The sequence below is a fragment of the Streptomyces sp. NPDC051243 genome (genome assembly GCF_044455405.1).
Taxonomy (GTDB): Bacteria; Actinomycetota; Actinomycetes; order Streptomycetales; family Streptomycetaceae; genus Streptomyces.
On sequence record NZ_JBITES010000002.1, the window covers coordinates 444058 to 499797 of the forward strand.

Annotated in this window: 53 protein-coding genes and 1 tRNA gene (2 of these 54 cut by a window edge); 21 read left to right on the forward strand and 33 right to left on the reverse strand. The window is 70.2% G+C overall.

The window, feature by feature from the left end; translation table 11 throughout:
* Positions 1-704 carry the 3' portion of a hypothetical protein gene (locus ACIBAG_RS05900; RefSeq protein WP_399101393.1) on the forward strand. 160 nt of this gene lie to the left of the window's left edge, so 704 of the gene's 864 nt are visible here — the last part of the coding sequence; its start codon lies beyond the left edge, outside the window; it ends in the stop codon at positions 702-704.
* Between the two features lie 134 nt (positions 705-838).
* Here the strand turns inward: ACIBAG_RS05900 and ACIBAG_RS05905 are convergent, their stop codons facing one another.
* The 3 genes from ACIBAG_RS05905 to ACIBAG_RS05915 form a co-directional block, all read right to left on the reverse strand.
* On the reverse strand, positions 839-1030 hold the full coding sequence (locus ACIBAG_RS05905) for a DUF397 domain-containing protein (RefSeq protein ID WP_031478698.1): 192 nt from the start codon (positions 1028-1030) through the stop codon (positions 839-841).
* 246 nt (positions 1031-1276) lie between these two features.
* The gene (locus ACIBAG_RS05910) at positions 1277-2134 is read right to left on the reverse strand and encodes a helix-turn-helix domain-containing protein (RefSeq protein ID WP_399101396.1); all 858 of its coding nucleotides are present in this window, start codon (positions 2132-2134) and stop codon (positions 1277-1279) included.
* Positions 2135-2490: 356 nt separating this feature from the next.
* A complete protein-coding gene (locus ACIBAG_RS05915) occupies positions 2491-3246 on the reverse strand; it encodes a GPP34 family phosphoprotein (protein WP_399101398.1) in 756 nt (251 codons plus the stop codon).
* Positions 3247-3483: 237 nt separating this feature from the next.
* Between ACIBAG_RS05915 and ACIBAG_RS05920 the strand changes: the two genes are divergently transcribed.
* Positions 3484-6129: a serine hydrolase gene (locus ACIBAG_RS05920; protein ID WP_399101400.1), complete on the forward strand. Its 2646-nt coding sequence runs from the start codon at positions 3484-3486 to the stop codon at positions 6127-6129.
* A gap of 198 nt (positions 6130-6327) precedes the next feature.
* Complete coding sequence (locus ACIBAG_RS05925) at positions 6328-8190, forward strand: MFS transporter (protein WP_399101402.1); 1863 nt, start codon at positions 6328-6330, stop codon at positions 8188-8190.
* A gap of 89 nt (positions 8191-8279) precedes the next feature.
* Here the strand turns inward: ACIBAG_RS05925 and ACIBAG_RS05930 are convergent, their stop codons facing one another.
* Genes ACIBAG_RS05930 through ACIBAG_RS05940 form a run of 3 tightly spaced genes read right to left on the reverse strand, consistent with a single transcriptional unit; the run spans position 8280 to position 10713 of the window.
* The gene (locus ACIBAG_RS05930) at positions 8280-9149 is read right to left on the reverse strand and encodes a MerR family transcriptional regulator (RefSeq protein ID WP_399101404.1); all 870 of its coding nucleotides are present in this window, start codon (positions 9147-9149) and stop codon (positions 8280-8282) included.
* Positions 9150-9204: 55 nt separating this feature from the next.
* Positions 9205-9711, reverse strand: a complete 507-nt coding sequence (locus ACIBAG_RS05935; protein WP_399101406.1) for a glutathione peroxidase — start codon at positions 9709-9711, stop codon at positions 9205-9207.
* 9 nt (positions 9712-9720) lie between these two features.
* Positions 9721-10713 carry an ArsR family transcriptional regulator gene (locus ACIBAG_RS05940; RefSeq protein WP_399101408.1) on the reverse strand — a complete coding sequence of 331 codons (993 nt, stop codon included), beginning with the start codon at positions 10711-10713 and terminating at the stop codon, positions 9721-9723.
* A gap of 74 nt (positions 10714-10787) precedes the next feature.
* Here ACIBAG_RS05940 and ACIBAG_RS05945 point away from each other — a divergent pair, with 74 nt between their 5' ends.
* Together ACIBAG_RS05945 and ACIBAG_RS05950 are read left to right on the forward strand one after the other, a co-directional pair.
* Positions 10788-12002 (forward strand): MFS transporter, encoded by a 1215-nt coding sequence (locus ACIBAG_RS05945; RefSeq protein ID WP_399101410.1) that lies wholly within the window; start codon positions 10788-10790, stop codon positions 12000-12002.
* A gap of 142 nt (positions 12003-12144) precedes the next feature.
* Positions 12145-12978 (forward strand): SAM-dependent methyltransferase, encoded by an 834-nt coding sequence (locus ACIBAG_RS05950; protein WP_399101412.1) that lies wholly within the window; start codon positions 12145-12147, stop codon positions 12976-12978.
* Between the two features lie 56 nt (positions 12979-13034).
* Here the strand turns inward: ACIBAG_RS05950 and ACIBAG_RS05955 are convergent, their stop codons facing one another.
* Both ACIBAG_RS05955 and ACIBAG_RS05960 read right to left on the reverse strand, forming a co-directional pair.
* Positions 13035-13466, reverse strand: a complete 432-nt coding sequence (locus ACIBAG_RS05955; RefSeq protein WP_399101414.1) for an SRPBCC family protein — start codon at positions 13464-13466, stop codon at positions 13035-13037.
* Between the two features lie 115 nt (positions 13467-13581).
* Complete coding sequence (locus tag ACIBAG_RS05960) at positions 13582-14001, reverse strand: hypothetical protein (protein ID WP_399101416.1); 420 nt, start codon at positions 13999-14001, stop codon at positions 13582-13584.
* Between the two features lie 111 nt (positions 14002-14112).
* Here ACIBAG_RS05960 and ACIBAG_RS05965 point away from each other — a divergent pair, with 111 nt between their 5' ends.
* Positions 14113-14514: a DUF6416 domain-containing protein gene (locus tag ACIBAG_RS05965; protein ID WP_399101418.1), complete on the forward strand. Its 402-nt coding sequence runs from the start codon at positions 14113-14115 to the stop codon at positions 14512-14514.
* Between the two features lie 14 nt (positions 14515-14528).
* Positions 14529-15194, forward strand: coding sequence for an SMI1/KNR4 family protein (locus ACIBAG_RS05970; RefSeq protein ID WP_399101421.1), 666 nt, complete (start codon positions 14529-14531; stop codon positions 15192-15194).
* Positions 15195-15416: 222 nt separating this feature from the next.
* Here ACIBAG_RS05970 and ACIBAG_RS05975 read toward each other — a convergent pair whose 3' ends face one another.
* Positions 15417-15800, reverse strand: coding sequence for a hypothetical protein (locus ACIBAG_RS05975; RefSeq protein WP_399101423.1), 384 nt, complete (start codon positions 15798-15800; stop codon positions 15417-15419).
* A 613-nt stretch (positions 15801-16413) separates the two neighbouring features.
* Entirely contained in the window at positions 16414-16923 is a 510-nt protein-coding gene (locus ACIBAG_RS05980; RefSeq protein WP_399101425.1) for a tetratricopeptide repeat protein, read from the reverse strand.
* Positions 16924-17729: 806 nt separating this feature from the next.
* Between ACIBAG_RS05980 and chvE the strand changes: the two genes are divergently transcribed.
* Complete coding sequence (gene chvE, locus ACIBAG_RS05985) at positions 17730-18815, forward strand: multiple monosaccharide ABC transporter substrate-binding protein (protein WP_399101427.1); 1086 nt, start codon at positions 17730-17732, stop codon at positions 18813-18815.
* Positions 18816-19084: 269 nt separating this feature from the next.
* On the opposite strand, the gene ACIBAG_RS05990 is transcribed toward chvE, so the two are convergent.
* The gene (locus ACIBAG_RS05990) at positions 19085-19753 is read right to left on the reverse strand and encodes a glycoside hydrolase family 11 protein (RefSeq protein ID WP_399101429.1); all 669 of its coding nucleotides are present in this window, start codon (positions 19751-19753) and stop codon (positions 19085-19087) included.
* Between the two features lie 529 nt (positions 19754-20282).
* Between ACIBAG_RS05990 and ACIBAG_RS05995 the strand changes: the two genes are divergently transcribed.
* A complete protein-coding gene (locus tag ACIBAG_RS05995; RefSeq protein WP_399101431.1) occupies positions 20283-20558 on the forward strand; it encodes a hypothetical protein in 276 nt (91 codons plus the stop codon).
* A gap of 210 nt (positions 20559-20768) precedes the next feature.
* Here the strand turns inward: ACIBAG_RS05995 and ACIBAG_RS06000 are convergent, their stop codons facing one another.
* From ACIBAG_RS06000 to ACIBAG_RS06030, 7 genes are all read right to left on the reverse strand, one after another.
* A complete protein-coding gene (locus tag ACIBAG_RS06000) occupies positions 20769-21149 on the reverse strand; it encodes a DUF6083 domain-containing protein (RefSeq protein WP_399101433.1) in 381 nt (126 codons plus the stop codon).
* A 276-nt stretch (positions 21150-21425) separates the two neighbouring features.
* Positions 21426-21587 carry a hypothetical protein gene (locus tag ACIBAG_RS06005; protein WP_399101435.1) on the reverse strand — a complete coding sequence of 54 codons (162 nt, stop codon included), beginning with the start codon at positions 21585-21587 and terminating at the stop codon, positions 21426-21428.
* A 278-nt stretch (positions 21588-21865) separates the two neighbouring features.
* Positions 21866-23026 (reverse strand): oxygenase MpaB family protein, encoded by a 1161-nt coding sequence (locus tag ACIBAG_RS06010; protein ID WP_399101953.1) that lies wholly within the window; start codon positions 23024-23026, stop codon positions 21866-21868.
* A gap of 34 nt (positions 23027-23060) precedes the next feature.
* On the reverse strand, positions 23061-24116 hold the full coding sequence (locus ACIBAG_RS06015) for a polyprenyl synthetase family protein (protein WP_399101437.1): 1056 nt from the start codon (positions 24114-24116) through the stop codon (positions 23061-23063).
* Positions 24106-24384 (reverse strand): polyprenyl synthetase, encoded by a 279-nt coding sequence (locus ACIBAG_RS06020; RefSeq protein WP_399101439.1) that lies wholly within the window; start codon positions 24382-24384, stop codon positions 24106-24108. Before ACIBAG_RS06020 ends, ACIBAG_RS06015 begins: the two co-directional genes overlap by 11 nt.
* A 415-nt stretch (positions 24385-24799) precedes the next feature.
* Positions 24800-24872 (reverse strand) — tRNA-Arg (locus tag ACIBAG_RS06025).
* A 783-nt stretch (positions 24873-25655) separates the two neighbouring features.
* Entirely contained in the window at positions 25656-26351 is a 696-nt protein-coding gene (locus ACIBAG_RS06030; RefSeq protein ID WP_399101441.1) for a type 1 glutamine amidotransferase domain-containing protein, read from the reverse strand.
* 275 nt (positions 26352-26626) lie between these two features.
* Here ACIBAG_RS06030 and ACIBAG_RS06035 point away from each other — a divergent pair, with 275 nt between their 5' ends.
* Entirely contained in the window at positions 26627-27544 is a 918-nt protein-coding gene (locus tag ACIBAG_RS06035; protein ID WP_399101443.1) for a LysR family transcriptional regulator, read from the forward strand.
* A 76-nt stretch (positions 27545-27620) separates the two neighbouring features.
* Here the strand turns inward: ACIBAG_RS06035 and ACIBAG_RS06040 are convergent, their stop codons facing one another.
* On the reverse strand, positions 27621-29309 hold the full coding sequence (locus tag ACIBAG_RS06040; protein WP_399101445.1) for an IclR family transcriptional regulator C-terminal domain-containing protein: 1689 nt from the start codon (positions 29307-29309) through the stop codon (positions 27621-27623).
* A gap of 264 nt (positions 29310-29573) precedes the next feature.
* Entirely contained in the window at positions 29574-30854 is a 1281-nt protein-coding gene (locus ACIBAG_RS06045) for a M6 family metalloprotease domain-containing protein (RefSeq protein WP_399101447.1), read from the reverse strand.
* 256 nt (positions 30855-31110) lie between these two features.
* Here ACIBAG_RS06045 and ACIBAG_RS06050 point away from each other — a divergent pair, with 256 nt between their 5' ends.
* Both ACIBAG_RS06050 and ACIBAG_RS06055 read left to right on the forward strand, forming a co-directional pair.
* Positions 31111-31755, forward strand: coding sequence for a TetR/AcrR family transcriptional regulator (locus tag ACIBAG_RS06050; RefSeq protein WP_399101449.1), 645 nt, complete (start codon positions 31111-31113; stop codon positions 31753-31755).
* A 174-nt stretch (positions 31756-31929) separates the two neighbouring features.
* Entirely contained in the window at positions 31930-33471 is a 1542-nt protein-coding gene (locus tag ACIBAG_RS06055) for an MFS transporter (protein ID WP_399101451.1), read from the forward strand.
* Between the two features lie 111 nt (positions 33472-33582).
* Here ACIBAG_RS06055 and ACIBAG_RS06060 read toward each other — a convergent pair whose 3' ends face one another.
* Positions 33583-34095: a MarR family winged helix-turn-helix transcriptional regulator gene (locus ACIBAG_RS06060; RefSeq protein ID WP_399101453.1), complete on the reverse strand. Its 513-nt coding sequence runs from the start codon at positions 34093-34095 to the stop codon at positions 33583-33585.
* Positions 34096-34214: 119 nt separating this feature from the next.
* Here ACIBAG_RS06060 and ACIBAG_RS06065 point away from each other — a divergent pair, with 119 nt between their 5' ends.
* Complete coding sequence (locus ACIBAG_RS06065) at positions 34215-35000, forward strand: dioxygenase (RefSeq protein WP_399101455.1); 786 nt, start codon at positions 34215-34217, stop codon at positions 34998-35000.
* A 23-nt stretch (positions 35001-35023) separates the two neighbouring features.
* On the opposite strand, the gene ACIBAG_RS06070 is transcribed toward ACIBAG_RS06065, so the two are convergent.
* On the reverse strand, positions 35024-35554 hold the full coding sequence (locus ACIBAG_RS06070; protein ID WP_399101457.1) for a GNAT family N-acetyltransferase: 531 nt from the start codon (positions 35552-35554) through the stop codon (positions 35024-35026).
* Positions 35555-35719: 165 nt separating this feature from the next.
* Here ACIBAG_RS06070 and ACIBAG_RS06075 point away from each other — a divergent pair, with 165 nt between their 5' ends.
* Positions 35720-36718: an RNA polymerase sigma factor RpoD/SigA gene (locus ACIBAG_RS06075; protein WP_399101459.1), complete on the forward strand. Its 999-nt coding sequence runs from the start codon at positions 35720-35722 to the stop codon at positions 36716-36718.
* Between the two features lie 488 nt (positions 36719-37206).
* Here the strand turns inward: ACIBAG_RS06075 and ACIBAG_RS06080 are convergent, their stop codons facing one another.
* Complete coding sequence (locus tag ACIBAG_RS06080; RefSeq protein WP_399101461.1) at positions 37207-38172, reverse strand: helix-turn-helix transcriptional regulator; 966 nt, start codon at positions 38170-38172, stop codon at positions 37207-37209.
* Positions 38173-38234: 62 nt separating this feature from the next.
* On the opposite strand from ACIBAG_RS06080, the gene ACIBAG_RS06085 reads away from it, so the two are divergent.
* The 5 genes from ACIBAG_RS06085 to ACIBAG_RS06105 all read left to right on the forward strand — a co-directional run bounded on the left by ACIBAG_RS06085 (position 38235) and on the right by ACIBAG_RS06105 (position 44664).
* Positions 38235-39824, forward strand: coding sequence for an MFS transporter (locus tag ACIBAG_RS06085; RefSeq protein ID WP_399101466.1), 1590 nt, complete (start codon positions 38235-38237; stop codon positions 39822-39824).
* Between the two features lie 376 nt (positions 39825-40200).
* A complete protein-coding gene (locus ACIBAG_RS06090; protein WP_399101468.1) occupies positions 40201-40962 on the forward strand; it encodes a DeoR/GlpR family DNA-binding transcription regulator in 762 nt (253 codons plus the stop codon).
* On the forward strand, positions 40959-41906 hold the full coding sequence (gene pfkB, locus ACIBAG_RS06095) for a 1-phosphofructokinase (protein ID WP_399101470.1): 948 nt from the start codon (positions 40959-40961) through the stop codon (positions 41904-41906). The genes ACIBAG_RS06090 and pfkB overlap by 4 nt, the downstream gene beginning before the upstream one ends.
* A 271-nt stretch (positions 41907-42177) precedes the next feature.
* A complete protein-coding gene (locus tag ACIBAG_RS06100) occupies positions 42178-44286 on the forward strand; it encodes a fructose-specific PTS transporter subunit EIIC (protein WP_399101472.1) in 2109 nt (702 codons plus the stop codon).
* Positions 44287-44406: 120 nt separating this feature from the next.
* Positions 44407-44664 (forward strand): hypothetical protein, encoded by a 258-nt coding sequence (locus tag ACIBAG_RS06105; protein ID WP_399101474.1) that lies wholly within the window; start codon positions 44407-44409, stop codon positions 44662-44664.
* A 152-nt stretch (positions 44665-44816) separates the two neighbouring features.
* Here the strand turns inward: ACIBAG_RS06105 and ACIBAG_RS06110 are convergent, their stop codons facing one another.
* The 5 genes from ACIBAG_RS06110 to ACIBAG_RS06130 all read right to left on the reverse strand — a co-directional run bounded on the left by ACIBAG_RS06110 (position 44817) and on the right by ACIBAG_RS06130 (position 50468).
* Positions 44817-45266: a hypothetical protein gene (locus tag ACIBAG_RS06110; RefSeq protein WP_399101476.1), complete on the reverse strand. Its 450-nt coding sequence runs from the start codon at positions 45264-45266 to the stop codon at positions 44817-44819.
* Between the two features lie 409 nt (positions 45267-45675).
* Entirely contained in the window at positions 45676-46422 is a 747-nt protein-coding gene (locus ACIBAG_RS06115) for a DUF6227 family protein (RefSeq protein WP_399101478.1), read from the reverse strand.
* Positions 46423-46600: 178 nt separating this feature from the next.
* Complete coding sequence (locus tag ACIBAG_RS06120; protein WP_399101957.1) at positions 46601-47818, reverse strand: Ig-like domain-containing protein; 1218 nt, start codon at positions 47816-47818, stop codon at positions 46601-46603.
* A 192-nt stretch (positions 47819-48010) separates the two neighbouring features.
* On the reverse strand, positions 48011-49039 hold the full coding sequence (locus ACIBAG_RS06125) for a P1 family peptidase (protein ID WP_399101480.1): 1029 nt from the start codon (positions 49037-49039) through the stop codon (positions 48011-48013).
* A 190-nt stretch (positions 49040-49229) separates the two neighbouring features.
* Complete coding sequence (locus ACIBAG_RS06130) at positions 49230-50468, reverse strand: low temperature requirement protein A (RefSeq protein WP_399101482.1); 1239 nt, start codon at positions 50466-50468, stop codon at positions 49230-49232.
* A 343-nt stretch (positions 50469-50811) separates the two neighbouring features.
* On the opposite strand from ACIBAG_RS06130, the gene ACIBAG_RS06135 reads away from it, so the two are divergent.
* Together ACIBAG_RS06135 and ACIBAG_RS06140 are read left to right on the forward strand one after the other, a co-directional pair.
* Entirely contained in the window at positions 50812-50994 is a 183-nt protein-coding gene (locus ACIBAG_RS06135) for a hypothetical protein (protein ID WP_399101484.1), read from the forward strand.
* Between the two features lie 93 nt (positions 50995-51087).
* Positions 51088-51591, forward strand: coding sequence for a hypothetical protein (locus ACIBAG_RS06140; RefSeq protein ID WP_399101487.1), 504 nt, complete (start codon positions 51088-51090; stop codon positions 51589-51591).
* On the opposite strand, the gene mscL is transcribed toward ACIBAG_RS06140, so the two are convergent.
* The 5 genes from mscL to ACIBAG_RS06165 all read right to left on the reverse strand — a co-directional run.
* Positions 51588-52046 carry a large conductance mechanosensitive channel protein MscL gene (mscL, locus tag ACIBAG_RS06145; protein ID WP_399101489.1) on the reverse strand — a complete coding sequence of 153 codons (459 nt, stop codon included), beginning with the start codon at positions 52044-52046 and terminating at the stop codon, positions 51588-51590. The genes ACIBAG_RS06140 and mscL overlap by 4 nt on opposite strands.
* Positions 52047-52247: 201 nt before the next feature.
* Entirely contained in the window at positions 52248-52712 is a 465-nt protein-coding gene (locus ACIBAG_RS06150; RefSeq protein WP_399101491.1) for a hypothetical protein, read from the reverse strand.
* 343 nt (positions 52713-53055) lie between these two features.
* Positions 53056-53898 (reverse strand): S-methyl-5'-thioadenosine phosphorylase, encoded by an 843-nt coding sequence (locus tag ACIBAG_RS06155; RefSeq protein ID WP_399101493.1) that lies wholly within the window; start codon positions 53896-53898, stop codon positions 53056-53058.
* A gap of 446 nt (positions 53899-54344) precedes the next feature.
* Positions 54345-54665 carry an FmdB family zinc ribbon protein gene (locus tag ACIBAG_RS06160; protein WP_399101495.1) on the reverse strand — a complete coding sequence of 107 codons (321 nt, stop codon included), beginning with the start codon at positions 54663-54665 and terminating at the stop codon, positions 54345-54347.
* A gap of 67 nt (positions 54666-54732) precedes the next feature.
* Positions 54733-55740 carry the 3' portion of an MFS transporter gene (locus ACIBAG_RS06165; RefSeq protein ID WP_399101497.1) on the reverse strand. The gene runs 285 nt beyond the window's last position, so only the last 1008 of its 1293 coding nucleotides appear in the window; its start codon lies beyond the right edge, outside the window; it ends in the stop codon at positions 54733-54735.

Sequence of the window (55740 nt, forward strand, 5' to 3'; positions counted from 1 at the left end):
CGATGGCCATGCCCTGGATGTACGCCGGCCGCCGCTGGGTGGCGACCAGGGACCTCCAACTGCTCCGCTACCCGGAGAAGTCGGCGATAGCCCAGCCGGTCACCGCCGGCTGCTACATCTCGACGTACTGGATCACCGCCGGCCGCTACGACGACCACATGCGCTGGACGGTCGCCATCAACAAGCGCCTCAACCGCGACGCCCGCGTCTACCAGGACCGCACCCATGTCTTCACGGCGTTCCAGGACCACGAGGCGACGGTGTACCGCGACGGCGCTGCGGGCCCCCGCGACTTCCACGCCCTGGACCATCCCTACGCGGGCCTGGTGGTCGAGGTCATCGACGCCGAGTCGCCGGAGCGGCGCGCCGAGCTGCTGGAGTGGCTGCGCACCCGTCACCTCCCGCGTCGACTGGCGGGCTCCCCGGCCGCGCTGGTGACGATCTTCCGGCCCACACCCCTCCCGCTCGACCGCATGTCGTACGTCAAGCAGGTCGAGGGCACGGACACGCGCCTGACGCTGCTGTGGTTCCTGGAGGCGGACCCGAGGGAGTGCTGGGAGGAGTACTTCGCCGATCTGGACACGGCGGTGGAGGCCGCATCCACGAGCGGCTCGGCCGCCGGTGGGCTGGGGCGGGTGGAGCTGGTGGCGCCGTTCGTCCCGACGGTGCCGGGAACGGACCGGTACGTGGCCGAGTTGCGCTGAGGGGGCCGGACGCGGGCACAGCCGAGCCCCCTCGGCAAGGACGGCGGGCTGGTCGAGAGGGCTCTATCTGTGGTGCTTGTGCAGTTGTTGATCGTGAGGTCGGTGTGCGGATGAGGACCGGACAGATCCGCCCCTTACGCTTTCACCGACGCCACGAACGTGTTCCACGCGTCAGCGGGGAACGCCAGGATCGGGCCCTCGGGAACCTTGGAGTCCCGCACCGCCATGGCCGCCGTGACCGGTGACTTGACCTCGACGCACGCGCCGTTTCCTGTGGAGTACGAGGACTTGGTCCACGTGTCCGTGGAACCCTGACGAATTGCCATGTTTGCTCCGAATTGCCAGATGTCGAGTTGCTGTCATCGCCCCGCGCCTCCGGACGACCGGACCGTGGGGCGATTCACGCCAACGTTGTTGCTGGGTGGCGTGATCGACGCTACTCGCCAACATCGGCTGACGAAGCGACTATTCACTCGGCTGGGTGCATATTCCAGTGGAGTCTTCCATCCCGGCCTGGGGAAGGTGTACCGTGCGGCGTTCTCCGGCCGGGACGGGCGCTCCGGGAGCGGAACTCAGCGCGCGTACTCCTTCGCGATGTCCGCGATGAACTGGCGTGACTGCTCCACGTTCAGGGCCTGCGCCCGCAGGTGCTCGTACATGACGCTGTACTTCTGGACGTCGTTCGCCTTCTCCAGGTACAGGTCGCTGGTGACGCCCTCGATGTAGACGACGCTGGAGTCGGCCGCGTCCGGGAACTCCAGGATCGCGTACTGCCCGTTGAGGCCCGGGTGCGCACCCATCTCGAAGGGGATCACCTGCACGGTGACATGGGGCAGCTGGGACTGCTCGACGAGCTGTTCCAACTGGTCGCGCATGAGGGACTTGTTGCCGACGACCCGGCGCAGGGCGGCCTCGTCCATGACGGTCCACAGCCGGAGCGGGTTCTCCTCGGTGGAGATTCGTTCCTGTCGGCGCATCCGCACCTGGACCCGTTTCTCGATCTCGGCGGACGCGGTCTCCGGCAACGCCCCGGCGATGAGTGCCTCCGCGTACTGCTTGGTCTGCAACAGGCCGGGGACGACCTGCGGGTCGTACACCCGCAGGCTCGCCGCGTCCGTCTCCAGCCCGATGTAGACGCTGTACGGGATGTCGCCGAACGAATGCCACCACCCCTGCTGCCGCGAGTCCTTGGCCATCTGCATCAGCGAGTCCACGATCCGGTGGTCCTCCACCTCGTAGACCCCGCACAGGTCGCGGACGTCGCGCTGGCTGATGCTGCGCCGTCCGTTCTCCAGCCGGCTGATCTTCGACTGCGACACCAGCAGCCGCTCGGCCACCTCTTCGGCCGTCATGCCCTTGAGCTCGCGGAGCCGGCGCAGCTCCTGGCCCAGCCGGCGTCGCCTGACGGTGGGATTGACATTGGACGCCACGGGACGTGCACCTCCGGCTGCCTGCCTGTGATTGCCACTTTGTGTATCTGCTGTTGAGCAGACTGCCACCAAGGTGCTTACTACCGCTGGGAAACGGTGGATATGCGCTGGATACACGCCAGTTCGGAAGACCCCCGGCACATGCGGCCGCGCGGGGCGGCGGGACCGGTGTCGTCGTCCGGACGACGGTCCCGCCGCCCCGCGCGGACCAGCGGCTCCCGTACCGGTCTCGGGGACTGCGGTGCGGCGCTGGGTGTGCGAGACGAGCTGGTGGTGCGTGGTGCGCGTGGTGCGTGGTGCTTGGTCGGGCAAACGGCGAACGGCCGTGGTGGTGCTGCGGGTCGTGGTACCGCGGCTCAGTGGGCCACGACGCGCGCCATGGATCCGCGGCGCGGCTGCACCGGAACGCCACGGGCGGGTTCCGCTGCCGCCCTGCCACCGGAGGCGGCCTGGCGGCCGGCCGGGGCCGGGCTGCGGCGCGGCTGGGCCGCGACGCCGTTCTGGACGTCCATCACGGCGTGCGCGACGAGACCGCCCATGGGGTCATGCCTGATCAGATCCCTGAGCCGGGACCGAGAGGACCGCCCCTCGTTCCCCGGATACAGGTGCTTGCCGAGGCCGACCGCGTGTGCCAGGGCGGCGAGCGCCGCGGTCCGCGGGTCCGGCGGTACGCCGGTGCGGATCGCGGAGTCCAGCCGGGCCCTGATCTCCCGGCTGATGGCGTTGTCCGTCGCCTGGTAACGAGTCGTCGGCAACACCCCGCACATCTGACCCGCCACGGCATGCACCATGCCGCACCGCTCCAGATGCGAGAGGTAGGTCTGGCGCAGCCCCAGCCGGGGCCCGCCGATCCAGTGGACGGCACGCACGGGAGCGCCACGCCTTCGCAGCAACTCCAACGCGCAGTCCAGTGTCGGATCTCCAGTCGGCCGTGGGGCTACCACGGCGATACGATCCCCGTCTGGGGCTATCCGTCCGGCCAGCGCCAGCTCCACTAGCTGTGCTCCGGCCAGACCGAGGTCGAGCGACTGCGGCTGTGCGGTGGTACCCGTGGCCGGGTCCAACGCCAGCAGCAGAAGCTCCTCCGGAAGTGTTCTGCGGCTCCTGCCCATCCATGCCTCCCCGCGTGGATGAAAGACAGGGTGACCCCTCTCACATTGGTCTGTCGAGGGTGCGTGACCGGTTCGTGAGGGAACCGGTAGGTATGTCGTTCTCGTCTACCGCACCAGCAGAGGGCCGCGCACAGGACACTGGTACACGGTTCGGACAGCGGCACGGGGGGTCGCACGGGCGCCGTGTCCGGGCGACGGCTCACGGTTCGGCAGCCGCACGCATGGCGTGCGTGGCACATGGAGGAGGCATCGGTGGCGGGCGAGTCCCCCGACAGGTCGAAGCAGCGCGAGTCGTCGGCAGTACCGACGTCGGGGAGCACGGGCCCGGTTCCCGAGTCCGCCCCCGAACCCCCCTCGACCCCCGACGCGCCGGAGCGGCGCGACCCCCGACTGGCGATGACCCGCGACAACCCGGCCCCGACGGCAACCACGTCGCGGGGCGGCGTGGACACGGCGACCAGGGTCCTGTCCCGCCACGAGCTGGCCGCCGTACGCGCGCGACTGGCCGAGGCCGAGAACGCCGGGGAAGAGGACCGGGCGACCGAGGACGCGGACGCGGGGCGCGGGTCGGCCGAGGACGCCGAAAGCGCCGACGCGTCGGCCGGGGATGCCGGGGATGCCGAGGACGCGGGTGCGGCGGCCGGGAACGGCGGCGACGCGAAGGCCGACGGCGCCGACGTGGTGGCCGGGGATGCCGAGGACGCGGGTGCGGCGGCCGGGAACGGCGGCGACGCGAAGGCCGACGGCGCCGACGCGGTTGAGAGTGAGAGCTCGCAGGGTGCCGAGAGCCGGGGTACCGAGGCTGCCGCTCCGGGCGACGATCGGCTGAGGGCCGCTGTGGCGGCATGGGTGGCCTCCGGGGACGCGGAGGGCGACAAGGAGGGCGACAAGGAGACGCCGGGCGCTGACGAGGGCGCCAAGCCCGCCGAGACGCGCGACGAGGCCGACGGTGCCGAGGCTGCCGCGGCGGAGGGCGCTGAGAAGACCGAGGACGCCGACTCCGGTACCGGGGAGGACGTGGACGGCAAGGCGCCCAGGACGGCGCCGAGGACCGACAGCTCGGCGGAGGCCGGAGCCGACGCGGCGGAAGACACCATCGCCGACGACACCCCTGCGTCCGTCACTGCCTCCGACGACGCAAGCGCCAACGAATCCCACGACGAACCCCAAGACGACCCCGACGACACACCCGCGGCCGCCGACGGCGAGGACGCCCCACAGGGGCCCCCCGCACCCGGCGACGAAAGCAGCACGGGTGGTGCCGGTGGGAACACATCGGACGAGGGCGAAGCCGAGGCCGCCGTCGATCAGCCGACCACCGTCTTCAAGGCCGTACGCCCCACCAAGCCCTCCGTCGACCACCCCACCACCATGCTGAAGTCCCCCAAGCCCAAAGCGGAAGCCAAGCCCGAAGCCAAGCCCGAATCCAAGCCCGAATCCGAATCCCCCTCCGAGCGCACCAGCAAGTTCGTCGCCCTCAAGCCCGACATCAGGCAGCACCCTCCCAAGACCCCGGCCACCCCCAACCCCCCCGCCGCACCGCCGGAGGCAACCGCCGCCATCCCTCAGGTCGGCCCCGAGCGCACCACCCAGCAGCCCCTGCCGCCCAAGCCCCCGCTCGACCTGCTCGCCGAGCTGACGAACACGCCCCCGCCCCCGGACACCCCCGTCCGCACGCTCGTCCGGCGGATCAAGATCTGGACCCCGCTGGTCCTGCTCCTCGCGATCCTCTTTGCGATCGCGCAGGCCGTCCGCCCCCTGCCCGCCCCCACCCTCGCCCTCACCGCCGAGGAGTCGTACACCTTCGACGGCGGCAAGGCCGCCCTCCCCTGGCCCGGCGAGGGCCAGGGCTGGATGGACGTCAACGGCATCGGCACGATGGGCGACTTCGGCGAGCAGACACCGGTCGCCATCGGCTCCGTCGCCAAGGCCATGACCGCGTACGTCGTCCTGAAGGACCATGCCCTGAAGCCGGGCGAGGACGGCGAGAAGATCAAGGTCGACGCCCTGGCGGAGAAGGAGGGCGGCTACGACCAGGACGGCGAGTCCACCCTCAACACCGTCAAGGAGGGCGAGACCATCACCCTGCGGGACGCGATCGCGGCGATCATGATCCCGTCCGCGAACAACATCGCCCGCCTGCTGGCCCGTTGGGACGCCGGTACCGAGAAGGCGTTCATCGAGAAGATGAACACCACCGCCAAGGAACTCGGCATGACCAACACGACGTACACCGACGCCTCGGGCCTGAAGGAGACCACCGTCTCGACCGCCGAGGACCAGGTGAAGCTGGGGCATGAGCTGGTCAGGATGCCGGAGCTGATGAAGATCACGTCCATGGGGCAGTGGTTCGACCCCTCCGGGAAGAAGCACTACAACTACAACTACCTGGTCCCGTACAACGGCGCCATCGGCATCAAGACGGGCACGACCTCCGCGGCCGGCGGCAACCTCCTCTTCGCGGCCCGCAAGGAGGTCGGCGGCGAGACCGTCACCCTCGTCGGCGCCATCCTCGGCCAGCACAAGTCGCCGATCATCCAGACCGTCAACGACGTCAGCAAGACCGCGATGCTGGCCGCCCAGGACGCCCTGACCTCGGCGAAGATCCTCAAGAAGGGCGACGTCGTCGGATACGTCGACGACGGCCTCGGCGGCCGCACCCCGGTCGTCCTCACCCAGGACGTCACCGCCGTCGGCTGGTCCGGCCTCAAGGTGAAGCTGTCCTTCGCCGCCGACGACGTCCCGCACACCGCGAAGGCCGGCACCAAGGTCGGCACGCTCACCGTCGGCGACGGCACGAGCGGCGCGGTCAGGGTTCCCGTGGCCCTCCAGACGGACCTCGCGGAACCGGGCTTCACGGACAAGCTGACCCGCGTCGGCTGACCCGCCGGCGGCCGAAGGGCATCCAGCACGCAGCCCGCCGACGAGCCCCGTCGGCGGGCTGCGTGCTAGCGTCACGAAACGGGCAGGTCGTCGCTCACGAGGCACGGCCGCGAAACCCTTGGAGACAGGGCCGACAACACGCGGGAAACGGGACGCGGCCAGAACAGAAGACGGGACAGCACGGGGAGTGCCTCACAAGTGGCCACTGCGGAGCCGACACGCGCCGACGACGCCGATCCGGAACGGGGAGCCGGTCCGCGAATACGCGTACCCGCACCGCGCCAGGGCGACCGTCCGAGCGGTCCTCAGAACAGACCGCCGTCGCGTCTGACCACCGCCGCCCTCACCCTGCGTGAGCGGCTGTCGCGGCATCCGGTGCTGTCGATCACCACCCTGGCCGGGCTCCTCCACGTCGTCTGGTTCTTCACGTTCGCAAGCAGCGGCGGCGATCTCGCCGCCCAGGACGCATGGGCCGAGTTCGTCGGCCGGCACCCGGACTCGGCGTACAACCTCGCCTGGTACGGCGGGATGCACCCGGTGTCGTACAGCGTCGTCTCGCCGTATCTGATGTCGGTCCTCGGCGTCCGTACGACGATGATGATCGCGGGAACGATCTCCGCGGCCCTGCTGACACTGGTGCTGCTGCGCAGCAGGTCGGTGCGCAATCCGCTGTGGTGCGCGCTCGCCGGTGTCTTCGGGCTGATCGCCAACGCGATCTCCGGTCGGGTGACCTTCGGCCTCGGCACGATGTTCGCGCTGGGCGCGGTCGCCGTCGTGTTCTGCTGGCCGTACCGCTGGCGCTACAAGCGGTGGGCGAAGGCGCTGTGCGCCGCCCCGCTGGCCGCGCTCGCCACCATGGCGTCGCCGGTGGCGGGGTTGTTCGTGGGCTTCGTGGCGGTAGCGCTGTTCCTGCAGAAGCGGCGGCCGGGCGCCTGGGCGCTGGGCCTGGCGCCGACCGCCGTCGTCGCCGTGTCCGCGTGGCTGTTCCCGTTCTCCGGAACCCAGCCGATGGTGATCGGCTCGGTGCTGCTTCCGCTGCTGCTCGCGGTCGTGACCTTCGTGATCGTCCCCGAGGAGTGGAAGACGGTCCGGCTGGTGTCGGTGGTCTACGGCCTCGCGGTCATCCTCGTCTGGGTGGTCAGCTCGCAGATCGGCTCGAACATCACCCGGCTCGCGATGCTGTTCGGCGGGGTGACGCTGGTGGCGGCGCTGCCGTTCACGGTGCCGCGGTCGCGCAAGTGGTACGCGGGCGTGCTGGCGCTGCTCACCTTCGCCGGGTGGATCGGGTACAAGACGGTCGACGACGTCATCCACGCCGCCCCGGAGGCCTCCTGGGCGCGTGAGCTGGCGCCGCTGGTCAACGAACTCCAGGAGGCCGGCGCCGACAAAGGCCGGGTGGAGGTCGTGCCCGCCCGCTCCCACCGTGAGGCCTCCGCGCTCGCGCCGTACTTCAATCTGGCCCGCGGCTGGAACCGCCAGGCCGACATGAAGCGCAACCCGCTTTTCTACGACGGCACGCTCAACTCCGCGAACTACCGCGAGTGGCTCCAGCGCTGGGCCGTGCACTTCGTGGTGCTGCCCAACGACGAACCGGACCCCTCGGCGGCGGAGCGGGAGCGCGAGCTGGTGCAGCGCGGCATGCCGTATCTGAAGCAGGTGTGGGGCGACGCCAACTGGCAGCTGTTCAAGGTGACCGCCCCGGCGCCGCTCGCCGAGCCGAACGCGGTCGTCGAGCGGGCCGAGCAGGGCGAGATGACGATGCGGGTGAGCAAGCCGGGCCGCGTCCTCATCCGCATCCCGTACTCGCCGTGGCTGAGCATCGTCGACGCCGAGGGCAAAAAGCTCGACCCGCCGCAGGAGACGAAGGAGTCCGAGGAGCGTCCCGACGACGAGCCGAAGTCGTACGACAACGTCAACGGCTGCCTGATGGAGACGGAGGAGGACGCCTTCGGCGACAGGTGGACGATGCTGGTGGCCCCCAAGGCCGGCACTTACCGCTTGGCGGCGCCGTACGACGTGCCGCGCGGGACGCCCTGCCCGGAGGAGCTGCACCAGGGGTGAACCCCGGCGCAGCCCGTCCTCGCCCGGGTACCGGTCACCGGACCGATCCTCGTCCCGTTCCCCGTTCCCCGTTCCCCGTTCCCGCCCGGTCACCGCACCGGGAACGCCACGTCGCACACCGGGTCGTCGGCTCCCGCCGCGTCCCAGTCCGCGAAGTAGATCTCCCGGCACGGTCCCGCCATCCACAGCCCCTGCCCCGGAATCCACTCCTCCACCGCCTCGAAGGCGGCCAGGATCTGCGGATGGGCCACCTGGGCCTTGGTGATCCGGGTGTAGGCCAGCCGCTGGGCCGGCTCCACCCGCACCTTCGTCGTATGGGTACGGCCCTGCTTCTCGACCCACGCCCGGGCCGCCGCCTCGTCCGCCACCGGCACGCACGACTCGGCGGGCCCGTCGCTCTCCATCGACACCTCGGAGTGGTACACGACGAACGGCGCCGCGGTGATGCCGCCGCAGTCCTTCGCGCCCTCCTCCAGCCGCCCCAGCGACGCGCCGATCCAGGCCGGCAGCTCGCCGGCCAGCACATGCCGGGTCTCGGTGATCAGCACCTGCTCGGGCACGTCCACCGTCTCGACCACGAACTTTCCGTACATCTCGGAGCTCCTCCCCGACAGTCGTCCACGGAGGTACTCGGCGAGCGTCCGCTGCCCCGCCACCCGCGCCTCGACGTCCGCCCAGTACACGGCGAGCCGGTCGGCGGCCGTGGCCCCGTCCGGGGCCTCGACGACCTCGGCGACCCGCGCGAGCGGCATGTCCAGCTGGCGCAGGAGAGCCACGAGGCGGGCGCGTTCGATCTGGTCGACGCGGTAGTAGCGGTAGCCGCTGAGCCCGTCGACGTGCGCGGGAGCCAGCAGCCCGAGGCGGTCGTACAGCCGCAGGGCCTTGGCCGAGAGCCTGGCCCGCGCGGCGAACGCGCCGATGGTGAGCAGTTCGTCGTCCACGGCCTCATCCTCCGTCACCGGGCGGCTCTTCCGCCCGGTGCGGAGAACGGTCGACCCTGCCCCTGGGGCAAGGTCAACCGGCCAGCTGACCCTCGATCGCGGCGACGACCTCCGCCGCCTCCGGCTCGGTCTGCGGCGAGAAGCGGGCGACGACCTCGCCGTCCCGGCCGATCAGGAACTTCTCGAAGTTCCAGCGGATGTCGCCGCTGTGCCCCTCGGCGTCGGCGAAGCCGACGAGCCGCTGGTACAGCGGGTGCCGGTCCTCGCCGTTCACCTCGACCTTCTCGGTCATCGGGAAGGTCACGCCGTACGTCGCCGAGCAGAACTCGGCGATCTCCTCGGCGCTGCCGGGCTCCTGCCCGAGGAACTGGTTGCAGGGCACGCCGAGCACGGTGAAGCCACGCTCCGCGTACTGCTCCTGGAGCTTCTCCAGGCCCGTGTACTGCGGGGTCAGGCCGCACTTGGAGGCCACGTTGACGACGAGTACGGCCTTGCCCGCGTACTGGGAGAGGTCCGCGGAGCCGCCCTGGAGGGCGCCGATCTCGACGTCGAGGGGGGATGCGTTGGTGTCAGCAGTCATAAGCGGATGCTAGCTCCGGTAGGTACCGGGCCCATGGCCCGGTCCCGCCGCCTTCACGAGCACCTCCCCGGCCGCCGTACGCGAATACAGCACCGATCGCCCCGCCCGCCGCCGCTCCACGAGCCCCGCGTCCAGCAGCACCCGCAGATGGCGGCCGACCGAGCCCAGCCCCTGCCCGGTCACGGCGACCAACTGGGTGGTGCTGAGCGGGGAGTCGAGGAGGACGAGCACCGCGGCACGCGCGGCCCCCAGCAGCGCGCCGAGGCTCGCCGGAACCGTCCGCCCGCCGGGGTCGGCGAGCGCTCCCGCGCACGGGTAGACGACGGCGTACCGGTCGGGCTCCTCCCAGGACACCCAGCCGCCCTTCGGTGTGACCGGCACGAAGACGAGTTCGGCGCCGGAGATCTCGCGGGGCGGGTTTTCGTGCAGGTTCACCTGGAGCCGGTTGTCGCCGAGCCAGCGCGTGCTTCCCGGGCGCAGGGAGTCCAGTACCGCCGCCCAGCCGCCCCGGCTCACCTGCGCGGTCCGCGCGACCACATCGGCCTCCAGGACACGTCGGCGCCGGTCCCAGTCCGGGCTCACGGCCTCCGTCCAGACGTAGGCGAGGAGCGCGGCGGCGCGTTCGGGCAGGTCGTCCCGGTCCAGTACGGCGGGCAGGGGCCCCGCGAGGGAGACGGCGAGGTGGGCGCGGGCCGCGCCGGGGTCGGCCGCGCGCACCCGTGCCACGCCGTCCGCGAAGGTCTCCCCCTCCCTCGGGGTCGGGGTGAGGAAGTCGGCGATCCAGTCCTTTCCGAGCCCGGCCCGCACCAGCCGCGCGGTGACCGGGTCGGCGGCCAGGCGGTCCCGGTAGCCGGGTAGATGGGCGTCCAGCCAGGCGCGTTCGCCGGGGTGGGCGGCGGCGGCCGAGTGCAGCAGCTTCAGCGCGGCGAAGGTCTCGGCGAGCGGGGAGAGCACGAACCGGCTTCCGGCGAGCGTGTCGGCGTTGACCTGCCACCAGCCCATGAGCCTCCCCCTGACCTTTCGCGCCGTGGCGAAACAATAACGGCCCGTTCGGCGGCCGCCCGAGACTCCGCCGTATGCGCAGTTACCGACAGCTGTTCCGCACCCCGGAGTTCACGCCCTTCTTCCTCTCCTACGCCGCCTTCAACGCGGCCCTGACGATCGGTGGACTGTCGCTCGCCACGCTGGTCTACCGTGCCACCGACTCGCCGCTGCTGGCGGCGCTGAGCATGTTCGGTCCGCAGCTGGCGCAGGTGCTGGGCGCGACCTTCCTGCTCTCCGGCGCCGACCGGCTGCCCCCACGGGCGACGCTGGCCGGGACCGGGATCGCCTTCGCGGCCCTCACGGCGGTGCTGGCCCTGCCCGGACTGCCGGTCTGGGCGGTCTTCGCCGTGGTACTCCTGCAGGGCCTGATCGCGTCGCTGGGCGGGGGAGTGGCCGGGGGACTGCTGAACGAGATCCTCCCCAAGGACGGCTTCGTACTGGGGCGTTCGGTGTTCAACATGGCCTCCGGGCTGATGCAGGTCCTCGGTTTCGCGACGGGCGGCGCGCTCCTGGCGCTGCTGTCCCCGCGCACCTGCCTGCTCCTCGCGGCGACGCTGTACGCCGTGGAGGCGCTGGGCCACCGGCTGGGCCTGTCCGCCCGCCCGCCCCGCGCCTCGGGCCGCCTCTCGGTCACGGCGACCTGGCGCAACAACGCCTTCCTGTGGTCCTCGCGGCCACGCCGCCTCACCTACCTGGGCCTGTGGATCCCCAACGGCCTGGTCGTCGGCTGCGATTCCCTCTACGTCTCCTACGCCCCGCACGCCGCCGGCGCGCTGTTCGCGTCCGGGGCACTGGGCATGTTCGTCGGTGACGTGGTCGTCGGCCGTTTCGTACCGCCCGCCCTGCGCCCCCGGCTGGCCACCCCGCTGCTCCTGCTGCTGGCGACGCCGTACCTGGTCTTCGCGTTACGGCCGGGCGTGGCGCTGGCGGCCCTGGCCGTGTGCCTCTCCAACGTCGGGTTCGCCGCGAGCCTGGTCCAGCTGGAACGTCTGATGTCCCTCACGCCCGACGACCTGGCGGGCCACGCCCTCGGACTGCGGTCCTCCGGGATGCTCACCATGCAGGGCGTGGCCGCGGCCCTCGCGGGAACGGTGGCCCAACTGACCTCGCCCGCCACGGGGATGACCGTCATGGCTGCCGCGTCGATCACGGTGACGCTGACGCTGGCGGGATTGCAGCGCCCGCCCCGATCGGCCGAGAGGGGAGTGGTTCCCACCGGCCTTTCGGCCCGGTCGTCACGGGAATGAGGGCGGGGTGGCCAAAACTTCACGGTGCGTGAGGCGCTTCTTCGGTAACTCCCGTATACACCACGGGAGTTCACTAGGTTGGTTGATGATTTGACCACGCCGGCGACCCGACCCGTCCCGTCCCATCCCCCGGAGGCCCCCCGTGCCCGACCCCGACCCCGCCGTCCCCACCAGCGCCGCCGAGCGGACGCGGGCCCGGATCGACACCTCCAAGCCGCACTCGGCCCGCTTCTGGAACTACTTCGTCGGCGGCAAGGACCACTACGAGGTCGACCGGCGGATCGGCGACGAGATCAAGGAGATCTTCCCCGGCCTGGTCGACGTGGCCGTGACCAGCCGCCACTTCCTGGGCCGCGCCGTACGCCACCTGGCCGGTGAGGCGGGCATACGGCAGTTCCTGGACATCGGCACCGGACTGCCGACCGCCGACAACACGCACCAGGTGGCCCAGCGCGTGGCGCCGGACGCGCGGATCGTGTACGTCGACAACGACCCCATCGTGCTGGCCCACGCGAGCGCCCTGCTCACCAGCACCCCCGAGGGCATGACGACGTACCTGGACGCCGACCTGTACGACCCCGAGGTGGTCCTGGAGGCCGCCGCGGGCACGCTCGACCTCTCCCGCCCGGTCGCCCTGATGATCCTCAACACGCTCGGCCATGTCGCCGACCACGACCAGGCCCTCGACCTGGTACGCCGCCTCCTGGCCGGCCTCCCCTCGGGCAGCCACCTGGTGATCAGCGACAGCACGGCCACGAGCGAGGGCATGATCGCCGCGTCGGAGGCCTACAACGCGAGCGGCGCCGTGCCGTACCACGTCCGCAGCATCGGCGAGATCGCCGCGTTCTTCGACGGCCTCGACCTGGTCGACCCCGGCATCGTCCAGGTACCCGAGTGGCGCCCCGACGCCTTCGGCCCGGCGGATCCGGCGACGGCCGCGGTCGACGCGTACTGCGGGGTGGGGCGCAAGCCCTGAGGGTGCGGGCGGGGCCGACGGGCTTGTGCAGCCCCGGCGGTCCCGTCCCTTCCCTCTCACCGCCCCTGCTCGACGTACTCCTTGAACTGCTCGAGGTCACCCCGGACCAGCCGCTCGATCGCGTTCGCCTGGGCGAACCCCTTGGGCCCGCCGAAGGCCTCCCGGACCGTGCCCGGGTCGTACTCGACCCGTGCCTGGACCCGGGTGTGGCCCTGGTCGATGGCCAGCAGCGAGAAGGAACCCGCCAGCCGGGGGTCGCCCGTGGTCCGCCACTCCAGCACGCGTTCCCCCGCCCGGTCCGACACCTCGGCCTCGAACTCCCGGGCCCGCCCCCCGGCCTCGACATCCAGCCGCGCCCGCCCGCCCGCCTCGGTACGGGCTCCGCGTACGCCCGCCAGGAAGCGGGGATAGTTCTCCACCGGGTGCAGGCCGTCCCAGGCCCGGTCGATCGGGACTCCGACATCCACGTGTTCTTCGAGGGTGCTCATGGCCCACCTCCACGTCCGGCTCACGAGGCATTCCCCTGTGTTTCCAGTGTGCGCCTGGTGGAGGGTGCCTCTCCTGCTCGCCACACAGGCAACCCCCACCACACCAGCCCCCGCCTCATCGCTCCCGAGCACCACGTCTCCGCGGCCGACCGCCAAGGGCGTCACCCTTCAGCCCGCCAACCCGCGCGAACACTGCCCCGCTCTTCGGGCAGGCCCACACGGCCGCCCCGTCGACGACCCCGGCCTCCAGCGGATGCCCGTCAGGGTGGTCGGGACAGTGCGGCCAGACCGCGGGCGCACCCTGCGCCCACAACGCCTCCACCGCCCACTCCTGCACCTGCTCCGCGAGGTCGGCGAGCCGTTCGGCGGGGGTGAGACGCGGCGGCGGAACCACCAGTCCCTGCCCGCTGCCGTCGGGCGCGTGCAGCACGAGCCCGTACTCCTCGTCCTCACGCAGCCGCGGCCGTACGGCACACTGCGCCCGCAGGTCGTGCAGGACCGCGTCCAGTGCCTGGGTGAACTCCTCGTCCGCCACGACTGGTTCTCCGTCTCGTTCGTGCGGTGCGCCGAGGAAGTAGTACTCCTCTGGGCGCCGAACAGTTGAGCCTGGCAGGGTAGTGACCTGTTCCTATGAGTGAAGGCGGATATGACGGTGTATCTGATCGAGGCTGATCCGCGCTGGGCGAAGCACTCTGGCGAAGAGGGACACCACGGCCCGGAGTGGGGGCCCGAGGACCTTGAGCGCGCGGCGGTGTTCCTGACCGAGCTGGCGCCACAGGCCCTGCAGGTGTTCGAGTACCTGCTGCGTAACCCCGGCCGAGAGATCCACTGTACGGAGCTGGTGGACCAGGCCCTGGGCGGGTCGAACGACGTCGATCCGGCGCGCCGTGTCGCAGGCGTACTGTCCGGGATGAGCAAGGCACACGGCAACAGCGGGCGGCGCTATCCGTTCTCCTGGTGGGAGGCCCCCGAGGGGGGTACGGGCGCGACGTACGCGGTCCGCCCCTCCGTGGCGGCGGTGTTTCTGGCCGCTCGGCTGGGACGGTAAGTGGCGGGTATTGCGTGAGCTGGAGCGGTGTCCGTGAGCGGGTGGAGGCTCTGAGGCGCGCTGACAAGGAGCGGGAAGTCTTCGGCGCATGGGGCAAGTACGGCGGAACGGGGCATCACTTCCGGCTTGCCGACCCGTTGGCGGAGGCGGAGGTTGCCGAGGCGGAGGCGCAGTGGGGCGTCTCGCTGCCCGTGGACTACCGGGGCTTCCTCCTCGAAGTCGGTGCCGGCGGTGCGGGGCCGGGATATGGACTCGCCGTGCTGGGTCGTACATCTGCCGGTTGGCTCTGGAGCGACCCGGGCGGCGGTACCGTCCACGAGCGACTGCGCTTCCCTTTTCCGGGTGGGGAGGAGAGCGCGCGTGCCCAGGCCGAACACGAGCGCAAGGAGCCGGTCGAGTCCGACTTCGAGGATGAAGCAGCGTTCCGTGAGGCGTATCGCGGGTGGCTGGCGGAGGACGAGAGGCTGTTCGACTGGTTCTCGTCCGGTGCTGTGTGCCTCAGCCACGAAGGGTGCGGATACTTCGACTGGCTGGTCGTGTCCGGTCCGCAGCGGGGCCGGATGTGGCTTGACGAAGGTGCGGGCGACGGAAGGTTCAGCCCCCTCGGAGAGGCGGGATTCGCTGGTTGGTACCTCGACTGGGTCGAGAGGTCCGAGGCTGTCGTGCGGCGTGGGGGGTAGGAGAGGCCGATCGGCGCGGGGGGATGCCAAAGGCCCCGGACCATGATCGGTCCGGGGCCTCTCGACTGGTGCCCTGCCGGTATTCGCACCCCCGACACCCGCTTTCCCCACCGCCGCCCACCGGCCTGGCCCCCGCCACCCGCAGACCCGGATCCTCGACCCTCGGCGGCCGGCCCTGGTCAACCCCGTGTCAGGGCCGTCCGGCGCCGGGCCCCGGGTGAGCTACTTGCCGAGGACGACGGTGTTGTTGCAGCCCTGGGTCGAGCCGATGCGGGTGATCTGCGTGCCCGGCGAGCCCTCGCCGTTGTACCGGTTGCCCTCCCGGCCGTTCTGGTACCCGAACTGGCCCTGCACGTCGACGTTCTCCTCGATCGTCGTGCATGTGGTGCTCTGGCTGATGAGGAGCGTCTTGCCCTCTTTGCCCTCGCTCTTCTTTCCGTGGCCGTGCTTGTGCCCCTTCTTGTGCCCGTGTCCCTGCTTGTGCTCGTGTCCCTGCTTCTTTCCGTGTCCGTGTCCGTGCCCGTCGGCGTAGGCGGTGCCGGCGCCGAGGAAGCCGATGGCGCTGAGGAGGACGGCCACGACAGCGGTCTTGCGAGGCTTGCGCATGTCTTCTCCGAGCGTTGAAGCGGACGCGTACGCGATCCGCCACGTCATAAGGTGACGAGAGGTTAATGCGGAAATATCGGATAACTGCTCGTCGGCACGCCGGATCATCCGAAGAACGAACAAGGATGCCGGGCCCACGTCCAGCTCAAGTTCCGTGTACGGCAAAGGCATTGGCCGACCGGATGCGTGCGTAGGCACTCCGCGCAGAACCACCCGTGTGGCGTGGAGAGCGACCACCGGACGGGGGTGCCTCTGCGCATGTGAGACAAGGGCGACCGCGACCACCAGCCCCGCACCGGTCCGGCTGCCCACCGCCGCGAACTCGCCGAGCTCTTCCACGGTTTCGACCCCGACAGGGACTGCCTGATCGACGAGGCCGCGAGCGGGCGGCAACCTGCCCGCATTCATACAATCGCCCCGGAGTGTTCATCGAAGCCGGCCGTGGGTCATCAACACCCGTGTCCGGTACGTCACAAGGAGCAGACGGCCACGATCAGCGGCGGCCACCCGGCGCCCCGAGCGTGATCAGCTGCTCGCCGGGCCCCGGGAGTGTGAACCGGGGTATCCCCCTGCGGGGTGTTCTCGCTGCCCATGGTATCGGCGGAAAAGCGAATCAGTCGGCTCGGACTGTGTGGTTGAGGTCTTGGGCGTACGTCTCGATGGCTCGCCGGTACTGGCGCACGTAAGGGTCCTCGCTGGTGGTGGCGAGCAGCTTGAGCAGGATGTGCATGGCTTCGTGGTGCTGGCCGGTGTTGAACAGGGCCATGGCGAGGAAGGTCTGCAGGGCACCGTCGCCGGGGAACTCGGCCGTGCCTTGGCGGAGGGTGTCGACCGCCTGGGTGTACCGGCCGAGTATCCGGTAGGTGCTGCCGAGGCCGAGGAGGGCTCCGCGGCGGTCTTCCGCCGACAGCCCTGATCCGCTGAGGCCGGCTTCGTAGAAGGGGACGGCCTCCGCCTCCAGGCCCAGCACGTCATGGACCCAGGCGGTCTGATAGGCCACTTCGGCGTCCCCGGGGTGCTCGGCGGCCAGATCCAGCAGCCGTCTCCGGGCCTCTTCGGGGTTCCCCTGCCGACGCAGGCGGATGGCTTCGGCCAGCAACTCGTCTCGTGTGAGTCCGTTCATGTCCCCCATCGTCTGCGGTCGCCCGCCGCTGACCGGCAGGGGCCTTCCCGACTGCGTTGGCGGTTGATCCGGCGGATGCGCAGGAGCTGGCCACCGTGCGATGAGCACTGGCTCCGCCCCGGTGCCGTTTCAGTCGGCAGCCGTCTCAGTCGCCCCGGCTCCGAGTCCACGACCGCCGGGGGCGGTACCGCTGCACGGACGTCGGTCCCGCTCACCGTGGCCGCGCGGCCGCACTTTCTGTAACCGTTCCAGTTCATACTGTTGACACCTCCCCGGCTTCCCCTTACCTTCGCCGCCAACCTTCCGAACATGTGACGATATTTCGAACATTTGAAAGGCGAGTTGCCCTGTGCGTTGCCGGAACCAGCACGCATGTGGTCGGAACGCCGTGGCGCAGCCTGACGTACGCACAGGTGCACCCCTAGGTCGTGTCCGCAAAGTCCCGTCGTCCGCCCGGAGGGCAGGCGGGATTTTGCGGACACGGCCTAGCGCCGGCGCGAACAGCGAGCCGGTCCGACCCGGCCCCGACGACCCCGGCGGCCATGTGTGGACCCACGAGGGCGCCGAGCTGATCCGTCCCGGCACACGGCCCCGTCCGAAGTCCGGTCTGTCCAGGGCGCCCGGGGATCTGCCTGTGCGGCACCCGTCTGCGAGAGCCGGCGGTCGACACCGCCCGGTAGCGGGTGCGGTGCGTCCCGCTCGTTCTCGACCTGCCTGCCGGCGGCCCGGCCTGCTCCACCGCTTCCCCCACGACGTCTGATACGCCGTCATCCCCTCAACGACGAGAAGGACAAGGAACAACCAGCATGCTCAATCGAAGAACCGTCCTCGCCGGAGCCGCCTCCCTCGCCCTCACTCTGTCCGCCTGCGGCCGCAGCAGTGAGAGCAGCTCGGAGGACAGTTCCGAGGGCGGTACCGTCGGCCTCGCCATGCCGACCCGGTCCTCCGAGCGCTGGCTCACCGACGGCAAGAGCCTCGTCGAGGGCCTCAAGGCCAAGGGGTACAAGACCAAGCTGGTCTACGGCGACGACGACCCGAAAGCCCAGGTCGCCCAGATCGACAAACTGATCCGGCAGGGCGTCGACGCACTGATCATCGCGGCCATCGACAACAAGTCGCTGAACGGCGTGCTTCAACAGGCTGCCGACGCGGACATTCCGGTGATCGCCTACGACCGGCTCATCCTCGGCACGAAGAACGTCGACTACTACGTTTCCTTCGACAACGAGATGGTCGGTCGGGTCCAGGCCCACCACATCATCGAAAAGCTCGGCTTGGAGGACGGCAAAGGCCCGTTCAACATCGAGTTGTTCGCCGGCTCCCCCGACGACAACAACACCAAATACTTCTTCGACGGTTCGATGGCGCTCCTGCAGCCGTATCTGGACAGCAGGCAGTTGGTCGTCCCGTCCGGCAAGACCGAGCTCGACCAGATCACCACCCTGCGCTGGGACGGGGCCACCGCGCAAAAACGCATGAGCGGCGTCCTCGCCGAGTGGTACCGCAGCGAGCGGATCGACGCGGTCCTGTCGCCGTACGACGGCATTTCCCGGGGCATCCTGTCCGCGCTGAAGTCGGCCGGTTACGGCTCTGACAGCAAGCCCCTCCCCGTCATCACCGGTCAGGACGCCGAACTGGCGTCAGTGAAGTCAATCATCGCGGGGCAGCAGTCGCAGACCGTCTACAAGGACGTCCGTCGGCTCGCCGAGGCCGCCGCGATCATGGTCGACGACATACTTACCGGCTGGACGCCGTCGGTGGACGACATGAGCACTTACAAGAACGGCGTCAAGGCCGTGCCCGCCGTCCTGCTGCAGCCCGAGAGCGTCGACAAGACCAATTACAACACCCTTGTGCGAGACGGCTACTTCACCGCCGAAGAGCTCAAGTAGCGGCACGGCCGCTCTGCGACAACGCCCGCACGACGCTCGCCATGACACTGACACCCTCCTCCCCATGGCGGTTGGAGTCGTGCCCCGCGTGGCGCCGGAGAGCCTGGGCCACTCTGGGATCAGCCTCACCGTGAACGTGCAGCACGGACGCCGCCCAGGACACGCATCGGGAGACATCCGCCCCCGCGCTGACCTGCGCGGGGACGGACGTGAGGTGGCGATACGGAGCCCGACACCGCCGCTCCGCAGCGAACCCTCCCCGAACCGGCCTAGTGCACCGTGATGTTGGAACTCCCGCTGCTCTGGTATCCCTCGGTGGCGAGGATCATGTAGTAGTTGAAGCTGCCCAGGCGCATTCCGGCGCGGGCCCAGGCGTCGAAGTGGTTGCCGGTGGTGATGGTGCCACCGGTCCGCTTCGACTGCCGGACGCTCCAGTACTGGTTGAACGTGCGGATGCCTTCGACGGACGGGGCGTTGTAGCGCGTGGTCTGGTAGATGTCGTACGTGCCGCCGTCGCTGCTGACAGTGCCCTTGTACGTTCCCGTGGGCCGGTAGGTGCCCCAGTTGTCGACGATGTAGTACTCGACGAGCGGGTTCGACGTCCACCCGTAGAGAGTCAGGTAGCCGTTGCCGGACGGGTTGAAGCTGCCGGAGTAGGTCACGGTCCGGCGTGAGCCGTTGCTCCAGCCCTTGCCGGCGACGAAGTTCCCGGTGTTCCTCCATGAGGTGCTGTAGTTGCCGCCGGAGTTGAGGGTCATGGAGACCGTGCCCTGGCTGTCCGTCCAGAACGAGTAGTAGTACCCGTTGTTGGTCCCGGTCTGGTTCGTGGTGATGACCGTGGCCGCCTCGGCGGTGCCGGGCAGGGCCAACGTGGCGCCGGTGGCCAGCAGCAGGGTGCAGACGCTGCGGCGGGTCGGGTGTGCGGGTCCGTCGTTCATGAGCGTGCTTCCTCCTCGTCCTCGTCACGCCGACGGGGCTGGGCAATGTGTGTCGACGGGTGGTTCGTGCCAGCCCGCGCCGACAGTGGTTGAGCTCTGCCGACGGCGCCAGTTTTGGTATGGCCCTGTCAACTGTCAATAGTTTCGACATTGATCTCGAAACATTCGCGCAGGAGGGCGGTGCTTGGTGAAGGCGTTTAACCTGCTCATGGCCGTGATCGATGGACTGAATCAAAGTACGCATTACCGGTCGTGACTGCTAGATCAAGATTCCAAGTCTGGCTCTTCGAATGTTTCGAAGACTGGCGGTGTTTGTCGCGGTTCCTGATCCAGGGCGGGGGAGGGGGCAGCCCGTAGATGGCCGCGGCTTACCAACCGGTCGGGCATGCATCGGGCACGCGTTCAGCTACACGGTTGACGCAGTCCAGGCCATGATCCTATTGTCCGCCCTGCGCGTGGTTGCAGCCGACGGCAATGAAAGCCGGCCGGATTCTGATTAGTGCCGAAATCTGAGTGAATGAGGGTAGTCGTGGGGGTGCTGCTCTCGTACCTGATCCTTTTCCTTGTTCAATGCGGTTTGATGGCGCTGCAGATTGTCGGCGCGTTCCTGCTCATGTTGAGTGCCGCTCTGTTTATCAGGCGCTTCGCTGTTGCGCGCAAGCGTCGACCCGATGGCCACTTCCTGAAAGTGACGCCGGTGGCACCATATGTACTCGGCGGCATCGGAATTTGCTTGCTGGTTCCTGCTTCGGCGGCACTCTTCATCGGGAAGAAGTTGGGCATTTTTGAAACCTGGGCGATTTAGGCCGAACCCGTTGTGGTCCGCGAGGGCGTTCTGGGCCTGTCCGGGCCGGTAGTGATCGGCTGCGGGCGCGGTGGTTGCTTCACGTTGCTGCTGTACATCGCCAGTTTGGAAGATCGCGTATGCGTTCCCAGCTGGACGCTGCCCGATCGGGCACGCGGAGGACACGGCTACGGACCGATCAGGGCCTCATCTGGCCCAAGAGCCCGACTACTAGGGCCCGCTCCAGTCGGGCACGCACATCATGCGGTGCGCCGGCACGACGGGTTCACTCGGCAGTGGATCGACTCCACGGACCCTTACAGCCACGACATCTGCGGCGACGGAGGACCGGCCGCTCCGGAGCTTCGTCAAACGCCAGCGGAAGGGCTCCGGGACGTCTTTGGCGGGCAGCTCCACCATGGCGAGGCTGACCCATCGGTCGTAGTTGGTCGGGTATACGCGGATCGGGCCGCTGCACTTGGGGCAAGTCGGCGGCTCGATCCACGACACGTCGTCCGGGTCGGGTTCAGGCCTTGGTGCGGCTGTGGCCCCGTCGAGTTCGGCCATCTCGTTCGCGAGGATGTTCCAGCACGACTCGCAGAGTCTCGCCATGAGGTCGATCCGGCCTCGATCGCGCACGGTAGGGCTTGCCGCCCCGCAGCGATGGCATAACCACTCTTGATCCCCCAATGCCCCCATGTGTTCAAGTGTGCGTGAATCTGACTGGATTGCAGTAGGCAGCGATTCGGCCTCGTTGGTGTGATCGTGCGAGCCCCTTGTACACGCCGGTCAAGCGCTCCATGCGCACCTCGATCCCGGTGGCTGCGTACACCTCGCGGCGGCCCCCTCCTCGCCGCCTTCGCCGGACTGCGGTTCGGAGAACTGACTTCACCCCGCAGGCGGGACGTCGACAACGCCGCGCTCCTGGTCCAGCGCGCGCAGGCCGAGACGCAGACCGGGGCGCTCTTCGACAAGGCCCCCAAGTCGAATGCCGGTGTCCGCCCGATGGCCTTCCCGTACGAACTCCTGCCGGACGTGAAGCGTCGTCACGCCGCCTACGCCCGAGCCGGCCGCGACGGGACACATCGTCCTCGGCCCGCCTTGTGGCCCGTGTGTGGCACGGCCATGATCACGCGCAAGGGCCAGTTCGAGGGGATCACGCCCCTGAACCGGCCCTCAGTCGTGTGCCCGGCAGGATTCGAACCCGCCGCACCCGCTTCGGGAGTTTTCCCTGGCGGGGCTGTGACCTGCGGAAACATCGAGCGCAGGGCGTCTGGCCCGGTCTGAACCCTGGAGCGTGCAATACCGGAGCCTGGGCATCTGTGTGATCAACAGACTGTGGCCGCGGGTGGATCCCATCGGCGGGTACGGGGCACCGCGGGGGAGATGCCGTAGTCCTTCTTGAGCTGTTCGGGGATGGCGTAGTGCATGACGCGCCCGCGGGTGAGGGAGGACAGCTCGAAGACGGTGGTGAGGTGGCCGAGGCGGTCCAGGGCCCAGGCACCGAGAGGGGAGCGGTCCTCGATGGCCTCCAGGACACCGAGGAGGTGGGGCACGGCTTTGACGACGGTGTCCCACGGGGTGTGCGGTACGTCGAGCCAGCCCGCGCAGGTGTCGCCGATGAGGTGGCGGATCAGAGCGGAGACGATCGGGTCGAAGAAGGTGCCGGGCACGATCTCCTCGTAGAGGTCGATGAGCTGCCGGGTCAGCTGTGCGCCCTCTTCGGAAGGACCCATGTGCCGGATCATGTACAGGTCGAGGAACTGGCGGGCCTCGTCGAGGGTCTGCGGGACCGCGTCCTGGTCGACGCCGAGCATGGCTCCGACCACCCGCCATGCGTAGTAGTAGGCCTCCGCGCCTTCCTGTGACATGTGGATGCCGAGGCGGTGCGTGCTGTCGAGCACGAGCAGGGAGAAGAACATCTGGCCGCCGATCATGTCCTCCTGGCAGATCGGCACGCCCAGCGCGTCGGCGTCCCATCGGTTCTCGCGCCCCAGGTGATAGCGGATGGAGGCGTGCAGGAGGCGGACCTTCTGGGCGGCGGGGACGAAGCGGCCGCCGGCTTCGAAGGCGTCGGGCTGCATCAGGAAGACGGTGAACTGGCCTGTCTCCGCCATCCTTTTGGAGGGGTACTTCAGTCCGTGGGTGGCCGACAGCAGCTTCGCCACGTGCGGTACGACGTAGCAGGCGGGCATGGAGGCGAAGGACAGCGCGGTGGAGATGTGCACGTTGTTGTCCATGAAGAACAGCCGGGCCTTCTCCATCTCCGACCAGTCCACCCAGGCCGGCGGGACACGGGTGGCCTCCAGGTACTCCCGTGCGACGTCGGGCAGACCGTCGGGCAGGGGAGCGCCGGCGGTGGAGACGTAGCGCATCAGGGAGTTGAACGTGCCCACCTGGCCGCGCTCGAAGAGCGTGGCGACGGTGGCGTCGGCGAGTTCGTCACCGGCCTGCCGCAGGGCGTCCATCGACGCGTCGGTGTACGTCATCGTCATGGCAGGGCTCTCCGTTGTGGCTGAGTTCTCAGAACTGGCGGTCCGCCGCGGACCGGGCCAGTGCGGTCAGGGCGGTGTGGGCAGGGGCCGGTGCGCCCAGCTCGTCGAGAGCACCGAGCGCCTCCTCCACCCGTACGCCGATCATGTCCTCGATGCGGTCGGGCGCCTTCAGCACGCGCATCACCTCGCGGACCGTGTCCAGGGCGTCCGCGTCCAGGCGGCGTCTGCCCAGCACGGCCCGCAGCCGCGCGCGGTCCTCGTCTCCGGCCAGGCGCCAGGTCTCCGCCAGCAGGGCCGTAGGCCGGTGGCCCTCCACGTCGTCGGCGTTGGCCTTGCCGGTGCGCTCCGGGTCTCCGAACAGACCGAGCAGGTCGTCCCGCAGCTGGAACGCCTCGCCCAGCGGCAGCCCGTACGCGGAGTAGCCCTCGCGCATCCGCGGACCGGCCCCGGCCAGGGCGCCGCCGATCAGCAGGGGCTGCTCGACGGTGTACTTGGCGGTCTTGTAGCGGATCACCTTCAGCGACGACTCGGTGTCCGGACCGGCTCCGGTACGCAAAATCTCCAGGCACTCGCCCGCGATCAGTTCCCGGGCCATCACCGACCACAGGGGGCGGGCACGGGCGAGGTACGCGGCGGGCACGCCGCTGGTGGCGAACAACTGCCCGGCCAGCGCCATCAGCAGATCTCCCACCAGCATCGCCAGCGACCTCGCCGCCGCCGCGCCGCGCGGACGACGCCGCACGGCATCGCGCAGGGCGACATGGGCCGTGGGGCGCCCGTGCCGCAGCGGACTGTCGTCGATGAGGTCGTCGTGGACGACCGCGGCGGCGTGCACCAGCTCCATGGACGCCGCCGCCCGCACCAGCGCGTCGCTGTCCGGCTGGCCCACCGCGCGCCAGCCCCAGTAGCAGAACGCCGCGCGCAGCCGTTTGCCCTCCGCGACCGCGGCCTCCAACCGCTCGGCCACCGGGGCCAGGAGCGGATCGATCGCGGCGAACTGATCGGCTTCCTGGGCGACGAACCGGCGCAGCACCTCGTCGATGCGGACCTTGAACGCGACCGGCTCCCACCGGTCAGTCATCATCGGCGCTCTTCCGAGCCGACACGTGCCGGGCGAGGATCTCCAGGTGAGCCGGGGGCACGGCCGCGTACCGGTCCAGCACCAGGCGCCCCCGCGCCGCGAGGTCGTGCTCGGCCTGCGCGGCCAGCTCCGTGGCGTCCGAGCGGCGCAACAGCCCCCGCACCGCGCCGACGGCCGAACCCAGCGTGCTCACGGCCAGATCGGCCAGCCCGGCCACCAGCAGCAACGCCTGCTCGTCCAGGCTTTCGCGCCGTCCCGTTTCTCGCGTCATGCTCTTCCCCACCCACAGCCCATCCGGGCGGCGCCGGTCACGCGCCGTCCCTTTGAGCATCGCGTCACATCGGGTGGGAGTCCGGAAGAACTCACGATCGGGTGATCACATCGATCGATCGTGCGGACCGCCGCTGCGGCGGCCCCGCACTCGGCGGTCTGGCGCCGGGCTGATCACTGCGGCGGTTCCGCTGCCCACGCCTGCATGGTCGCTCCGCCGTCCTCACCGCAGCCGATGCTCGGCCGGCCTCCCACGCGGACCAGGCGCTCGGACATGACCGACCGGCCCAGGTGCGTACCCCTCTCATGGAAGATCATTGGGGTGTGTGGCATTCATGTGGCGTTGGGTCATGAAAGCGGCCCCCCGTTCGAATGGAACGAGAGGCCGTCAATCCGCTGACCTGCTACGCAGGCTGTGCCCCCGGCAGGATTCGAACCTGCGACACCCGCTTTAGGAGAGCGGTGCTCTATCCCCTGAGCTACGAAGGCGGGGGCTTGTGGAGAACCTTGTTGAAAACCCAGGAGATGGATCTTCAGCTAGGGGCACAAGCCCGCTGGTCAGACGTGGTGCGACGCCCCTCCACGGTGTCATGCGCGTAGACAGCGCGACGTACCAACGACCGGCCATGGACAGCGTAGCGGATGCGCGTCAGTGCGGGTCATTCATATGGGAGGAGACGGGCTGCGGGCGGACATGAGCTGCTCTGAGCTGCTGCTTCTGTGGCTTGCGATGAGCGATGAGCGATGAGCGATGAGGGATGGCGAGGCACAGAGGCCGAGACCGGCTGGACCGTTCTGTCCCCTGGCGTTGGTCCGGCGCTCCGGACCGCACTCGTCAGCTCCGCTGCGGGCCCTGCTGGACCTGGCTATCTACAACAGCGCGACCGGCAAGTTCGTGATCTGGATGCACAAGGAGAACGGCAAGGACTACACCCAGGCCCGGGCCCGCAGCGCCGACCAGGCGGGCAGGGCACGTACCAGTTCCGGCAGGGGCCGCCACGGGCACGCCCATCCGTCGGTGGTCTCCGTGGTGCGCGAGGCCCTGGGGCCGATCAGGACGCGTGGGACCGGTTCGCGACCTGCCCGGCCTCCTACTCGGGGCCGACAGCTTGGCCGCGCCTCGGCGACCTGCTGGACGCGGCTGCCGCAGGGACACCGTGGCCGAAGCCGCCGGGCAGCCGGTGAGCAGCGGGCGCGGGCCTGGGACACGTTCACGACGAGTGGGCAGGAATTCTCCGTCCCACCGATGCCGGCGTGGAGCGCGGCGTTGCGTCAGGGCAGCTTCTTGAGCATTTCGGCTGCTGCCGGGCCCGCGGAGGCGGGGTTCTGGCCGGTGATCAGGTTGCGGTCGACGACCACGTTCGGGGCCCACGGCTCGCCCTCCTGATAGTCGGCGCCGATCTCGACCAGGCGGTCCTGGAGCAGCCACTTGGCGCCCGCCGCGAGGCCCGTCTGGGTCTCCTCGGCGTTGCTGAAACCGGTGAGCCGGTAGCCGGCGAAGGCATTGCGGCCGTCGGTCAGGGTGGCGGCCAGCAGGGCGGCCGGGGCGTGGCAGACCACGCCGAGCGGCTTGCCCGAGGCGAGGGCGTCGACGAGGAGCTTGCCGGAGGTGGCGTCGACGGCCAGGTCCTCCATCGGGCCGTGGCCACCGGGGTAGTAGACGGCGGCGTAGTCGGCGAGGTCGACGTCCTCCAGCCGGACGGGGTGCTGGAACTCGCTGATCGAGGCGAGGTCGTCCGCCATCTTCCGCGCGCCCTCCTCGCCACCGTTGAACTCCGGGGCCAGGCTGCCCTGGTCCACGGGCGGTACGACGCCGCCCGGCGTGGCGGCGACGATCTCGTGGCCGGCGGCTGTGAAGGCCTGGTACGGGACGACGGCCTCCTCGGCCCAGAAGCCGGTCGGGCGCTTGGTTCCGTCCGCCAGCGTCCAGTGGTCGGCGCCGGTCAGCACGAAAAGGATCTTCGACATGGTGGGGTCTCCTGGAGCTTTGCTATGCGGTCTCGGCCGAAGCGCCGAGAATTGAAATCCACTGCGTCGCCTTCGTCTCGAAACTAGAGCTGCTGAAGTATCCGCGCCAATGAAGAGATCGATACCAGGTATCGATGGCCCGATGGCCCGATGGCATACGTGGTCCCGTGGTCCCGTGGTCCCGTCGTTCGGAGGTTCGGGTGGTTCGGTGTCTCGTTCCCCCAGGGGGAGCGGGCGGCATGTGGTTGCCACACCTACCTCGTAGGCTCGAAGCCGTGGGCGATCACGACACTCATGGGTCCGGGCCGCTGGACCTGAACCTGCTGCGAACCTTCCTCGCGGTGCACCGCCTGGGCTCCTTCACCGCCGCCGCACGTCAGCTGAGCGTGTCGCAGTCCACCGTCACCACGCAGATCCGGGCGCTGGAGAACCGCCTGGGCCGCGAGCTGTTCGAACGCCGGGCGAAGGGTGTCATGCCGCTGCCCCATGCGGACGAACTCGCCAACCAGCTGTCTGCCCCCCTCGACCGCCTGGCGGTCATCACCGGCGAGGAGCCGAGCAGCACCGTGGCACCGGTGCATCTGGCGGGGCCCGCGGAGTTCATGAACGTGGTGGGCCTCAAGGCGGTGGCACCGCTGGTCGCGCAGGGCGTCCGGCTGAGGGTGGCCGTCGGGCTGACCGAGCCGCTGCTCGAGGAGCTTCGGGCCGGACGCCACGACCTCGTCGTCGCCACCCGACGCCCTCGCGGCCGGACGCTGCACGCGGAACTTCTCGCCGACGAGGAATTCGTCCTGGTCGCCGCCCCCGTATGGGCCGAAAGGCTCGAAGAGCTCGAGGGGCGCGAGCTGCCCGCCACCCTCGAGAGTCTCCCGCTGATCACCTACGCCGAGGACCTGCCCATCGCCCGCCGCTACTGGCGCCATGTCTTCGACCGCCGCCTGCACGTCCAGGCCGCGATCACCGTCCCCGACCTGCGCAGCGTCCTCACCGCCGTCACTGTCGGCGCCGGCTGGAGCGTCCTGCCCAGCTATCTGTGCCGCACCGAGCTGGCCTCCGGCGCCCTGCGACTGCTGCACCAGCCGGCGGACCCGCCGATCAACACCGCCTACCTCGTCCAGCGCCCGGGCAACTCCACCAACCCGCACGTGGCACTCGTCCGCGAGCATCTGCTGGCCGCCGCCAAGGACTGGTGAGCCGCCCGCACGGCGCGAGGCCTGCCTCGACGCACCAAGTCGCACCGCCGGCACCCAAGTCGCAAGCCACCCCGACTCACACCACCGGCACCCGAGCAAACCTCCCCGCCACCCCCAGATCCGCCGTGATCCGCTCGGCCGTAGCCGTCAGCTCCGGCAGCACGTCCCGGACGCACTCCTCCACCGACCGCCGAGCCGCGTGCGTCGCCACGTTCGCCGCCGCCACAACCCGCCCTGTACGGTCCCGCACCGGTACCGCGATCGACCGCAGGCCCTCCTCCAGTTCCTCGTCGACGAGGGCGTAACCGCGCCCACGGATCTCCTCCAGTTCCGCCGCGAGGGTCGTCGGGTCCGTGGTCGTGCGCGGGGTCAGTGGGCGCAGTTCACCCAACCGCCGATCCGCCGCGGGGACATCCGCCAGCAGCACACGGCCCAGCGATGTCGCGTACGCCGGAAGTCGCGTGCCGACCGTGACGTTGACGCTCATCACGCGGCTGGTGGCGGCCCGGGCCGTGTACTGGATCTCCTCGCCCGACGGCGTCAGCACCGCCAGGGACGCCGACTCGTGGACACGGTCGGCCAGTTCGGCCAGGTGCGGAGTCGCGATCCGGGCCAAGGTGGTGCGGGACAGGGGTGGGAAGCCGAGGGACAGGACGCGCGGGGTGAGGGCGAAGCCCCGGGTGCCGGACTGGCGTACCAGGCCGAGGTGTTCGTACGTGATGAGCGCCCTGCGCGCGGTGGCCCGGGACAGGCCCGTCGCCCGTGCCACGTCGGTCAGCGTCAGCTCGGCCCGTCCCGTGCCGAAGGCGGTCAGTACGGTCAGGCCGCGGGCCAGCGACTCGACGAACTCCCTGCCCAGTTCCTGTTTGGAGGCGCCCGTCCAGGTCGCCAGGCCCGCCGGTGCCTGGCCGGGCCGGGGCGGCGGTGCCTCGCGCAGCTCGCGTTCCATCTCCGCCACCGCCGTGCGCAGGCGGGGCAGGAGCGTGTCGCGCAGGTTCGCGGCCGTGTGGCGGCTGGTGTGGCTCACGACGCTCGCCACGCAGGCGATACGACCGCCCGCCCGAGGATCCCGTACCGGTACCGACACCGCCACCAGCCCCGGCTCGATCAACTGGTCGTCCAGCGCCCAGCCGTCCTTCCGGGCCCGCTCCGCCCGGCGTTCGAAGTCCTCGTCGGCGGATGTGTGCTCCGTGGGTGGTACGGCGGGAAAGCTCCGGTCCTCCGGGTCCGCCGCCCGGCGCTCGTGCCACGCCCGCCATTGCGCGTCCGTCCACTCCGTGGCGAACAGGGGGCCCGGCGCGGTGCGTTCGGCGGGGAGCAGGTCGCCGATGCGGAAGCTGAGGGACATCGCGCGGCGGCGGGTCGCCTGGTGGATGAAGCGGATGCCGTCGCGGTCGGCGACCGCCAGCGACACCGACTCGTCCAGTTCGTCGGCGAGCGCGTCCGCGTGGGAGGAGAGGAGGTCGGGCAGGGCGAGGGCGGCCAGGTAGGCGTTGCCCAGTTCCATGACGCGGGGGGCCAGTACGACGTCGCGGCCGTCGAGGCGGACGTAGCCCATGCGCGCGAGCGTGGACGCGATCCGGTCCACCGTCGAGCGGGCGAGGCCGGTGCTGCGCTCCAGCCCGCTCGCGCTCAGCGTCCCGCCGGCCTCCGTCAGCCGCCGCAACACCGCCACCCCCCGGATCAGCGGCGTGACCGCCTCCGCCGGCACGCCACGGTCGTCCGGCATGGCACGGTCGTCGTCCAGGGTCGTCTTCGCGGGCATCGGCTCTCCGTACGGCGTTCGGGCAGCCCTAACCGTAATCCGCCCCACGCGCGCGTACGGCAACCCCGACCCGCGCCCGGGCACCACCTCATTCCCTCGGGCCCGCTCAACCCCCGGATCCCCTCAACCCCCGGACCCTTTTAACCCCCGACCCCCTTAACCCCCGACCCCCTTATCCTCCGACCCCCTTATCCTCCGACCCCCTTATCCTCCGACCCCCTTAACCCCCGCCCCCCTTGACCCCCGTACCGAACCCCCTGCCCCCTACTCCCGCACAACCCGAACCCGATAAGTCCCCGCCAAATCCGCCCCCACCACCGAGACCCGCACCCCCCTCTCCGAATCCCGGAACTCCTCCCCAGGCACGAACGTCGCGTCCGACAGTTCCGCGTGGACGTTGGGACTGCGGGTGCAGCCGCCGCTGTCCTGCTGGGAGTCGTGGACCTTCACCGGGCCCATCCCGGTGTCCACGTCCGCGTCGACCTTGTAGATCAGGATGCCGGGGCGGCACACGGTCTCGTCGTTGCCCTCGCGGGTGCGCAGTTCGACGGCGTAGCCGCTGCGGCGGTCCAGTGGGACGAACACCAGCTTCGGGCCGCCCTCGCGGGCCAGCGGTGTCAGTTCGTAGTCGGTGCTTCCGGAGGCGGTCGCGCACCGTACCTGTGCCGCGTCCAGCCAGCCCAGCTTCCACTTGTGCCAGCCGAGCAGGTCGTTGTTGGCGCCCCAGTCCTCGCTCATGATGTCCCAGTGGCCGACCGCGCCCCCGCCCTCAGCGGTGTACAGGTCGGGCAGGCCGAAGACATGGCCGTTCTCGTGGGGGAGGACCCGGTAGCCGGTGCGGCGGTAGGAGCCGGAGCCGTCGTCCTGACGTGAGTAGACGAAGGAGGCGTTCGCGACCGAGACGCCGTCGGCCACGGGGGCCTCCGTGTTGCCCGCGAAGGAGACGGACAGAACCGTGTCCAGGGCCGACGGGCCGGCGTTCGGTGTCACCAGCACGTTCAGGAAGTCGTACGACTTGAAGTCCACCTTGGGATCGGCCGCGGCCACGATGTCCTGGACCAGCTGCCGGTACCCGGGGTCGAAGGGCGCGCCGCGCTCTATGCCGTAGTCGCGGAAGGACTTGGGCATGCGCAGCCAGCCGCGGATCGGGGTCCGCGGGCGGTAGTCGAGGCGGCCGTAGGAGCTGGTGCGGAACCAGTCCTGGGTCTGGGGGAAGAACTCCGCGAAACGGTCGAGCGCGCGGCCCGGACCGGGTGCGTCGGGGAAGTCGACCATCACGGTGAGGGCGTGGACGGTGCCGGTGGAGCGGGAGTAGCCGCGTGCCGTCGGCACGCCCTCCGACATCTGGACCGTCGGCCGGCCGCTGATCATGCAGGGGCCGAGGGGGGAGGAGCGGTCGAGCGCGATCGGTCCCGCTCCCGTCGCCGTCAGGGTGCCCGCCGTGTGGTGCCCGGTGCCTGCCGAGGTGCTGACCGCCAGGGTCAGGGCGGTCACGGAGGCCAGGGCGACCACACGGCGGGGGCGTATCCGACGGCTCGGCTGCATGCATGGGCCCTTCAGTCCATGGCAGCGCGCCGGCCGCGTGCTGCGCCCTCTCGATCACCCTGTGTCGAGGGGTGCGCGGGCGCGCGTTGGAGGAGACCGAACGTGGGTTCTTTTGCGGGGCGCTTGTGACTCAGGTCACATGGAATCTTTTCCGTCGTGGGAAATAACCGGGGATGCCTTCCCCGTTTAGCCAGGTGTCCGAGCGAAACGGGGACAGCCTCCCCGGATCGCCACCACTGGAACTCAGGAGTACGCCGTGCAGACCGCGACCCCCGTAGCGCGCAAGGCGAGCCGGCCGCGCGCCGACGCCCTGCGCAACCGGGAGCGGATCGTCACCGCCGCCCGGGAGATGTTCGTCGAACTCGGCCCCGACGTGCCGCTGGACGACATCGCTCGCCGGGCCGGCGTCGGCAACGCCACGGTGTACCGCAACTTCCCCGACCGCGACGCGCTGATCCGCGAGGTCGTCTGCTCCGTCATGGAGCGTACGGCGGCCGCCGCCGAACTCGCGCTGGCGGAGACCGGGGATGCCTTCGAGGCCCTGGAGCGCTTCGTGCACACCGCCGCCGACGAGCGGATCAGCGCGTTGTGCCCGATGGTCCAGAGCACCTTCGACAAGAACCACCCGGATCTCGAGGCCTCGCGGCAGCGGGTCGAGCAGCTCATCGGGGCGATCATGGACCGCGCCAGGGCGGCCGGCCAGCTCCGCTCCGATGTGGACGTCGGCGACATCATGCTCGTCGTCGCCCAGCTCAGCCGGCCCCCGGCCGGGACCGGGTGCAACATCGCCGACCGCTACGTCCACCGCCATCTGCAGCTGCTCCTGGACGGACTGCGGGCCCCGGCCCGCTCGGTCCTGCCGGGCGCGGCGATGACCATGGAGGACCTGCGTCAGGCCTGACCGATCAGTTCGCAGAGCAACGCCAGTCAGAACTCCGAATCGCAGTACCGAGTCCTCACCGGCACACCGGTACCGGGTCTCACCGGCCGTCGAAGCCGACGAGCCGTCCCCTTTAGACACGCACTTTTTTTAGACACGCACTTTCCGTCACGAAGTCCCGAAGTGGGTACCCCCATGTCTGAAACAGCCGCAAAGGCTCCCGGCAGCACCCTCGGTGCCGTCGATCCCAACCGCTGGAAAGCGCTCGTCTTCATCGCGCTGGCCCAGCTGATGGTCGTGCTGGACGCGACCATCGTGAACATCGCCCTGCCCTCCGCCCAGCAGGACCTGGGGATCTCGGACGGCAACCGGCAGTGGGTCGTCACGGCCTACGCCCTCGCCTTCGGTGGTCTGCTGCTGTTCGGCGGCCGTATCGCCGACCTGTGGGGCCGCAAGCGCGCCTTCGTCGTCGGTCTGGCCGGCTTCGCCGCCGCCTCCGCGCTGGGCGGCGCGGCCACCAACGAGGCCATGATGTTCGGCGCCCGTGCCCTGCAGGGCGTCTTCGGCGCGCTGCTCGCGCCGGCCGCGCTGTCGCTGCTCGCCGTGATGTTCACGGACGCCAAGGAGCGTGCCAAGGCGTTCGGCATCTACGGTGCGATCGCCGGTGGCGGTGGCGCCGTCGGTCTGATCCTCGGCGGTTTCCTCACCGAATACCTGGACTGGCGCTGGACGTTCTTCGTGAACATCCCGTTCGCCGTGGTCGCCGCGGCCGGTGCCTGGTTCGTCATCCGTGAGCCGGAGGGCGGCCGCAACCGCAACCCGCTCGACATCCCGGGCGTCCTGCTGTCCACCCTGGGCCTGGTCGCGCTGGTCTACGGATTCACCCGCGCCGAGTCCGAGGGCTGGGGCGACTCGATGACGGTCGGCATGTTCGTCGCCTCCGGTGTGCTGCTGCTGGCCTTCGTCCTCGTCGAGGCCAAGGTCAAGGCCCCGCTGCTGCCGCTGCGCGTGGTCACCGAGCGCAACCGCGGCGGTGTCTACCTCTCGCTCGGCCTCGCGATCATCGCGATGTTCGGTCTGTTCCTCTTCCTCACCTACTACCTGCAGATCGTGAAGGGCTACTCGCCGGTGAAGACCGGCTTCGCCTTCCTGCCCATGATCGCGGGCATGATCGCCGGGTCCACCCAGATCGGCACCCGGCTGATGACCCGGGTCGCGCCGCGGCTGCTGATGGGCCCCGGCTTCCTGGTCGCCGCGCTCGGCATGCTGCTGCTGACCCAGCTGGAGATCGACTCCTCGTACACCACGCTCCTGCTGCCGGCGATGCTGCTGCTCGGCCTGGGTATGGGTACCGCGTTCATGCCGGCCATGTCCCTGTCCACGCAGGGCGTCAGGCCGCAGGACGCCGGTGTCGCCTCCGCGATGGTCAACACCTCGCAGCAGGTGGGCGGCGCGATCGGTACGGCCCTGCTGAACACGATCGCCGCCTCGGCCACCACGTCCTACATCGCCGACCACATCGGCGGTGCGGCCAGCCGGTCCCAGCAGCAGCTGGTCCAGCTGGAGGGCATGGTGCAGGGCTACACCAGCGCCATCTGGTTCGCCGTCGGCATCCTGGTGGTGGCCGCGGCCATCGCCCTGACCTTCGTCAACGCCGGCCGCCCGGGCGGTACGACGGTGGCGTCCTCCGAGGAGGGCGCGGCGGACGAGGTGCCGGTGCCGGTCGTCGCGCACTGAGTCCGACGACCGTAGGCCCGTACCCCTTGGGACCAGGCGTACGTACGGGGATGGGGACGCTCCGTACGTACGGCCTTCAGGGACCTGCCCCGGCTCGCTGAGATGAGCGGTTCAGCGCAGCCAGGGCAGGTCCGCACCCGCTTCGCTCGGCTGCAGGCCCTCGGCGACGATCTGCATGATCTCGCCGAGGGCCTTCTGCTGTTCGGTGGTGAGCCGGTCGAACATCGCCTGGCGTACGGCCTCCACATGGCCCGGCGCGGACTCCCGCAGCACCTCGAGGCCCTGGTCCGTCAGCACCGCGAACTGGCCCCGCTTGTCGTCGGGGCAGTCCTCGCGCCGCACCCAGCCGTTCTTCTCCAGCCGGGCGACCGCGTGCGAGAGCCGGGAACGGGTGATCTTGGCGAGCATCGCCAGCTCGGTCATCCGCAGCCTGCGGTGCGGGGCGTCGGCGAGCTTGACCAGGAGGCCGTAGTAGACGTGCGGCATGCCCGCGTCCCGCTGGAGCTGGCGGTCCAGGTGGTCCCAGAGCAGGGTGGACGCTTCCATGTACGAGCGCCAGACACGCTGCTCGTCGTCGGTGAGCCAGCGCGGTTCCGCCGGCGCGGAGGTAGATGCCGTATTCATGTACCCCACTGTACGAGAGCTCTCCTTGAAGTTTTAACTACCGAGGCGTACCTTCTTCGAGAGAGAAGCTTTAGATTTGAAGCAAATGACGCTTCAGCTCTCCGGAGGGAGTCGCCACCATGTCCGCCGCCACGCAGGAGCGCATGCCTGCCCTCTATCTCAGCCATGGCGCCCCGCCCCTCGCGGACGACCCGATCTGGCCCGGTGAGCTCGCAGCCTGGTCCGCCGACCTGCCGCGCCCCAAGGCGATCCTCATGGTCTCCGCCCACTGGGAGGAGGCCCCGCTCGCCATCGGTGCCACCGAGACCGTTCCTCTCGTCTACGACTTCTGGGGTTTCCCCGAGCACTACTACAAGGTGACGTACGCGGCACCCGGCGCACCGCAGCTCGCCGAGTCCGTACGAAAGCTGCTGCGCGCCCCCGGCATGCCCGTGCAGGACATCCCGGACCGCGGCCTGGACCACGGCGCCTACGTACCGCTCGTCGAGATGTACCCCGAGGCCGACATCCCCGTCCTCCAGATTTCCATGCCGACCCTCGACCCGCTGAAGTTGCTGGAGATCGGCCGGAAGCTGGCGCCGCTGCGCGACGAGGGCGTGCTGATCGTCGGCTCCGGCTTCTTCACCCACAACCTGGCCGCCCTGCGCCAGGGCGGCATCCCCAGCTGGTCCGTGGAGTTCGACGACTGGGGCCGCCGGGCGCTGGAGAACCGCGACTGGGACGGATTGCTGGACTTCCTCCACAAGGCCCCGGCCGGCCGCTACGCCCACCCGCGCACCGAGCACTTCGCCCCCCTGTTCGTGACGATGGGCGCGGCGGACGCGGCCGGTGAGTCGGATGGCCAGAAGTCCGTGATCGACGGGTTCTGGATGGGGCTGGCGAAGCGGTCGGTCCAGTTCGGCTGAGGGAGAGGCCCCTGCGGCGAGGCTCAGAGGTCCTTCTCGTACCAGGCCACGTCCCAGTACCGGCCGAACTTGCGGCCCACCTCGCGGTACGTGCCGATGTGCCGGAAGCCGAAGCGCTCGTGCAGCCGGGTGGACGCCTCGTTGGGCTGGGCGATGCCGGCGTAGGCGCGGTGCAGATCCTCCCCGGCCAGGGCCTCGAACAGGGCCTTGTAAAGGAGGGTGCCGATGCCGCGGCGGCCGGCGTCCGGCGCGAGGTAGACCGTCACCTCGACGGAGGTCTCGTAGGCCGGCTTCGGACGGAAGGCGCTGGATGTGGCGTAGCCGAGAATCCGCTGTGAGTTCCCTTCGGGATCCGTCTCCACGGCAACCATCAGCCGGTGCGGTCCGTCTTCCGGGTGGGAGAGCAGCCAAGGGCGGCGCTCTTCAGGCGTGAAGACCGCCGTATCGAAGGTGATGGGCGTCTCACGTACGTAGTGGTTGTAGAGGTCGGTGAGGGCTTCGAGGTCACTGTCGACTCCCGGCCTGACCTGCACCTCTCTACGTTCCGGCGGCATCGGGCCTCCTCCCGTGGCCGGACAGGGTACTGCAAGATCAGAAAAATAGCGGGTCGGGTTGGGAATTCTGTCCTGATTCCAGTCGTTGTTTCCATCGGATGCCGGGCACTCGAGAAGAGTCCCAGGCGTTCACGGACCACCCGCCCACATCGCAAGGGAGCACGCATGGCAACCCGTGCCGTCGCCCGTCGTCAGTCCGCCACCGGCGAGGCCGTCGACGCGGCAAGCAGTGTTCGCGCCCATGGCGGCGAGATCGCGGACCGCGACCTGGTCGGCATGTACCTCGACGAGATCGCGCGTACGCCGCTTCTCGACGCCGCCAAAGAGGTCGAGCTGTCGCAGATCATCGAGGCGGGTGTGTTCGCCCAGCAGGTCCTCGACGGGTACGAGGAGTCCAGGGCGGACGCCACCCGTGAGGAGCTGGAGGCTCTGGTCGCCGACGGCGAGCGGGCCAAGGACATCTTCATCCGCTCCAACCTCCGCCTGGTCGTGGCGGTGGCCCGGCGCTACCCGCGCAGCGGTCTGCCCCTGCTCGACCTGATCCAGGAGGGCAACGCCGGCCTGGTGCGCGCGGTGGAGAAGTTCGACTACCGCAAGGGCTTCAAGTTCTCGACGTACGCGACGTGGTGGATCCGTCAGGCCATCACCCGCTCGATAGCCGACCAGTCCCGCACGATCCGGCTCCCCGTCCATCTGGTGGAGGAGCTGGGCCGCATCCGGCGCGTGCAGCGCGAGTTCAACCGTGAGAACGGCCGGGACCCGGAGCCCGCCGAGATCGCCGCCGAGCTCGGCTCGACGCCGGAGCGCGTCGCGGACGTCCTGGACTGGGCCCGCGACCCGGTCTCCCTCAACATGTCGGTGGACGACGAGGGCGAGACCCAGTTCGGCGACCTCCTGGAGGACACCTCCGCGGTCTCCCCCGAGCAGTCCGTGCTGACCCTGCTGCGCAGCGAGGAACTGGACGGCCTGATCGGCCGCCTCGACCAGCGCACGGCGTCCATCATCAAGATGCGTTACGGCATCGAGGACGGCCGCGAGCGCACGCTGACCGAGGTCGGCAAGGAGCACGGGCTGACCCGCGAGCGGATCCGGCAGATCGAGAAGCACGCGTTGCTGGAGCTGAAGAAGCTGGCGCGGAGCACCGGGTTCGACGCGGCCGCGTAGTGCCTCCGGCGGGAGGGCCGCGTCCGGTAGTAGCGCCGCGTCGGGTGGTGCCTCCGGTGGGAGGGCCGGAGGCGTGCGGCCGTGGGCGGCGTACGCCGGGTGGCGAAAGACCGCGCAAATGTGGCGATGTAACGCCGCTTCAACCGTCGGGGCACCGGGAACAAGACCTCCGGGCACGGGAGTTCGAGGCCTGGGGCGACTGGCCTCGGGCCCGGGCGGAGATCGACGGACCCCATCGAACCGACACCAGCGGACCGACACCAGCGGACCGACAGACCAAGTCCCGACGCACTCCCCCCGGCGCCGGGACTCTCCCCGAGCCGGGCTTCGGCGCCTATCCCCCCTGGGTGCCGGGGCCCGGCTCTCTCATGGTCGGAGGCCGGGTGGGCCACCCCGTACCTGAACCACGGGGTGGCCCACCCGGACGGCAGATTGTGTCACATGGGCATCTCCCGTCCCCGAGGGGTGACCCGCGCCCGCCGGTCGACTCACCCCGCCGCCCGGCTCAACCGCCCGCCCAACTCCCGTACACATCGCACCAGTTCCTCGGGCGACTCCACCGCGAACTCGCAGTCCACCATCGCCAGCCGCACGGCCATCCACTCCACCGAATCCCCCGCCGACCCCCGCAGCCGGCACCGCCGCCCGTCCTCGACCGGTTCCGGCGCCCCCAACCACCCCGGCAGGCGGGCCGCGACGAACTCCGCGGGCGCCTCGAACGTCACCGAGAACTCGTACGTCTCCTGCCGCCGCCACATCGACTGCCGCAGGTACTCCGCCGCACTCCCCGAGGGCAGCTCCCGCGGAGCGAACCGCGCGCCCGTGGCGAACGGCTCGCTCACCCGGTCGACCCGGAACGTCCGCCAGTCGGCGCGGTCGAGGTCGTAGGCGACGAGATACCAGCGGCGCCCCGTCGACACCAGCCGGTACGGCTCGGTCAGACGGCGCGACTCCGTCCCGTCCCCCGCCCGGTACGCGAACCGCAACCGCTCGCGCCCGGCCACGCTCGACGCCATCACGGTCAGCGTCTCGGGCGCGATACTCGCCCCGTCCCCACTGGTCAGCGGTGTCGTCGCGGCCTGCAGCGTGGTCACCCGGTGCCGCAGCCGCGACGGCAGCACCTGCTCCAGCTTGGCCAGCGCCCGCACCGACGCCTCCTCCACCCCCTCGACCGCGTGCCCCGCACCGGCCCGCAGCCCGACCGCGATCGCCACCGCCTCCTCGTCGTCCAGGACGAGCGGCGGCATCGCCTTGCCCGCGACGAGCCGGTAGCCACCGTCGGCCCCCTTGGTCGCCTGCACGGGATAACCGAGCTCCCGCAGCCGGTCGATGTCCCGCCGCACCGTGCGCCGGGACACCCCGAGCCGCTCGGCGAGCTCGCCGCCGGGCCATTCGCGGGGCGTCTGGAGGAGGGAGAGGAGTGTGAGCAGCCGGGCCGGAGTATCCGTCGTCATGAATCCGAGGATGCCGCAGATCTAGGACACGATCTGACCTAGTGGCGGCATAGCTTCAAGCCATGACCTCCACCGAGACGACGTCCGTCGAGACCTCAGCCGGGACCGCACCGGGCACAACCCCCGTGACCGACGACGGCGCACCGCCCGTCGGGCCCGCCGCGGGCGACCGCCGCCGCTGGTTCGCCCTGGCGATCGTGATGACCGCGGCCTTCATGGACCTCGTCGACGTCACGATCGTCAATGTCGCGATCCCGTCGATCCAGCGGGAGTCCGGCGCGACCTTCAGCCAGATCCAGTGGATCACCGCCGGTTACGCCCTCGCCTTCGCCGCGGGGCTGATCACCGGCGGCCGTCTCGGCGACATCCACGGCCGCAAGCGGCTGTTCCTCATCGGCATCGGCGGCTTCACCATGGCCTCGGCCCTGTGCGGCTTCGCCGCGAACCCGGAGATGCTGGTCGCGGCCCGGATCCTGCAGGGCGCCATGGCGGCGATGATGGTGCCGCAGGTCCTGTCGATCGTGCACGCGACTTTCCCGGCGCACGAACGGGGCAAGGTCTTCGGTCTGTTCGGCGCGGTCGTCGGACTCGGCGCGGTCATGGGCCCGCTCCTCGGCGCGCTGCTGACGGAGTGGAACCTGTTCGGTCTCGAATGGCGCCCGATCTTCCTGATCAACCTCCCGGTGGGCATCGCGGGCCTGATCCTCGGCAGCCGCTACATCACCGAGTCCAAGGCGCCGCGGGCGCTGAAGCTGGACCTGGTCGGCGTCGCCCTGGTCACCCTCGGCCTGCTCATGCTGCTCTACCCGCTGACCCGCGGCCGTGAGCTGGGCTGGCCGCTGTGGGGGTACGTCTCGATGGGCGGCGCGTTCGTCGTCCTCGGTGCGCTGGTGGCGTACGAGAAGCGCAAGGCCGCCCGGGACGGCTCCCCGCTCGTCGAACTGTCGCTGTTCAAGGTGAAGAGCTTCGCGGGCGGCATCGCCGTACAGACCGTCTTCGGCGTCGCGCTCGGCATCTTCTTCCTGGTCTGGACGCTGTACATGCAGTACGGCCTGGGCTGGACCCCGCTGAAGGCGGGGCTCACCGGGATCCCGTTCTCCATCGCGGTCTCGACGGCGGCCGGTCTGTCCGTGCAGAAGCTGGTTCCGCGCTTCGGGCGCAAGGTGCTCCAGGCGGGCGCGCTGGTGATGGGGATCGGTGTCCTGCTCTACATCTGGGAGTCCGGCCACTACGGCCTGTCCATCACCCCCTGGCACATGGCCCTGCCCCTGGTCGTCATGGGCCTCGGCATGGGGCTGATCGTGGCCCCGCTGACGGACGCGATCCTGTCGGAGGTGCCGCGCGAGCACTCCGGTTCGGCGTCCGGGCTCATCAGCACCGTCCAGCAGATGGGCAACGCGCTCGGTCTGGGCCTGGTCTCGGTGGTCTACTTCGGTGTCGTCGACGACCGGCTGGCGGAAGGCGCTCGCGGTCCGGCGGCGGGCTTGGCCATCGCGGACGGCTTCCAGCACGCACTGGGGTGGGTGGCCGTGGTGATGGCCGTCATCTTCCTGCTGATGTTCGCGCTGCCGAAGCAGCCGGCCCAGCACAGCGAGGGAGCGGCCGACGACGCGTCGCCGGCGACGGAGAAGGAGCCCGCGCTGGTGGGCTGAGAGCGGGGGAGGGGCCCGGCACCTCGGTGCCGGGTCCTTTGCCGTTTCCCCATATCCCCGCCCCGCAAGGTCGTATGCCCCTGCCCCGCAAGGTCGTATGCCCCTGCCCCGCAAGGCCGTACATCCCTGCCCCGCAAGGCGGTCCGTCCCGCGTCGTAAGGCCGCATGCCCCGCGTCGTAAGGCCGCATGCCCCGCGTCGTAAGGCCGCATGCCCCGCGTCGTAAGGCCGCACGTCCCCATGGCCGTAGGCCCGTATATCCCGGACCCGAAGCCCGATCATGCCCGATTGGGCCCGAACCTGTTTACTTTCCGGAAATCCAGGCGTAGCCTCCCAGCGAAACCACAAGTTCGGGCACAGTTCGGAGGCGAACGGACATGTACGCACCGGAGCGGCAGCAGGAGATCCTCCGGCTCGCCCGTGACGGCGGCCGAGTGGACGTCCTGTCGCTGGCCGAGGAGTTCCAGGTGACGGCGGAGACCATCCGCCGGGACCTGAAGGCCCTCGACCGCGCCGGGCTCGTGCGCCGGGTGCACGGTGGTGCGATCCCGGTCGGGCGCCTGGACTTCGAGCCGGACCTCGCCGAGCGCGAGTCGACCGCGGCCGACGAGAAGGACCGCGTCGCCAAGGCGGCCCTCGCCGAGCTGCCCAGCGAGGGCACGATGATCCTCGACGCCGGTACGACGGTGGCCCGCCTCGCCGCCGCTCTCCCGCTGGAGGCGTCGCTCACCGTCGTCACGCACAGCCTGCCCATCGCCGCCCGTCTCGCGGACCACCCGGGCATCCAGCTCCACCTGGTCGGAGGACGCGTACGGCACCGTACGCGCGCCGCCGTGGACGCCTGGGCGCTGCGCGCGTACGGCGAGATCCGCGCCGACGTCCTGTTCGTGGCGGCCAACGGCTTCTCCGCCGAGCACGGCCTGACCACCCCCGACCTCGCCGAGGCCGCGGTGAAGCGCGCGGCCGTGGCCGCGGCCCGCCGGGTGGTGCTGCTCGCCGACTCCTCCAAGCACGGCCAGGAGCACTTCGCCCGCTTCGGCGACCTGAGCGACGTGGACCTGCTGATCACCGACAGCGGGCTGAGCCCCGAAGACGCCGCCGTCATCGAGCGCGGCGGCACGGAAGTAGTGCGCGCATGATCCTCACCGTCACCCCCAACCCGTCCCTGGACCGTACCTACGAGGTCCCCTCCCTCGACCGTGGCGAGGTCATCCGCGCCACCGGCGAGCGGATGGACCCGGGCGGCAAGGGTGTGAACGTCTCACGTGCCGTCGCGGCCGCCGGGCAGCGCACCATCGCGGTGCTGCCCCTGGGCGGTGCGCCCGGCGCGCTCGTCGCCGACCTGCTCGACGCGCAGGGCATCGAGGTCACGGCGGTGCGGGTCGCCGGGGCCACCCGCTCCAACATCGCGCTCGCCGAGTCGGACGGCGTACTGACGAAGATCAACGCGCCGGGTCCCGAACTGTCTCCGGAGGAGGAGGAACTGCTCCTGGAGACGGTGCGGCAGCAGTCGCGCGGCGCCGACTGGATCGCCTGTTGCGGCAGCCTGCCCCGGGGGCTCGTGCCGTCCTGGTACGCCGATGTGGTCGCGCGGGCACACGACGGGGGCGCGCGGATCGCGCTGGACACCTCCGGGCGCGCCCTGCTCGAAGCCCTGTGCGCGCGGCCCGATGTGGTGAAGCCGAACGCCGAGGAGCTCGCGGAGGCCGTCGGGCGCCCGCTGTCCACCGTGGGCGACGCGGTGAAGGCGGCCGAGGAGTTGCGCGAGATGGGTGCGCGCACCGTCCTCGCGAGCCTGGGCGCCGACGGACAGCTGCTGGTGGACGGCTCGGGCGCCTGGTTCGGCAGCGCGCCTGTGGACGTCGTACGCAGCAATGTCGGTGCCGGCGACTCCTCGCTCGCCGGGTTCCTGATCGCGGGCGGCAGCGGCCCGGAGGCCCTCGCCTCGGCGGTCGCCCACGGCGCGGCGGCCGTACAGCTCCCCGGCAGTGTGATGCCGACCCCGGACGACCTGGACCTGGCGGCCGTGACGGTCACGGCCGAGGTGCCGGTGGACCGCGCACTGAAGGAGCCGGCGTCATGAGAAATGTCGCGGTTGTCACATTTGCCGCCCATCAGTCCTGTTTCATTGCCGATCGGTCCCGTGAGCGGCGAAGCTCGCTGTTACTCACCGCCGCCGACGGACGGCAGGGCCTCCTGAGCCGCTCTGCCGCCCGGAGGAGGCGGGACTTCCCCGACCCCGCCTCCTCCACCCCCGCCTCCCCCCACCGCAGCCCCGCCACCCCCCACGGCACCCCCGTCCCCTTCTCCGCCCACCAGACTCCCCGGGCGATACGCGTGCGAAGGAGCCCGCGATGAGCGACATGATCACCGCGGACCTGGTCGATCTCGACCTGTCCGCCGACACCAAGGAAGCGGCGGCGCGCGCCCTCGCCCAGCGCATGGTGGCCCAGGGCCGGGTGACCGACCTGGAGGGCTTCCTCGCCGACGTGGCCGCCCGCGAGGCACAGATGCCGACCGGACTCGACGGCGGCATCGGCATCCCGCACTGCCGCAGCGAGCACGTCACCGAGCCGACGCTCGCCTTCGGGCGCAGCGCCGTCGGCATCGACTTCGGCGCGGCGGACGGCCCCGCCGACCTGATCTTCCTGATCGCCGCCCCGGCGGGCGCGGACGACGCCCACCTGACGATCCTGTCGTCGCTGGCCCGGCAGCTGATGAACGCCGAGTTCACGGACGCGCTGCGGTCGGTGGGGGACGCGGCGTCGGCAGCGGCGCTGATCAGGGGCGAGGAGCCCCCGGCGGCGGACGCCGCCAGTTCCGAAGACTCCGTGGCGTCGTCGGTGGCGGCCTCCGCCGACGCCGCCACGGGCACCACGGCCCCGGCGCCGGGAGCGCACTCCGAGGGCGCGAACACCCCGGCGCCGGGCGCCCCGGCCGCGGCCTCCGCCGACGACGAGCGTCCCTTCCGTATCGTCGCCGTCACCTCCTGCCCGACCGGTATCGCCCACACGTACATGGCGGCCGAGTCGCTGGAGAACGCGGGCCGCGAGGCGGGCGTCGAGCTCGTCGTCGAGACGCAGGGCTCGGCCGGCTTCACCCGGCTTGACCCGGCCGTCATCGCCGCGGCGGACGGCGTGATCTTCGCCCACGACGTGGCCGTACGCGAGAAGGACCGTTTCGCCAGCAAGCCGACCGTGGACACCGGCGTGAAGGCGGCCATCAACCGCCCCGCCGACCTCATCGCCGAGGTCCGCGAGAAGGCGGCCCGCGGTGAGGTCACCGCGGCGGCCCGGCCCGGCGGTGGCACCCCCGTGGAGCGCGCCGGTGAGCCCGGCGAGGGCTACGGCACCAAGCTGCGCAAGTGGCTTATGTCCGGCGTGAGTTACATGGTCCCGTTCGTCGCGGCGGGCGGTCTGCTGATCGCCCTCGGGTTCGCGATCGGCGGCTGGAAGATCGACAAGGCCCAGCCCGTCATCGAGCATTTCGACTGGAGCCAGACCCACAGCTGGGGCGCCCTGATGTTCCAGATCGGCGCCGCGGCCTTCGGCTTCCTCGTGCCGGTCCTCGCCGGATACATCGCGTACGGCATGGCGGACCGGCCAGGTCTCGTGCCCGGCTTCGTCGGCGGTGCGATCTCCTTGACGATCGGTGCGGGCTTCCTCGGCGGCCTGGCCGCTGGTCTGATCGCCGGTGGCGTGGTCCTCGGCATCCAGCGGATCAACATCCCGCCGATACTGCGCGGCGTCATGCCGGTGGTGGTGATCCCGCTGGTCGGCTCGGCGGTCGTCGGGTTCCTGATGCTCGTCGTCATCGGCAAGCCCATCGCCGAGGCGCAGAAGGGCCTGACCGACTGGCTGAACAGCCTCTCCGGCACCAACGCCATCCTGCTCGGCGTCCTCCTCGGCCTGATGATGTGCTTCGACCTCGGCGGCCCGGTCAACAAGGTCGCGTACACCTTCGCGACGTCCGGTATCTCGGTCGCGGCCCCGAGCGACTCGGCGATGAAGATCATGGCGGCCGTGATGGCGGCCGGCATGGTGCCCCCGCTGGGCATGGCCCTCGCGACCTTCGTCCGCAGGAAGCTGTTCACTCCGGCCGAGCGCGAGAACGGCAAGGCCGCGGTGGTCCTGGGAGCCTCCTTCATCTCCGAGGGCGCGATCCCCTTCGCCGCAGCCGACCCGCTGCGCGTGATCCCCGCCTCCATGGCGGGCGGCGCGGTCACCGGCGCGCTGACCATGGCGTTCGGCTCGACCCTGCGCGCCCCGCACGGCGGCGTCTGGGTCACCTTGCTGATCGGCAAGCCGTTCCTCTACCTGCTGGCCATCGCGGTCGGTACGGCGGTCACGGCCGGCCTGGTGATCCTCCTGAAGGGCATGCGCAAGACGACGCCGGAGGGCGCTCCGCTCGTTGAGTCCCCGGCGGCCACGGCCGCGGAGGCGAAGCAGCCGGTGGCGGCGTAAGCCCTCGGGCGGGCGAAGCTCCCGCTTGTCCCTTTGAGGCGCTGTGAGTCGTTCACGGCACCTGCGAGATACGTCACGGTCCGGTCCCAAAGGCCCGGACCGTGGTGTCTACTGGAGCGCATGCCTGAGCACGTCACGTTCCTCCAGCTGCTGGGCCCCGTCGTCCTGGCCCTGGCGGCCGTGCTCTGGGTGACCGCCCTGATCCGCCTCCTGCGCGGCATCCGCCCCCAGCGCTCGCCGCTGCGTCCGGGCGGCCCGGCACTCTCCGCCCTCCCGCAACAGCGCCAGACGGCCCCCGAGCTGGAGGCCGTGGAACTGACCCCGGCGGAACGGGACGCGTTCGCTGGACTGGTACGACAGCTGGGCGACGGCCGCTGAACGGCTGAGCCGCCCGGCAGCAGTGGGACAGAGGTCGCCAAGGCCGGTTCACGCCGAAAGGCTCCCCACCGGCGAAAGCGCTCGTGGGGAGCCTCTGACGTGGAGTCAGTGGTCGTTGCTGACTTTTCTGCTCCTGACGGCCCGAGAGGCCCTCACGTGCATCCCCAAAGGGATACGGCCACGCCGAGGACAGTGAGGCCGACCGGTCCGCTGCCGAGTGCGCCGAGCCATGTAACGCCCAGGGATGCGGCGCACTTCCGAGTCTGAGTCTTCTGCGCGGCCGTCAGCTTCGGGCCCCCGGTGTAGAAGTAGTTCTTGCCCTCGTAAGTGACACAACCGACCGAGGAGGAGCAGTACTCCCCGGGGCGCGCCTCTCGGTACATCGCCTTCCCGCATCCCTTGGAGGGGTAGCAGTACTGGGACGTCTTGACCTTGACGCACTTACGTGGGGCGCAGACGCGCTTTGTCGTGGCAGCACTGGCCGGGCTCGCCTGGCCCACGGTAACGAAGAGTGCTGCGAGAATCGCAAACATGGCTATCGCCCATCGGCGAAGCGGCACCCTGACGGCTTTGCCGTTCGCGAGGTGTTGTTTGTTGGTCATGGTGTCCTTCCCCCGGGCTTTTTCGTACTCTCCACGACGCGGATCAATGGTCAGTGTGTTCCGCCAGAGCGCCCGTGACATGCAGATTCGTAACACGCCTCGCGGATCTCTCGGAAGGCTTACCTGGTCTGATGGAGAGATCTTGAAATGCGTGAGGCTCTTTCTTTGCCGGGCAGGGTGCGAGATTTTGCATCAGCAACTCACCACTCACGTGCCCGCCTGCGCCGCCTGACGATCCGCGTTGCTCGGCTAGGGCGTGGGCATATCCGCGTTGTTCGCCACGGAAAACGCCAAACGCCCTGGTCGGCCCGGAGGATGAGGCCGAACGGCGTTATCCGGCAGAGCAGAAGAGGGCACTCATGCCATCCGCGCCAACCGCGCCCGCACCGCTGCCCGCGCCTGCGGCGTCTCAGGACACCTGCGCCGCCCGCCGCTCCATCGCGTCGCGCGCCGCGTCCTCGTCGACGTACACCTCGCACATGTGCCGTCCGTCCGGTGTCGCCGTGTGCTCGACCTCCCACAGGGAGACCTCCCTGCCGTCACGCAGCAGGAAGGCGTGCTCGTAGAGCGAGAAGCACAGCCCGGCACGTCCCGTACGGCACGGGCGGCCGAAGGCCTGTGTGATCTGGTGCGCGAACGCCGTGGTCAGTAACGCGGCCGTCTCCGCGCCCGGCCGGTCGGCGTTCTCCGCCCGGCGCAGCAGCCGGCGCGCGTGGTCCGCCGAGTCGTCCGGAACGTACGCGTGCCGGGGCGCGGGTATCGGCGACAGCTGCACCGTCACCGGCAGTTCGAAGTCCGGCGCGTCCGGCGGCAGCGGCAGCCGCGAGGTCGCGGCACGCAGCTCCTCCTCGTCGGCGTACACCTCGTGCTGCGGTGCCCCGCCCCGAGCGGTGTTGTGCACGAGCTCCCACAGGGTGAGCGCCGAGCCGTCGGCGAGCAGCCAGGTGTGCCGGTACGTCTCGCGGTGCAGCCCCGCGCTGTGGTGCGCGGAGTGCAGCGAGCTGTCGTGAGCCAGCGCACAGTCGAGCCGCTGTATCGTCTCGTCGGCCAACTCGAAGGAGTTCAGGGCACGGCCGAGGAGTCGCGCGAGGTGCTCCTCCGGAGACTCCGGCGACTCGGGTGGTTCGTACGCTGCCGTCTCGTACGGAACGCTCAAGGTTTCTCCCGGCGTTGCTGCATGTCACCTTGTGGGTGCATACCGTAGCCCCTCGGTCGGACATCATGTCCGGGAACCGAGAAAACGTACGTCCGGTAAAACGCACGGGCCGCGCGAGAAGTTCCCGCGCGGCCCGACGAACCATCAGAAATCCCTGTCTGAACGGCACTTCAGCCGATCACACGGCACTGCCCGCGACCCACTCGCTCCACGCCATGTTCCAGCCGTTGAGCCCGTTGTCCGGCGTCACCGTCTTGTCCGGAGAGTTCTTGACGATCACGACGTCGCCGAGGATCGAGTTGTCGTAGAACCACTTCGAGGGCGTGTCACCCTGTCCGCCCTGCACGTCCTGCAGGCCGACGCAGCCGTGGCTCGTGCCCTGGCGGCCGAAGGGCGGATTGCCCTTGTTGTACCAGTAGTTGCCGTGGATGAACGTCCCCGACCGAGTCAGCCGCATCGCGTGCGGCACATCAGGGATGTTGTACGCGTTGTCGAGACCGACGGTCCTGCTGTCCATCCGCAGCTTCGTGAACTTCTCGGAGATCACCATCTGCCCGTTGTACGTGGTGAACTCCGAGCTGCCCGCCGAGATCGGCACCGACTTGACCGTCCTGCCGTCCCGCACGACCGTCATCGTCTGCGTGTTGACGTCGACCGTCGAGACCTGCGAGCGCCCGACGGTGAAGGTGACGGTCTTCTTCTGCACGCCGTGGACGCCGTTCGCGCCCTCGACGCCGTCCAGGTCGATCTTCATCGTGACCTTGGAACCGGCCTTCCAGTACTCCTCGGGGCGGAAGTCGAGCCGCTGCTCGCCGAACCAGTGCCCGACCACCTTCTGCCCGCTGCTGGAGGTGACCGTGATGTGCGACTGCACGGCCTTCTTGTCGCTGATCGCCTTGTCGAAGGTGAACGACACCGGCATACCGACGCCGACCGTCGTGCCGCCGTCCGGCGTGTACGTCCCGATGAAGCTGTTGGCCGAACTGATGGTGGTGAAGGTCGAGTCGGCGGCGACGGTACGCCCGTCCGCGCCCTTGGCGCTGGCCGATATCTCGTACTTCGTCCCCCGCTCCAGCTGCTCCTTCGGCTTCCAGCTGCCACCGTCGGCCGACAGGGAGCCCGGCACGGCCTCCCCGCTGTCCGCCAGCGTCATCTTCACGTCGGTCAGCTTTCCGTCGCTGACCTTCACACCGGTCGTGTTGATCGACGCGCCTGTCGAACCGTCCTTCGCCGAGATCACGATCTTCGCGGCGGACTCCGAGGAGTCCTTGCCGCCCTTCCCGTCCTCGTTGTCGGCGTTGGCGCTCCAGCCGCAGGCGGTGAGGGTCAGGGCGCCGATCGCCAGGGCGGCACAGGCCCTCAGTGCGCGCCGCGCTGCTATGTCCGGCGTTGTCACGAGCTGCTCCAAGTTCATGCGATCTGCGGGATCCGTTCCGTTCCACGGTGGAAGAGGCCACCGCCACCGAACCGGGTTCCCGTCGTACGCGGTGAACGCCATCACGTGACAGAACCGCGACAATGCCCACACCGACCCGCCCGTCCCGCGCCGACCGGCACTGGCCGGGCGCCCGCCCGCCGGCCCTCCGGGTCAGCGATCCCCGTACAACTCCCGGTACGACGGCCACACTCCCCCCGGCCCGTCCACCGACTCGGCCGCGCGCACGGCCCGCACGATCGCGCGCGTCACCACATCCGCGCCCGCCGCGAGAACGTCGTTCAGCGCGAGGGGGTTCCCGGTGTCGAGCGGGCGGTCCCCGGTGGCCAGGGCGAAGACCGTGTCGCCGTCGTTGAGCAGGTGCACCGGCCGCACCGCGCGCGCGATGCCGTCGTGCGAGGTGCCGGCCAGCTTCTGCGCCTGCGCCTTCGACAGGTCCGCGTCGGTGGCGACCACCGCCAGCGTGGTGTTCAGCGGAGGCGGTGCGTTCTTGGCCTCGAACTCGGCGAGGCGAAGGCGGGCGGCCTGGTGGATGTGCGCCTGCGGGTACTCCACCCGTCCCTGGAACAACTCCCCGTACAGCACACCGGTTTCCGGATCCACCGCCGCCCCCGCCGCGTTGGCCACCACCAGGGCGGCCACCGTGACGCCCGAGTCCAGGACGACGCTCGCCGTGCCGATCCCGCCCTTGACCTGCCCGACCGTCGCTCCCGTGCCGGCGCCCACGCACCCCTCCCGCACGGGCGCACCGGTTTCGCTCGCCGCGGCCGCCTCGACGGCCGCCCGTCCGGTGGCCGCGTCCGGCCTCGCCCGGAAGTCGCCGCCCCGCCCGAGGTCGAAGACACAGGCGGCCGGGACCACGGGCACGACGTGCGCCGGATCCATGCCCACCCGCACCCCGCGCCCGCGCTCCTCGAGCCAGGCCATCACCCCGGACGCCGCGTCGAGCCCGTACGCGCTGCCGCCCGTGAGCACGATCGCCTCGACCTTCTGCACGAGGTTGCGCGGATCGAGCGCGTCGGTCTCCTTGGTGCCGGGCCCCCCGCCGCGTACGTCCACGGAGGCGACGGCCCCGCCCTCGGGTGCGAGGACCACGGTCGTGCCGGTCAGCCAACCGTCGCCGGTCCGCGTCGCGTGCCCGACCCGCAACCCCGCGACGTCTGTCAGAGCGTCAACTGTCATGTGCCCAGTGTTGTCCAGTGACCGGCGCCGTCCTATGACACTCGTCGGCCGTTCCCCTCTGCGTCGTCCCCTTCCGTCGTCTCCTTGCGTCGGCCTCGTCCGTCGTGCCCTTCCGTCGTCTCCCTGCGTCGGCCTCGTCCGTCACCCGCAGTAGCAAGTGCTTCGACGTCTCCTCGTGTCGTCCCGTCCCCTAGGCGACCGGCGTCTTCAGCCGCTGTCTGTTCTCCCGGCTGGTCATACGTGCCGTCAGTGTGGTCCCGGTCGCGACCGCCAGCGCCGAGACCACACCGGCCGCGAGCACCGCCCACTCGCCCAGGAACGTGCAGCAGATCACCAGCAGTGCCGCTGTCGGCAGCACCAGTTGCTGGGTGATGCCGAACTTGAAGTGGCGGGAGTGCAGCGCCCACACGGTGAGCAGGTAGAGCGCCGTCGGCAGGGTCACCGCGGCCGACGCGGCCAGCGTCGAGATGTGCGCCTTGCCGACGGCCTGCTCGACCGCCACCTCGATGCCCGCGCCGATCGCGGCCGCCGAGGCGAAGACCAGGTAGTGGCCGTAACCCCACAGGAACGCCTGCTTGTTGGAGCGCAGGTGACCGTGGATCGGCACCACGAAGTAGATCCACCACGCGGCGAAGATGATCAGCAGCCCGCCCGCGGCGATCGGCAGCAGTTCGCCCAGCTCGTCGCTCTCGTCGATGCCCGTCTTCACCGCGACCGTGGCCGCGGCGATGGTCTCGCCGAGCACGATGATCGTGAACAGTCCGTACCGCTCGGCGATATGGCGCGGATGCCAGGACGTGGGGTGGTCCTTCTCCGCGTACGGCGGCACGCACAGCTCGAGGATCGCCATCACCAGGAAGACCCAGGGCCTGGCGCCCTCGGGCAGGACCACCAGCCCCAGCCAGCCGACCAGGCACAACAGCACTCCGGCGGCGTACCGCAGGGCCATCGTTCTCTCCGGGCCCTCACTCGACAGGGCCGCGCGCAGCCACTGCGTGACGAGGGCGAGCCGCATGATCAGGTAACCCAGCCAGACCGCGAGGAAGTCGTGGTCCTCGAACGCCTGCGAGACCCCGGCCGCCAGGACCAGCACACCGGCGATCTGCAGCAGGGTGACGACCCGGTAGAGGACGTCGTCGTTGTCGTACGCCGAGGCGAACCAGGTGAAGTTCATCCAGGCCCACCAGATGGCGAAGAAGACCATGGCGTAGTTGAGGATTCCCTCGCCCGCGTGCCCCTCGGCGACGGCGTGCACCAACTGGATCCCGGCCTGGGCGATGGCCACGACGAAGCACAGGTCGAAGAAGAGCTCGAGCGGGGTGGCGGTCCGGTGCGCCTCCTCACGGCCACGGGCCGTGAGCCTGCGCAGTGGGCGGCGGCTTTCGTGCGCGCGGGGGGAGTCCGGCGCGGGAGTCGAACTGGACGTCATGGGATCAAGCACAGCAGATGGGGCGCGGAATTTCTTGCCTGGCGATTCACAAGCGCGCAAGGCTGCGAACCGTGGGCGGGAGAGGCGGCGTCGCCGAGTGAGGCGTCGACGGGCGGGCTGCTGCTCCGCACGTCGCAGCCCTGAGGGCTGCTGTACCGCAGGTCCCAGCGCCGAGGGCTGCTGTTCCGGAGGCCCCAGCGCCGAGGGCTGCCGTTCCGAAGCTCTCAAGCCTGAGGGCTGCTGTTCCGGAGTCCCAGCCCCGAGAGGCCGCCGTTTCGGAGGTCCCAGCCCCGAGAAGCCGCCGTTTCGGAGGTCCCAGCCCCGAGGGCCGTACCCTGGACGCATGAGTACCGCCCCCACCCCCGAGCCGCGTGCGCCGAAGCCCGCGCTGATCTTCGACGACCCGTTGGACCAGCAGTCCTCGGACGACACGGACCGTGGATGGGGCGAGCGGCCGGGCGCCGACGGCGACGGTGCCGCCGATCTGAAGCGGTTCCTTGACGAGAAGCCGCCCCACCACATCTGAGCCGGACGGTCCCGGCGGGCCGGCCTCGGTCCCTCCCCGCGCGGAGCCTGGGCCGATCGAGGGGTGACGGCGGGGCGTGTCACCCTGTCCGGTGTGGAGATCGCGAAGGTCCGAGGCCTGGCCCTGCCCGACCGGCTGACGTCGGCGCTGCGTCGAGGGCGGTGGCAGCACCCGGGTGACGTGGCGATGAGGGCGCTCATCCCCTGGTTCGAGGAGCCACTCGACTTCCTCCTGACCCCGACGGAGATGACCAGGGAATCCCGGTCCCTGGACATGTTCGCCGACGATCCGCGCTCCTCCGAACTCTTCCGCGAGGTGCGCGGCAGCCAACGACGGGCCCCGGTCGAACTGCCCTGGCTCGACATCGAGCAGGCGGTGCTCATCGCCGTGAACCGGAGGCCCGGCGACGACGTGGCCCTCGCCCTCGACTACCGCACCGACCCCTCCGATCCCCGCGTCGTGGGCAGCGACTTCTGGACGAACCCCCGGCAGTGCGCATGGCGCACAGTGGCACCCGCCTTCTCGGTCTTCGCCGACGCCTTGGGCATGGACCTTGAGAAGCTCGATGCCCCGGCCCCTGAGAGGCCCGGGCCCTAAGGCCGGTCGTGCCCCGAGCCGCGCTGGGCGACCAGTGCGTCGCGGATCTCCTTGAGCACCTCCAGTTCGGTCACCTCGATGACCTCCTGCGCGCCCTCCTTGGCCTTGCGACGGGCCTCCACGCGTGCCAGGTACTTCGCCATGGGCAGGACCATCAGGAAGTAGACGACGGCCGCGGTGATCACGAAGCTGAGGGTCGCGCCGAGGACGGAGCCCCACAGGATCTGAATGCCCTGGTCGCCCTTGCACGTCGAGCTCAGGCACGAGCTGTAGTGATCGAGGTTCTTGGTGCCGATCGCCCCGACCAGCGGGTTGATGATCCCCTTCACCACCGAGTTGACGATGTTGGTGAAGGCGGCGCCGATGACCACCGCCACTGCCAGATCGACGACGTTGCCGCGCATCAGGAAGGTCTTGAAGCCCTCCCAGATGCTCGGTTCCTTCTTCTCGCTCACCGCGGAGCCTCTCCTCGCATGCACAGGTTGTGGAACGAACAGCTCCGCAACCTACGGCAGAGCTCGGCCACCCTGTCCAGTTGGGCCCCACTAACGAGTGACTTGACAGAAGGTCACGCATGATGCGCGCGACATGCGCCATCCGGCTCAGTACCACGGCATGCTTCATCCGGCTCAGCGCCACGGCATGCTTCATCCGGCTCAGCACAGCGTCACCGCCAACCGCGCCGTAGCACTCGCCCCCGCGAGGCGCGCGGCTGTGGATCGCGGCACCGACAGCACCACCAGGGCCCCACTGTCGGCCGCGGTGTCCAGTGGCTCCGGCACCTTCGTCACCCGCGCCCCGCGCGCGACCACCTCGGCGTCACCGCCCGTCGCGGTCTCCTCCGCGGCGATCACGTCGACCCGGTCGCCGGGCCGCAGCAGCCGCACCGTGGCCCCGTCGGCGATCCGCACCGGCGCGGACACCCGTTCGACGGCCCGGTGCTGGCGTACCGGCTCCACCACCGGATGCCCACGCGCCCGGTCGGCCTCCCGCGGCCCCGCCGCAACGAGTGCCGCCGCGGTCACGGCGAGCCCGGCCGCCAAGGCCCGCCTTCGGTGCCGTACGAGCCGGCGCAGTTGGTATCGCCCGCCGCGCACCCGCACCGGCGCGAAGTGCGGCACCTCGCACGTGGCCGGGGTGTCCGAGCCCAGCGGCAGCGGAACGATTGGCGAAGCGAGGGAGGAGGGCGAAGCGAGGGAGGAGGGCGAAGCGAGGGAGGAGGGCGAAGCGAGGGAGGAGGGCGAAGAGTGGGACGACGGAGCAACGGACATGGGGACCACCACCTGCGACGACGGAACGGCTTGCGACGCCACGATGAGGCATCTCGCGGCCGTCCGTCGGAGCCGGTGGACTACTGGGCGGTTGTGGAAAACGCCCCCACCCGAACGAGGAGTTCCGCCTTATCGTTCCGCCCTGTCGCTTATCGTTCCGCCCTGTCGTTTCCGCCCCTCGTTCACCGGCGCCCTACGGCAGCTCGAACCCCGGATCCATCCCGCCCAGCGCGTTGGCGCACAGACAGTCCCGCTCCCCGTTCCCCGGCAGCCCCGCCACCGCGTCGAACAGCACCCCCCGCAGCCGGTCCACATTCGCCGAGAACACCCGCAGCACCTCCTCGTGCGAGACGCCCTCGCCGGTCTCGGCGCCCGCGTCGAGGTCGGTGACCAGGGTCAACGAGGTGTAGCAGAGCTCGAGTTCACGGGCGAGCGCCGCCTCGGGGTGGCCGGTCATGCCGACCACCGACCAGCCCTGCGCGCGGTGCCACAACGATTCGGCACGGGTCGAGAAGCGCGGGCCCTCTATGACCACGAGGGTGCCGCCGTCCACCGGCTCCCAGTCCCGCCCGCGCGCCGCCTTCAGCGCGGCCGCGCGTCCCGTGGGGCAGTAGGGGTCGGCCAGCGAGACGTGCACCACGTTGGGCACCTTGCCGTCGGGCAGTGGCAGGCCGTCGAAGTAGGTCCCCACCCTGGACTTCGTACGGTCGACCAACTGGTCCGGCACGAGCAGCGTGCCCGGTCCGTACTCCGGACGCAGACCGCCCACCGCGCACGGGCCGAGCACCTGGCGCACGCCGAGCGAGCGCAGTGCCCAGAGGTTGGCCCGGTAGTTGATCCGGTGCGGCGGCAGATGGTGGCCGCGTCCGTGCCGGGGCAGGAAGGCGACCCGCCGGCCGGAGATCTCGCCGAGGAAGAGGGAGTCGCTGGGTGGCCCGTAGGGGGTGTCCACCTGGATCTCGGTCACGTCGTCGAGGAACGAGTAGAACCCGGAGCCGCCGATCACGCCGATTTCGACGTTCGCCTTGTTCGCCATGCCCGCACCCTAACCGGCCCCGGAAACGCCGGGGAGCCCGTCCTCCACGCGCACCCGGAGACGCCCATGAGTCCGTTCCGCCCTTGACCCGCCCCCGCGACCGCCGTTCCCAGCCGGCCGCCCGGCAGGCGCGGGGATCGCCGTTCCCAGTCGGCCGCCCGGCAGGCGCGGGGATCGCCGTTCCCAGTCGGCCGCCCGGCAGGCGCGGGGATCGCCGTTCCCAGTCGGCCGCCCCGCAACCGCAGCGACCGCCTTCCCCAGCCAGCCGCTCCGCAGCCGCCGCGACCGCCGTTCCCAGCCAGCCCCGCCAAACGCCTTCCCAGCCGGCCCCGCAACCGCGAAGGACGCCCTCCGGCACCCTCCCTCTCCAGCCTGTACCCGCCCTCTCCAGGAAACGCCAAGGACCCCGTCGCCGTACGACGACAGGGTCCCGCGAGCCGGAGGTGTTACGCGGCGGAGCTGCTGGAGGAGGCGCCGGTGCTCGACGGCTTCGAGTCCGAGGACGACGAAGACGAAGAGGAGGACGAGGACGAGTCGGACGAGGAGGACGTCGACGACTTCGACGACGCGGGCGAGCTGCTCGACGAGGCGCCGCGGCTGTCGTTGCGGTAGAAGCCGGAGCCCTTGAAGACGATGCCGACCGCGGAGAACACCTTCTTGAGGCGGCCCTGGCAGCTGGGGCACTCGGTCAGGGCGTCGTCGGTGAACTTCTGCACCGCCTCGAGGCCCTCGCCGCACTCGGTGCACTGGTACTGATAGGTGGGCACTGTCTTCCTCCTGGCACTCTCACTCGATGAGTGCTAACGACGGTCCATAGTGACGTATTCCAGCCGCTCAGTCCACTGCTACCGGCACCCGGTGACCCACGCCACGTGCGACGGTACGGACCCGGGGCCGTGCCACCAGCCGCGAGCGCAGCGCCACCAGGGTCGCCAGGGCGAGCAGAGTGCCGCCCATCGGGACGAGGAACCCGGCGCCGCCCCAGAAGCGGTCCTCCAGCTGCCCGGCGACCGTGACGGCGGCGGCCTGGCCGAGCGCCACCGCACCGGTCAGCCAGGTGAAGGCCTCCGTGCGGGCACCGGCCGGGACCAGGCCCTCGACCAGCGTGTAGCCGGTGATGAGCGCGGGCGCGATGCACATGCCGACGAGGAGACCGAGGCCGGCGAGAACCAGTACCGAGTGCGCGGCCCACAGCCCGGACGCGGCCAGCGCGAGCGCGGCGTACCCGAGGACGAGGCGTCGCTGCGGGGCCATCTTCCACGCGATGGCGCCGCAGGCGATGCCGGAGAGCATGTTGCCCGCGGCGAACGTGCCGTATAGGACGCCATTGAGTCCCGGCTCGCCGATCGACTCGGTGAAGGCGGCCAGCGAGACCTGCATGCCGCCGAAGACGGAACCGATCCCCAGGAAGGTCACGATCAGCACGCGCACCCCGGGGATGCGCAGTGCGGAAGCGCGCTCCACGCGCGCGTGCCCGACGACCGTGACCGAGGGCTGCGTGCTCTTCTGCGCGGCGAACAGCAGACCGCCCAGCAGTGTGAGCGCGGCCTCCGTCACCAGGCCCGCGGCCGGGTCGACGGTGGTGCACAGGGCGGTGGCCAGCAGCGGGCCGACGACGAACGTCAGCTCGTCGGTGACGGACTCGAAGGCGGCCGCCGTCGTCATCAGGGGCGAGCCCTGCAGCTTCACGCCCCAGCGGGCCCGCACCATGGGCCCGACCTGCGGCACCGAGGCACCGGTCGGGACGGCCGCCGCGAACAGTGCCCAGAGGGGCGCGTGGGCCAGGGCGAGCGCCGTCAGGGTCAGGCCCGACAGCGTGTGGATCAGCACGCCGGGGATCAG

What these genes read in the sequence shown, in the direction of transcription:
- ACIBAG_RS05905 (WP_031478698.1), bottom strand. Translation starts at nt 1,030, where the DNA reads ATGGCAATTCGTCAGGGTTCCACGGACACGTGGACCAAGTCCTCGTAC.
- ACIBAG_RS05915 (WP_399101398.1), bottom strand. Translation starts at nt 3,246, where the DNA reads ATGGGCAGGAGCCGCAGAACACTTCCGGAGGAGCTTCTGCTGCTGGCG.
- ACIBAG_RS05920 (WP_399101400.1), top strand. Translation starts at nt 3,484, where the DNA reads ATGGAGGAGGCATCGGTGGCGGGCGAGTCCCCCGACAGGTCGAAGCAG.
- ACIBAG_RS05935 (WP_399101406.1), bottom strand. Translation starts at nt 9,711, where the DNA reads ATGACTGCTGACACCAACGCATCCCCCCTCGACGTCGAGATCGGCGCC.
- ACIBAG_RS05940 (WP_399101408.1), bottom strand. Translation starts at nt 10,713, where the DNA reads ATGGGCTGGTGGCAGGTCAACGCCGACACGCTCGCCGGAAGCCGGTTC.
- ACIBAG_RS05945 (WP_399101410.1), top strand. Translation starts at nt 10,788, where the DNA reads ATGCGCAGTTACCGACAGCTGTTCCGCACCCCGGAGTTCACGCCCTTC.
- ACIBAG_RS05955 (WP_399101414.1), bottom strand. Translation starts at nt 13,466, where the DNA reads ATGAGCACCCTCGAAGAACACGTGGATGTCGGAGTCCCGATCGACCGG.
- ACIBAG_RS05965 (WP_399101418.1), top strand. Translation starts at nt 14,113, where the DNA reads ATGACGGTGTATCTGATCGAGGCTGATCCGCGCTGGGCGAAGCACTCT.
- ACIBAG_RS05975 (WP_399101423.1), bottom strand. Translation starts at nt 15,800, where the DNA reads ATGCGCAAGCCTCGCAAGACCGCTGTCGTGGCCGTCCTCCTCAGCGCC.
- ACIBAG_RS05980 (WP_399101425.1), bottom strand. Translation starts at nt 16,923, where the DNA reads ATGAACGGACTCACACGAGACGAGTTGCTGGCCGAAGCCATCCGCCTG.
- chvE (WP_399101427.1), top strand. Translation starts at nt 17,730, where the DNA reads ATGCTCAATCGAAGAACCGTCCTCGCCGGAGCCGCCTCCCTCGCCCTC.
- ACIBAG_RS05990 (WP_399101429.1), bottom strand. Translation starts at nt 19,753, where the DNA reads ATGAACGACGGACCCGCACACCCGACCCGCCGCAGCGTCTGCACCCTG.
- ACIBAG_RS06000 (WP_399101433.1), bottom strand. Translation starts at nt 21,149, where the DNA reads ATGGCGAGACTCTGCGAGTCGTGCTGGAACATCCTCGCGAACGAGATG.
- ACIBAG_RS06010 (WP_399101953.1), bottom strand. Translation starts at nt 23,026, where the DNA reads ATGACGTACACCGACGCGTCGATGGACGCCCTGCGGCAGGCCGGTGAC.
- ACIBAG_RS06015 (WP_399101437.1), bottom strand. Translation starts at nt 24,116, where the DNA reads ATGATGACTGACCGGTGGGAGCCGGTCGCGTTCAAGGTCCGCATCGAC.
- ACIBAG_RS06020 (WP_399101439.1), bottom strand. Translation starts at nt 24,384, where the DNA reads ATGACGCGAGAAACGGGACGGCGCGAAAGCCTGGACGAGCAGGCGTTG.
- ACIBAG_RS06030 (WP_399101441.1), bottom strand. Translation starts at nt 26,351, where the DNA reads ATGTCGAAGATCCTTTTCGTGCTGACCGGCGCCGACCACTGGACGCTG.
- ACIBAG_RS06040 (WP_399101445.1), bottom strand. Translation starts at nt 29,309, where the DNA reads ATGCCCGCGAAGACGACCCTGGACGACGACCGTGCCATGCCGGACGAC.
- ACIBAG_RS06045 (WP_399101447.1), bottom strand. Translation starts at nt 30,854, where the DNA reads ATGCAGCCGAGCCGTCGGATACGCCCCCGCCGTGTGGTCGCCCTGGCC.
- ACIBAG_RS06055 (WP_399101451.1), top strand. Translation starts at nt 31,930, where the DNA reads ATGTCTGAAACAGCCGCAAAGGCTCCCGGCAGCACCCTCGGTGCCGTC.
- ACIBAG_RS06060 (WP_399101453.1), bottom strand. Translation starts at nt 34,095, where the DNA reads ATGAATACGGCATCTACCTCCGCGCCGGCGGAACCGCGCTGGCTCACC.
- ACIBAG_RS06065 (WP_399101455.1), top strand. Translation starts at nt 34,215, where the DNA reads ATGTCCGCCGCCACGCAGGAGCGCATGCCTGCCCTCTATCTCAGCCAT.
- ACIBAG_RS06070 (WP_399101457.1), bottom strand. Translation starts at nt 35,554, where the DNA reads ATGCCGCCGGAACGTAGAGAGGTGCAGGTCAGGCCGGGAGTCGACAGT.
- ACIBAG_RS06075 (WP_399101459.1), top strand. Translation starts at nt 35,720, where the DNA reads ATGGCAACCCGTGCCGTCGCCCGTCGTCAGTCCGCCACCGGCGAGGCC.
- ACIBAG_RS06080 (WP_399101461.1), bottom strand. Translation starts at nt 38,172, where the DNA reads ATGACGACGGATACTCCGGCCCGGCTGCTCACACTCCTCTCCCTCCTC.
- ACIBAG_RS06085 (WP_399101466.1), top strand. Translation starts at nt 38,235, where the DNA reads ATGACCTCCACCGAGACGACGTCCGTCGAGACCTCAGCCGGGACCGCA.
- ACIBAG_RS06090 (WP_399101468.1), top strand. Translation starts at nt 40,201, where the DNA reads ATGTACGCACCGGAGCGGCAGCAGGAGATCCTCCGGCTCGCCCGTGAC.
- pfkB (WP_399101470.1), top strand. Translation starts at nt 40,959, where the DNA reads ATGATCCTCACCGTCACCCCCAACCCGTCCCTGGACCGTACCTACGAG.
- ACIBAG_RS06100 (WP_399101472.1), top strand. Translation starts at nt 42,178, where the DNA reads ATGAGCGACATGATCACCGCGGACCTGGTCGATCTCGACCTGTCCGCC.
- ACIBAG_RS06105 (WP_399101474.1), top strand. Translation starts at nt 44,407, where the DNA reads ATGCCTGAGCACGTCACGTTCCTCCAGCTGCTGGGCCCCGTCGTCCTG.
- ACIBAG_RS06110 (WP_399101476.1), bottom strand. Translation starts at nt 45,266, where the DNA reads ATGACCAACAAACAACACCTCGCGAACGGCAAAGCCGTCAGGGTGCCG.
- ACIBAG_RS06125 (WP_399101480.1), bottom strand. Translation starts at nt 49,039, where the DNA reads ATGACAGTTGACGCTCTGACAGACGTCGCGGGGTTGCGGGTCGGGCAC.
- ACIBAG_RS06130 (WP_399101482.1), bottom strand. Translation starts at nt 50,468, where the DNA reads ATGACGTCCAGTTCGACTCCCGCGCCGGACTCCCCCCGCGCGCACGAA.
- ACIBAG_RS06135 (WP_399101484.1), top strand. Translation starts at nt 50,812, where the DNA reads ATGAGTACCGCCCCCACCCCCGAGCCGCGTGCGCCGAAGCCCGCGCTG.
- ACIBAG_RS06155 (WP_399101493.1), bottom strand. Translation starts at nt 53,898, where the DNA reads ATGGCGAACAAGGCGAACGTCGAAATCGGCGTGATCGGCGGCTCCGGG.